Below are 54,530 nucleotides of genomic sequence, written 5' to 3'. Positions count from 1 at the left end.
CCCACTTCGCCGCCGTCTTCTCCCCCACGCTCGGGATGCTCGGCAGGTTGTCGCTCGGGTCACCCCGCAGAGCCGCGAAGTCGGGGTACTGGGCCGGGGTGAGCCCGTACTTCGTCTCGACCTCCTCCGGGGTGAAGCGGGTCATGTCCGAGACGCCCTTGCGCGGGTAGAGCACCGTGACGTGCTCGTTGACCAGCTGGAGCGCGTCCCGGTCGCCGGTCCCGATCAGCACGTCCATGCCCTGCTCGACGGCCTGGACGGTGAGCGTGGCGATGACGTCGTCCGCCTCGTAGTTCTCGGCGGTGATCACCGGCACGTGCAGGGCGGCCAGCACCTCCTGCACGAGGCTGACCTGCCCCCGGAAGTCGGTGGGGCTCTCGGACCGGTTGGCCTTGTACTCGGCGAAGATCTCGCTCCGGAACGTCTTGCGGCCCACGTCGAAGGCGACGGCGAGGTGCGTCGGCTTCTCGTCGCGCAGGATGTTGATCAGCATCGACGTGAAGCCGTAGACGGCGTTGGTCGGCTGCCCTGTCGTCGTGGAGAAGTTCTCGACCGGCAGCGCGAAGAAGGCGCGGTAGGCCAGCGAGTGGCCGTCGAGGAGCAGCAGCCGCGGCCGAGCACCGGGGTCGGAGGCGGCGGCGGCGGCGGACGAGGCGAGGGTGGAGCCGGGTGCGGACATCGGAGCCGATCCTATGTGCGGGTACCGACGCCGATACGGTGCCCGCGTGACCACTCCGTTGCCCGACTGGATGCCGACCGAAGTCTCCAGCCCGCTGGACGAGAAGCTCGGCATCGAGTTCGTCGACTTCAACCCCGACCGCCTCGTGGCGACGATGCCGGTGCAGGGGAACGAGCAGCCCTTCGGCCTGCTGCACGGAGGCGCCACCTGCTCGCTCGTGGAGACGATCGGGTCGTGGGCGGCGCTGCTCGGCGCAGGTCCGGGCCGCAAGGCCGTCGGCATCGAGCTCAACGCGACCTACATGAAAGCGGCGACGGCCGGCGTCGTCACGGCCGTCTGCACCCCCGTCCGGCGCGGCCGGTCGCTCGCGACGTTCCGGATCGAGGTCAGCGACGACCAGGGCAGCACGACGGCCAGCGCCCGGCTGACCTGCAGGATCCTGCCGGCCTGAGGACCTCAGGCCGTGAGGCCGCGGGCCACCGGACGCCGGCGCCCGACCGGCCGTCGCGGCGCCGGGAGCGGAACCCCGCCGCGCTGCCAGGACGAGAGTGCCCGGCCGAGCGACTCCACCGTCACGATCCGCCGGGTGGCCAGCGGCGCGAACCCCATGCGCGCGAAGAACCGCTGGCGTTCGGCCTCGTGACCACCGGCGGCGGCCACCACGTGCGCCGCACCGGCCTCCTGCGCGTACGCGGCGGCCGCGGCGAGGAGGACCGCGCCGACCCCGCGCCGGCGGTGCTCGCGGTCGACGACGAACGTGTCGACGGTGACCTGCGGATTGCCCAGCACCAGGGACAGGGGATCGACCCCCAGGACGGCGAGCCCGACGGCCACCTCCCCGGCGGCCGCCCCGTCGGATGCGTACGGACCGGGGAGCACGGCGAGGACGACGCGATGGCCCGGGTCCTCGAGCAACCGGCGGAAACCCGAGGCCGCCGCGTTGAGCGACGTGTGCCCGGTGAGGACGTCCTCGGCGTGCGCGTCGGCCCTGTGCTGACGCACCAGGGCGAGGACGGCGGGCAGGTCGGCAGGGCGAGCCGTGCGCGTGACCACGTGGGACCGCGAACCGATTCCTGACACGGGACCTCCCTGGAAGTGGAGGAAGACTGCACCGCTGAACTGGCAAGATCACGGCGACGCGCCGCATGAGCACGGACCGTTATCACTCCGGCGTGTCGCGGAAAGGTCACAGGTCAGCTCCGAAGCGACAGCTCCGCATCATGGGCGGGTTAGGGTCCGTGCTCAATCATCCGCCCTGGGAGGTCGAGTGACGCACGCGGGAAACCGTCCCCGCCGGCACGGTCGACGATCGGGACCCCTCGGGTCCCTGCAGCGACCGAGAGGTCGCGGTCGGCCACCGAGCGGGTACCGCGTCGTCGTCCGGCTCCTGCTGGTCCTGACGTTCGGACTGGGCCTCGCGGCCTTCACGCCGGGCACGGCGCAGGCGGAGACCGAGGCGACCGAGGTGCTGAGCGGCACGCTGCAGACCAGCCTCAGCGGTCCCATCGAGGACGTGCAGGTCGAGGTCACCACGCCTGACGGCGACGAGATCGACAGCGTGGAGACCGACGAGAACGGCCGCTGGTCGGTCGACCTCCCCGGCCCGGGCCAGTACGTCGTCACCATCGAAGAGGGCGATCTGCCCGAAGGCGTGACGCTGGCTGCCGGTGACAGCCGGACGGTCACCGTGGACGAGGGCCGGCGGCAGGCGGTGCTCATCGGGCTGACCGACGGCAGCCGGAACTCCGGCGGCGGCTCTGTCCGTGCCGTCCAGCTGTTCGTGGACGGCGTTCGGTTCGGCCTGCTGATCGCGATGGCGGCCGTCGGCCTGTCCCTGATCTTCGGGACCACCGGCCTCACCAACTTCGCGCACGGCGAGCTGGTCACGATCGGGGCCGTCGCCGCCTGGTACATCAACGTGCAGGGCGGCCTGCCACTGATCCCGGCGACGCTCCTGGCGATGCTCGTGGGAGCCGCCGTCGGAGCGTTGAACGAACTGGGACTGTGGCGGCCGCTCCGCCGCAGGGGGACCGGTCTGATCGCCGCTCTGGTGGTCTCGATCGGGCTGTCGCTGCTGCTGCGCTACCTGGTCCAGGTGGTGTACGGCGGTCGGTCGAGTCCCTACCAGGGTGCCCAGAGCGGTCGGGCGCAGGACTACGGCCTGTTCACCATGACCGACAACGACTTCTATTCGATCGTCATCTCCGTCGTCGTCCTGCTGCTCGTCGCGGTCATGCTGCAGCGCACGAAGATCGGCAAGGCGATGCGCGCGGTGTCGGACAACCGGGACCTGGCCGCGTCATCGGGCATCGACGTCAACCGGGTCATCTTGTTCGTCTGGATGATGGGTGGCGCGCTGGCCGCGCTGGGCGGCGTGCTGCTCGGCCTCTCCGACCAGGTCCAGTGGGACATGGGCTTCCGCCTGCTGCTCCTGATGTTCGCCGGCGTCACGCTGGGCGGTCTCGGGACGGCGTACGGCGCTCTGGTCGGCAGCCTCATCGTGGGCGTGTTCGTGCAGATGTCGACCCTCGTCATCCCGAATGACGTGAAGTACGTCGGAGGGCTGCTGCTCTTGATCGTCATCCTCGTCATCAGGCCCCAGGGCATCCTCGGCAGCCGAGCGCGGGTGGGCTGACCCATGGCCGATCTCCTCAACGCACTCGCCGTCGCCGGCAAGTCGGCGCTGGGCTTCCAGGCGATCTTCTTCGCCCTGCTGGCCATCGGCATCAACGTGCAGTTCGGCTACGCGGGCCTGCTGAACTTCGGTCAGATCGCGTTCGCGATGCTGGGCGGCTTCGGCATCGCGATCTCCGTGAGCAAGTGGGGCCTGCCGTTCTGGGTCGGCGTGATCGTCGGCATCCTCGCGGCCGTCGTCCTCGCCCTGCTGCTCGGGCTGCCGACGCTGCGGCTCCGGGCGGACTACCTGGCGATCGCGACGATCGCCACGGCCGAGGGCCTGCGCCTGCTCTTCCGATCCGTGTCGGCGACACCGGTCACCAACGGCACCCGCGGTCTGTCGGCGTTCAACGGGGACTTCATCGCGCTGGCGCCGTGGGACACCAGCCGCCGGTACTCCATCCTGGGCACCTCCTGGTCCGGCGGTGAGCTCTGGGTCGCCCTGGTCGGGTGGATCCTGGTCATCCTCGGCAGCCTGCTGGTGTTCGCGCTGATGCGCAGCCCCTGGGGTCGCGTGCTCAAGTCCATCCGCGAGGACGAGGACGCCGTCCGTTCCCTGGGCAAGAACGTCTACGTCTACAAGATGCAGGCGCTGGTGCTCGGCGGCGTGTTCGGTGCGCTCGGCGGCATGGTCTACGCGGTGGGCACCGGATCGGCCATCCCCGACCAGTACCAGAACGCCAACACGTTCCTGGCCTACGCCGCGCTCATCCTCGGTGGGGCTGCGCGGGTGCTGGGGCCGGTGATCGGCGCCATGCTCCTGCTCTTCATCCTGCAGTTCGCCGACACGGGTCTGCGCCTGCTGATCAGCAACGGGGTCATCCCCGAGGACCTGCTGTCCTCCACCGACGTGGCGCAGATCCGCTTCGTCCTGGTCGGCGTCGGGTTGATGTTGCTGCTGATCTTCCGGCCGCAGGGGATCTTCGGTGATCGACGAGAGGTGATGCTCGATGCCCGCTGACCCGACACCGCACGGTGCGACGGCTTCCGGGGCGGGGACGTCCGGTGGGAGTGCGCAGGGCTACCACCCCGGACAGGCGGGCGCGTGGGCCAGCGGGGACGCCCCCAGCGGCTCGCGCAGATCGCGCTGCGCGACCTGCCGTGGGAGATCGGCGTCGCCAAGCCGGACCCGGCGGTCGTCGTCGACGGCGTGACCCGCACCTTCGGAGGTCTGACCGCCGTCTCGGTGGACCACCTGGAGGTCCAGCGCGGGGGCATCACCGGGCTGATCGGCCCCAACGGTGCCGGCAAGACGACCCTGTTCAACCTGCTCACCGGATTCGACCAGCCCGACACCGGGACGTGGTCGTTCAACGGGAAGTCCCTGGGCAAGCTGTCCCCGCACCAGGTGGCCCGGCTGGGCGTCGTGCGGACCTTCCAGCTGACCAAGGCGCTGTCCCGGCTGACCGTGCTGCAGAACATGCTGCTCGGCGCGCAGGACCAGAAGGGCGAGAGCTTCTTCCGGGCCCTGGTTCCGGGGACGTGGCGCGCGCAGGAGAAGGCCAACACGGAGAAGGCGATGGAACTGCTCCGGCGGTTCAAGCTCGACACCAAGAAGGACGACTTCGCCGGCACGCTGTCGGGCGGCCAGCGAAAGCTGCTGGAGATGGCGCGTGCGCTGATGAGCGACCCGCAGGTCGTCATGCTCGACGAGCCGATGGCCGGGGTGAACCCCGCGTTGACGCAGAGCCTGCTCGGACACGTGAAGGACCTGCGCGAACAGGGCATGACGGTGATCTTCGTCGAGCACGACATGGACGTGGTGCGGGACATCAGCGACTGGGTCGTGGTCATGTCGGCGGGCCGGATCATCGCCGAGGGTCCGCCGGAGTCCATCAGCCAGAACCAGGCCGTGGTGGACGCCTACCTCGGCGCGCACCACGACGCCCCGCTCACCGTCGAGGAGGAGGACCAGGTCCTCGCCGAGGCGGAGCAGTCGATCGCCCGTCAGGAGGGCTCGGGCACCGACGTCCTGAGCTCCGACCGGCCGCAGAACCGGAAGGGCACGGACCGATGACCGACCCCGCGAGAGCACCAACCCGGAGTACGAGTTCGACCGTCCGGTCGATGACCGCTCCTCGTCCGTCGACGCGGACGACGTCGAGACCCGGGCGGGTGGTGACCGGACCGCCGCGCTCACACCGGCCGAGAAGGCGGCCACCCGCGAGGAGCACGTCAAGCTGGCCGAGGGTGCGCTGGTGCGAGCCGACGAGCTCCTGGCCGGCTACGTGCCCGGGGTCAACATCCTCAACGGCTGCGACTTCTACCTGAAGGACGGCGAGCTGGTCGGCATCATCGGGCCGAACGGCGCCGGGAAGTCCACCCTGCTCAAGGCACTGTTCGGGCTCATCCCGGTGCGCTCGGGATCGGTGACCCTGCGAGGCGAGAACATCACCTCTGCGCCCGCGCACCGTCTGGTCTCGATGGGCGTCGGCTACGTGCCCCAGAACAACAACGTGTTCCCTCGCTGACCCTCGAGGAGAACATGCAGATGGGCGTCTACCTGCGGCCGAAGACCTTCAAGGAGCGCTTCGACTACGTCGTCGACCTGTTCCCCTGCTCGGCGAGCGACGCAGGTCCAAGGCGGGTACCCTCTCCGGCGGCGAGCGGCAGATGGTCGCCATGGGGCGGGCATTGATGATGGACCCGTCGGTGCTCCTGCTGGACGAGCCGTCCGCCGGCCTCTCCCCGCGTACCAGGACGAGGTGTTCATCCGCTGTCGCCGGATCAACGCCACCGGGGTCTCCATCATCATGGTGGAGCAGAACGCCCGCCGGTGCCTGCAGATCTGCGACCGCGGTTACGTGCTGGACCAGGGGCGGAACGCCTACACCGACACCGGGGAGTCGCTCATGCACGACCCGAAGGTCATCGAGCTCTACCTCGGGACCCTGGCGAAGGCCCAGTAGCAACCCCTTCTGCGCACTCGGCGCCGGCATCCTCCACGGGTGCCGGCGCTGCGTCGTCCCGGGCCTCTTCCCGAGGCTCAGCGTCGATGGCTCCCCGTGGCCATCGCTCTGCATCCATCGCCCGGCAGCCATCGCCCCGCGGCCATCCCCGTGGCCATCGCCGTGAGACCGCCCTGCGACCAGGGGCCTCGTGCCCGTCGTCCGCATGCCATCCCGTCGGCCCGTGGCGAAAGCAGCAGGGGGGTCGGTGGCGCAGTCGTCGGGGGTGGTCGGTGATCCGGTGGCCGCTGGGGGTGGTCCAGTGCAGGCCGCCGTCGGGAGGCGGTGCATGGGCGGACCGGCCGGCCAGCTGTGGACGGGCGAACGCCTCAGGTCGGTGCCACCACCCACCATCGCGCCATGAGATCCCCGGACAGCACAGTGGCCCGGCACCGAATCGGTGCCGGGCCACTGCCCTGGACTACCGGGTCGAGAACCCGGAGAGCGGAATCAGCGCTGCGGGCCGATGCCGTTCTGGTTGAGCCCTCGATGATCCGCGAGGACTCCTCGAATCCGATGACCACGATGGCGTCGGGGTTGAAGTCCACCATCTCCTGGACCTCGGAGTCGAAGTTCGCCGCCTGCGGGTCGTAGGTGATGCTCTGGATCGCGTCCTCCGACAGACCGGCGTCCATCAGGTTCTGCACCGTGTTCTCCGCCAGACCCGTGCCGTACGGGTCGTTGAGCGCCAGGATGCCGACGGTGTTGTTGCCGTCCTCGATGATGAGGTCGGCGAGCGCCCGAGCCTGCAGCGTGTCCGGCGGCGCCGTACGGAAGTACAGGTTGTTGTCGTTGTACGTCGTGAACTGGTCCGACGTGTTCGCGGGCGAGATCTGCAGGACGCCGGCCTGCGTGATGGCGTCGATGACGGTGAGGCTCACACCCGAGGACGCCGCGCCGACGATCACGTCGGCCCCGGCCTGCAGCAGACGGTCGACGGTCTGGGTCGCGGTGTCGGTCGAGGCGTCACCGGAGTCACCCTCGATGAGCTGCACGGGCTGGCCGAGCACCCCGCCGGCGGCGTTGATGTCCTGGACGGCCAGCGCGGCACCGGCGACCTCCGGGGGCCGAGGAAGGCGAGGTTCCCGGTGAGCGGCAGCAGGGTGCCGATCACGAGGGGCTCGCTCGTCGTGGTGCCGGCAGCAGCCGGAGCCGGACCCTCGTCGGTGGCCGCGTTCTCCTCGTCACCGGCGATGACGAACTCGGTCGCGTCGTCGTCGAGGGTGTTGTCCTCGCCGAACTGCAGGAGGCCGAAGCTGGCCTCCGCGGGCTCACCGGGGTCGGCGAAGCTCAGCGGACCGGAGGCGCCGTCGTAGTCGACGTTGCCGCCGGCGTCGAGGATCGCCTTGCAGGACGCGAAGTCCGTGCAGGCCTCCCCGCCGAAGGTGAGGCCGTTGACGTACTCCTTGAACACGTTGGCCTCGGTGCTGCCGGCGGCCTGCGCCGCCAGCCCCGACAGGACCACCGCGTCGTACGTCTCACCGGCGTAGTTGTAGTCCTGCAGGTCGGGGTCGATCTCCAGCAGGCGGTTCTTGAAGTCCTCCGACAGGTCGGTGAGCGGCGTGGTGCCCTTCATCCCGGCCAGGGCGCCCTCTTCGGAGAAGTCCTCGCCGAGGGCGTTACCCATGTTGCCGTCGGTGCCGTAGATGTTGACCTGCTTCTCGCCGCCGCCGTCGCCTTCCGCACCGGTGTCGCCGCCTTCGTCGCCGCCGCCACAGGCGGTGATCGCGAGGAGGGCGGCACCGGTGATGGCGATGCTGCGGGCAGTGGTGCCAGTGCGCATCAAGCAACTCCCAGTGTCATCGTGCTCTGCGTCGCTGGACGGATCCGCAGGACGAACCCGCCGCTCGGACGCCGATCGGTCCGCAGAACCTAACCGCCGCGCGAAGGGATGCACCCGGCCTTGCACCGATAGTGATGAGGTCGTGATCTAGGGATTTCAGCTCGCGAACGCGGCTGAACCGACCGTCACCGCGAAGAATCGATCGCCGAACGCCACGGTGGGGACCGCCGAGAGCGGCCGGACCGGGATCAGGCAGTGGGCCCGTCCGCGCCGGTACCGGCCGCCGCGTCGGCCTCGACGATCGCCCCGGCCAGGGCCTTCATCGAGGTCCGCTGGTCCATCGCGGTCCGCTGGATCCAGCGGAATGCCTCGGCCTCGGTGATGGATCGCTGCGCCATCAGCAAGCCCTTGGCCTTCTCGACGACCTTGCGGGTCTCCAGCCGTTCCGCGAGCGTCCGCACCTCGCCGTCCAGGGCGGTCATCTCCGAGAAGCGGGCGCGGGCGACCTCGATGGCAGGCACGAGGTCGTTCTTCGAGAACGGCTTGACCAGGTAGGCCATGGCGCCCGCGTCGCGGGCACGCTCGACGAGCTCGCGCTGGCTGAACGCGGTCAGCACGATGACCGGCGCGATGCGGGCGGACGCGATCTGCTCGGCCGCGGAGAGCCCGTCCAGAACCGGCATCTGGATGTCGAGGATGACGAGGTCGGGTCGCAGCTCGGTGGCTCGGTCCACTGCCTGCTGCCCGTCGCCGACCTCCGCGACGACGGAGTACCCTCCTCCTCGAGCATCTCCTTGAGGTCGAGGCGGATGAGTGCCTCGTCCTCGGCGATGATGACCCGGATCGTCTCGCTGCCCACGGAGCGAAGCCTATCCAGGTCGGGTCGGCCCGCATCCCACCGCTACGCTGCTCCAGCAGCCGACGTCCGGCGAGCCCCCGTACCCCAATCGGCAGAGGGAGCGGATTCAAAACCCGCGCAGTGTGCGTTCGAGTCGCACCGGGGGCACTCTGCGATCTTGTCGTCCTCCGGACGACGACCGCGGCCAGGTGCCGTTCCCCTGCTGCGTTGAGCCCTTCCCTGGTGTTCGTCGGGGACCCTGCGGGCCCCGCTCCTCGCACCGTCTCGCAGAGCGGCTCCGGTCCCAGCGTCTTCGTCCTGCGGCCGCCTCGCTCCTCACGGACCCCTCCGGGTCCCCCTCGTCGCGGGCAATACTGTGGGGTGGTGACCGCGCCCGTTCCGCACATGACTCCCGAGCAGTTCCGGCAGCACGGCCACGAGGTGGTCGACTGGATCGCCGACTACTGGTCGAGGGTCGGCGACTTCCCGGTCCGGTCGCAGGTCTCCCCGGCGACGTCCGCGCCGGCCTCCCGGCGCAGCCTCCGGAGCAGCCCGAGCCGTTCTCCACCGTCCTGGCCGATCTGGAGCGCGTCGTCCTCCCCGGGGTCACGCACTGGCAGCACCCCGGCTTCTTCGGCTACTTCCCCGCGAACACGTCCGGGCCCTCCGTCCTGGGCGATCTCGTCTCCGCGGGCCTCGGGGTCCAGGGCATGTCGTGGGTGACCAGCCCCGCGGCGACCGAGCTCGAACAGCACGTCATGGACTGGTTCGCCGACCTGCTCGGCCTCCCCGCCTCGTTCCGGTCCACCGCTGCCGGCGGCGGCGTCGTCCAGGACTCCAGCTCCGGCGCCAACCTCGTCGCACTGCTGGCTGCTCTGCACCGCACGAGCACCGGCGCCACTGTGCGGCACGGCGTCGAACCCGACCGCGCCACCGTCTACGTCTCCGCCGAGACGCACTCCTCGATGGAGAAGGCGGCGCGCATCGCCGGTCTCGGCAGCGAGTCGGTCCGCATGGTCGAGGTCGACGGCGACCTGGCCATGCGCCCCGCCGCCCTGGCGGCACGCCTGGAACGGGACGTCGCCCGTGGCTACACCCCGGTCCTCGTCTGCGCGACCGTCGGGACGACGTCGACCACGGCGATCGACCCGCTCGCCGAGCTCGGTCCCATCTGCCAGAAGTACGGCGTCTGGCTGCACGTCGACGCCGCCTACGCCGGGGTCAGCGGGATCGTCCCTGAGCTGCGCGAGCTGCAGGCCGGCGTGGAATGGGCCGACAGCTACACCACCGACGCGCACAAGTGGCTGCTCACCGGCTTCGACGCCAGCCTCTTCTGGGTCGCCGACAGGGCGGCGCTCACGGGAGCACTGTCCATCCTCCCCGAGTACCTGCGGAACGCGGCCACGGATGCCGGCGCGGTGGTGGATCTCCGCGACTGGCAGATCCCGCTGGGACGTCGTTTCCGGGCTCTGAAGCTCTGGTTCGTGCTCCGCTGGTACGGCGCCGAGGGCCTGCGGGCACACATCCGTTCGCACGTCGCCATGGCGCAGCAGCTGGCCGCCTGGGCCGAGGCGGACGAGCGCTTCGACGTCGTGGCCCCCACCCGTTCTCCCTCGTCTGCCTGCGCCCGCGCTGGTCCGGAGAGGTGGACGCCGACGTCGCGACCATGACCCTGCTGGAACGGCTGAACGACGGCGGCGAAGTGTTCCTCACGCACACCAACGTCGGCGGCAACGCCGTCCTGCGCGTCGCGATCGGCGCACCGGCGACGACGCAGGCCCACGTCGAACGGGTCTGGGCGCTGCTGGGCGAGCACCACGATTTCCTGGCGACGGACTTCGCCGCCGCTGCCGCGGAGCGCGAGGCCCAGCGGGCGGCGGAGCGCGCAGCGGCCGAGCGGGCGGCCGCCGAGCAGCGAGCAGCCGAGGAGGCAGTGACCGAAGCGGCAGCGACCGACTCGGCGATGGCCGAACGGGAAGCGGCCGAGCCCGCCGGGTGACGTGCTGGGACGGCCACCCTTCGCAGGACCCGCCCGACCGCGCCAGGTGTGGGGGAAGGGCGGTCCCTCGTCAGTCCTTCAACGACCGGATGAGGCCTTCCTGCGCGACCGTGGCCACGTGGGTCCCGTCGGCCGACCAGATCGTGCCGAAGCACAAGGCCCGGCCCGACGAGGCGGCCGGGCTGTCGGTCTCGTAGAGGAACCACTCGTCGGCCCGCACCGGCTGGTGGAACCAGACCGCATGGTCGAGGCTCGCCCCGAGGAAGTCGGGCCACCCGCCACCGAGACGCGCGAAACCCGCTGACAGCAGCGTCAGGTCGCTGACGAACGTCAGGGCCGCGGCATGGACGGCGGGGTCCTCCCCGAGTTCGCCGGCCACCCGCAGCCAGGTGCGGGTCTGGGTGTCCGGCGGGGACTTCGGCGGCGCCGAGAACGGGTCCTGCAGGAACCGCTGCTCCACGACTCGGCCCATGGCGTCCATCCACGCCGCCCGCTCGCCGTGCCGCGCCACGATCTCCGCCGTCCCCGGCAGGCTCTCCGGTCCGGGTACGTCCGGCATCGGCGTGGAGTGCGCGGCCACCGCCTTCTCCCCGCGTGGAAGTCGGCGGTGAGCGCGAAGATCGCGACCTCCTCGCCCTTCCGCTCCTGCCAGGCCACCACCCGCCGGGTGGTGAACGACCGGCCGTCGCGGATCCGGTCCACCGTGTAGCGGATCTCGGCGAACGGGTCGCCGGGCCGCAGGAAGTAGGAGTGCAGCGAGTGCACCCGCGCGCGGCCTCGACCGTCCGGCCGGCGGCCATGATCGCCTGTCCGGCGACCTGTCCCCCGAAGATGCGCTGCCGCTCGGTGCTCGGCGTCTGCCCGACGTAGACGTCGGTGTCCCGCTCCTCGAGGTCGAGGACGTTCAGGAGCGATGCGGCCTGACTGGACCCCTTGCCCTCGCTCATGCGCGCTCCTCGCCGGCGCTCGTCCCGAGCGCTCGCGTCGCTGCTGTGCACCCACGTGCCCTCGCACGGCCGCTCACGAGTCGGTGCCCACCTCGTGGACGCGGATGAGATTCGTGGAACCCACGGTGTTCGGCGGGCTGCCGGCCACGACGACGACGCGGTCGCCGACCTTGAGCCGCCCGATGGACAGCAGCGAGAAGTCCACCTGGGCGACCATGTCGTCGGTGTGCTCGACCATGGGCACCAGGAAGGTCTCGACCCCCACGCGAGCGCCAGCTGGCTGCGCACGCGTGCGTCGACGGTGAAGGCCAGCAGGGGCTGACGCGGGTGCAGTGCCGCCAGCCGGCGGGCGGTCTCCCCGTCTGCGTGAACGTCGCGAGCGCCTTCACGTCGAGGCTCTCGCTGATGTCCTTGGCCGCCCGGACGATCGCGCCGGAACGGGACCGGGAGCGTCGCACCACGTCGGGCACCCACAGGGTGTCGCTCTCGACGGCGTCGATGATGCGTTCCATCGTCCGCACGGCGCCGATGGGGTGCGCACCGACCGAGGTCTCGCCGGAGAGCATCACCGCGTCGGCTCCGTCGAGGACGGCGTTGGCGACGTCGGAGGCCTCGGCGCGGGTGGGCCGCGAGTTGGTGATCATCGACTCGAGCATCTGGGTGGCCACGATGACCGGCTTGTTGCGCTCACGAGCCGCCTGGATGGCCCGCTTCTGCACCAGCGGCACCTGCTCCAGCGCGAGCTCCACCCCGAGGTCCCCGCGGGCCACCATGATCCCGTCGAACGCTTCGACGATCGCCTCGAGGTTCTCCACCGCCTCGGGCTTCTCGAGCTTGGCGATGACGGGGACGGTGACGTCCTCCTGCCGCATGATGTCGCGCACGAGCTCGAAGTCGGCGGGCGAGCGGACGAACGACAGCGCGATGAAGTCGACACCGAGGTGCAGGGCGAAGCGGAGGTCCTCCTCGTCCTTGTCCGACAGGGCCGGGACGCTCACCGCCACGCCCGGCAGGGACAGGCCCTTGTTGTTGGACACCTCTCCGCCCTCGACGACCAGGCAGAAGACGTCGGGCCCCTCGGTGCGCACCACGGTGAGCGCGAGCTTGCCGTCGTCGACGAGGAGGCGGTCGCCCACCCGCACGTCGTCGGAGAGGTTCTTGTAGGTGGTGGAGACGCGCTCGGCGGTGCCCTCGACGTCCTCGGTCGTGATGCAGACCTGCGAGCCGGTGGGCCAGCTCACCGGACCGTCGGCGAAGGTGCCCAGCCGGATCTTCGGTCCCTGGAGGTCGGCGAGGATGGCGACGGCATGGCCGGTGGCGTCCGAGGCCTCGCGCACGAGTCGGTAGGAGTTGGCGTGGTGCTCGTGCAGCCCGTGGCTGAAGTTCAGGCGGGCCACGTCCATCCCGGCCTCCACGAGGGCCGTGACCTGCTGCGGCGAACTGGTGGCGGGGCCGAGGGTGCAGACGATCTTCGCGCGACGGGACATGGCGATAACGCTAGTGGCTAGACGAACTGTGGGACGGAGCGGCCCGGGAACGAACCTGTGGGTGTCGCGCCGAGTGGGGCCCGCAGGGTCCCGCGCAGGTGCGACTGACGCCCTCAACGCAACCGGGGGACGGCACCTGGCCGCGGTGCGATCCGTGGCCCCGTCCAGAGGCTCGCCCGAGCGTGCGAGGGATGAGGAGGACGGGGTCCTTCTTCACCGCAGGGCGACCGTCGTCGGGGCGACCGGCACCGGGAGCATCGACTCCCCGGTGAGCCACGTGTCGGCAGCCGCGGCGGCGGCGCGGCCCTCGGCGATGGCCCACACGATGAGCGACTGGCCCCGGCCCATGTCACCGGCCACGAAGACTCCCGGCTCGGTGGACATGAACTGCTCGTCGCGCGCCACGTTGCCGCGGCCGTCCACCTCGACGCCGAGGGTGTCGACGAGGCCCTCGCGCTGCGCGCCGGTGAAACCCATGGCCAGGAAGACCAGGTCGGCCGGCAGCTCGCGTTCGGTGCCCTCGATCTTCTGGAAGCGGCCGTCGACCCGCTCCACCTCGTGCAGCAGCAGGGCGCGCACGCGCCCTCCCGAGCCATCAGCTCCGTTCCCCAGGAATCGCTCGGTGTTCACCGAGTAGAGCCGCTCGCCGCCCTCCTCGTGCGCACTGGAGACGCGCATGATCATCGGGTACGTCGGCCAGGGGTTGACGTCCTGGGCCCGGCGGCCCGGCGGTGCGGGCATGATCTCCAGCTGGGTGACCGACGCGGCCCCTGACGGTGCGCGGTGCCGAGGCAGTCGGCGCCGGTGTCGCCCCCACCGATGATCACGACGTGCTTGCCGTGAGCGTCGATCGGCGGGGCGTCGAGCTCACCCAGCGCCTGCAGGTTGCCGTAGGGCAGGTACTCCATGGCCAGGTGGATGCCGGCGAGCTCGCGGCCGGGAGCGGGCAGGTCACGGCCGACGGTGGCCCCGCCGGCGAGGACCACGGCGTCGAACTCCGCGCGCAGCTGCTCGGTCGACAGGTCCTCCTCGCGAGGACCGCCCACCTCCACGCCGGTCACGAACCGGGTCCCCTCGGCGCGCATCTGGTCCAGCCGCCGGTCGAGGACGGCCTTCTCCATCTTGAACTCGGGGATGCCGTAGCGGAGCAGCCCGCCGATGCGGTCGGCCCGCTCGTAGACGGTGACGTCGTGGCCGGCGCGGGTGAGCTGCTGCGCCGCGGCCAGGCCGGCGGGACCCGAGCCGATGACGGCGACCCTCTTGCCGGTCCGCTCGGCGGGGTCTGCGGCTGGACCCAGCCCTCCTCGAAGGCCCGGTCGATGATCTCCCACTCGATCTGCTTGATCGTGACCGGCGACTCCTGCAGGTTCAGCACGCAGGAGCCCTCGCACGGAGCCGGGCAGAGCTTGCCGGTGAACTCCGGGAAGTTGTTGGTCGCGTGCAGCCGCTCGATCGCCTCGTGCCAGTCGTCCCGGCGGGCGAGGTCGTTCCACTCGGGGATGAGGTTGGCGACCGGGCAGGCGTGGTGGCAGAACGGGATGCCGCAGTCCATGCACCGGGCCGCCTGCTTGCGCACCTCGGCCGTCGGGAACAGCGGGTCCTCGCCGTTCTGCCGGGCGACGTAGACGTCCTTCCAGTCGCGGATCCGGACCTCGACCGGACGGCGCGGCGGCAGGCCACGCTCGAACTTCAGGAAACCGGTGCTGTCAGCCACGAGCTGCCTCCTCCTGCGCGACCTGCATGAGACCTTCGGTGCCGTAGCGCGTCTCACCCACGAGCGGCCTCCATCACTGCCAGGTCCACGTCCGTGCCGTTCGCCTCCGCCATCCGCTGCGCGTCGAGGGCACGGCGGTAGTCGCGGGGCACGATCACGCTGAACTGCTCGGACCACCGGCCCCAGTCGGCCAGCAGCGCGTGCGCCACCGTCGACTCGGTCTCGCCCGCGTACCGGACCAGGACGTCGCGCAGCCACTGCGCGGACTCCCCGTCGAGCGGGTCGATGTCGACCATCTCGCCGTTGACCCGGTGCCGGGCGAGGTCGAGCACGTACGCGATGCCGCCGGACATCCCGGCCGCGATGTTGCGTCCGGTCGCCCCGAGGATCACCGCGCGGCCGCCGGTCATGTACTCCAGCGCGTGGTCGCCCACGCCCTCGACGACGGCGAGCGCACCGGAGTTGCGCACGCAGAACCGCTCACCGACCCGGCCGCGCAGGAAGATCTCCCCGCCCGTCGCGCCGTAGCCGATGACGTTGCCGGCGATGACGTTGTCCTCGGCGGCGAACGGCGCCTCGCGGGAGGGCCGGACGACGATCCGTCCCCCGACAGGCCCTTGCCGACGTAGTCGTTGGCGTCGCCGAACAGCCGCATGGTGATGCCGCGCGGCAGGAAGGCGCCGAAGGACTGCCCGGCCGATCCGCCGAAGGTGAGGTCGATCGTGCCGTCGGGCAGCCCCTCCCCGCCGAAGCGGCGGGTGACCATCGAGCCGAGCATCGTGCCGACGGTCCGGTTGACGTTGCGCACGGGCAGCTCGAGGCTGACCGGCCGCGCGTCGAGCAGCGCACCCTCGCAGAGCTGGATGAGCGTCTGGTCCAGGGCGACGTCGAGGCCGTGGTCCTGCGACTTCACCCGGCGCAGCGGAGCGCCCTCGGGCAGCTCGGGGACGACCAGCATCGGCGAGAGGTCCAGCCCTTCCGCCTTCCAGTGGCCCACGGCCTTCCGGGTGTCGAGCAGCTCGGCGTGGCCGACGGCCTCGTCGATCGAGCGGAAGCCCAACTGGGCGAGGTAGGACCGCACCTGCTCGGCCAGGAACTCGAAGAACGTCACCACGAACTCCGGCTGCCCGGTGAAGCGCTTGCGCAGCTCGGGGTTCTGGGTCGCGACGCCGACCGGGCACGTGTCCAGGTGGCACACCCGCATCATCACGCAGCCGGAGACCACCAGCGGCGCGGTCGCGAAGCCGAACTCCTCGGCACCGAGCAGCGCGGCGACGATGACGTCGCGGCCGGTCTTCATCTGCCCGTCCACCTGGACGGTGATGCGGTCGCGCAGGCCGTTGGCCAGCAGCGTCTGCTGCGTCTCGGCCAGGCCCAGCTCCCACGGCGAGCCGGCGTGCTTGAGCGAGGTGAGCGGCGCGGCGCCGGTCCCGCCGTCGTGCCCGGAGATCAGGACGACGTCGGCGTGGGCCTTGCTCACCCCCGCCGCGACCGTGCCGACCCCGACCTCGGACACCAGCTTGACGTGCACGCGCGCGTCGTTGTTGGCGTTCTTGAGGTCGTGGATGAGCTGCTTGAGGTCCTCGATGGAGTAGATGTCGTGGTGCGGGGGCGGGCTGATCAGGCCGACGCCCGGCGTCGAGTGCCGGGTGCGCGCCACCCACGGGTAGACCTTGCTGCCGGGCAGCTGCCCACCTCACCGGGCTTGGCGCCCTGCGCCATCTTGATCTGGATGTCGTCGGCGTTGACCAGGTACTCGCTGGTGACGCCGAACCGGCCCGAGGCGACCTGCTTGATCGCCGAGCGGCGCAGGTCGCCGTTCGCGTCGGGCGTGAAGCGGTCGGGGTCCTCGCCGCCCTCACCGGTGTTGGACCGGCCGCCGAGGCGGTTCATGGCGATGGCGAGGGTCTGGTGCGCCTCCTGCGAGATGGAGCCGTAGCTCATCGCGCCGGTGTTGAACCGCTTGACGATCTCGCTCGCCGGCTCGACCTCGTCGATCGGCACGGGCGGGCGGACCCCGGTCCTGAGCGTGAAGAGCCCGCGGAGGGTGGCGGCCTCCTCCGACAGCTGGTCGACGGTCTCGGTGTACTTCTCGAAGACGTCGAACTGCCGGGAGCGGGTGGCGTGCTGAAGCAGGAACACCGTCTCGGGGTTGAACAGGTGCACCTCGCCCTCGCGGCGCCACTGGTACTCGCCGCCGGTCTCCAGCCGGCGGTGCGCCCGCTCGGTCGGGTTCTCCGGGTAGGCCCGCCGGTGGCGCATGGCGACCTCCTCGGCGAGCACGTCGATGCCGACGCCGCCCAGCGGGCACGAGGTGCCGGTGAAGTACTCCTCGACGAGGTCCTGCGAGAGCCCGACGGCCTCGAAGATCTGCGCCATCGTGTACGAGCCGACGGTGCTGATGCCCATCTTGCTCATGACCTTGAGGACGCCCTTGCCGAGCGCCTTCACCATGTTGCGCACCGCCTGCGCGGGCTCCACCCCGGTGAGCGCGCCGTCACGGATGAGGTCCTCGATCGACTCGAAGGCCAGGTAGGGGTTGACCGCGGCCGCCCCGTAGCCGAGCAGCAGGGCGACGTGGTGGACCTCGCGGCAGTCGCCGGACTCGACGACGAGGCCGACCTCCATGCGGGTCTTCTCCCGCACCAGGTGGTGGTGGACGGCGGCGGTCATGAGCAGCGACGGGATGGGCGCGCGCTTCTCGTCGCAGTCGCGGTCGGACAGCACGATGATCCGGGCGCCGGCCGAGATCGCCTTGCCGACCTTGGTCCGCAGCTGCTCGATCGCCTCGGCGAGCGCCGCTCCCCACCGTTGACGTCGAAGTGGCCGGTGATCCGGACGGCGGCGTAGCCGGGCAGGTCGCCGTCGTCGTCGATGTGCAGGATCTTGGCCAGCTCGTCGTTGTCGATGACCGGGAACGGGACGGTCACCTGGCGGCAGGAGGCAGGGGTGGCCTGCAGCAGGTTCTGCTCCGGCCCGAAGGTCCGCCCGAGGCTGGTCACCAGCTCCTCGCGGATGGCGTCCAGCGGCGGGTTGGTCACCTGCGCGAACAGCTGGCCGAAGTAGTCGTACAGCAGCCGCGAACGGTCCGAGAGCGCCGCCACGGGGGTGTCGGTGCCCATGGACCCGATGGGCTCGGCGCCGGAGGCGGCCATCGGGGTCACCAGGATGCGGAGCTCCTCCTCGGTGTAGCCGAAGAGCATCTGCCGGCGGACGACGGACTCGTGGCTGGGCCGCGACCGGCGGCGCTCGGGCAGCTGCGGCAGGTGCACCAGGCCGGCGTGCAGCCAGTCCTCGTAGGGGTGCTCGGCGGCCAGCGCACCCTTGACCTCCTCGTCGGAGACGATCTTCCCCGACGCGGTGTCGACCAGGAACATGCGGCCGGGCTGCAGCCGGCCCTTGGCGACGACGTCGGCCTGCGGGATGTCGAGCACGCCGACCTCGCTGGCGAGCACGACGACGTCGTCCTTGGTCCGCCACCAGCGGCCGGGACGCAGACCGTTGCGGTCGAGGACGGCGCCGATGAGCGTGCCGTCGGTGAAGCAGACCGCGGCCGGCCCGTCCCACGGCTCCATGATCGAGGAGTGGAACCGGTAGAAGGCCCGGCGGGCCGGGTCCATCTCGTCGTGGTTCTCCCACGCTTCCGGGATCATCATCAGGACGGCGTGCGGCAGCGAGCGGCCGGACAGGTGCAGCAGTTCGAGCACCTCGTCGAAGGTGGCCGAGTCGCTGAAGTCGCTGGCCGTGACCGGGAAGATCCGCTCCAGGCCGAGTTCGGATGCCGGGCCGGCCGGACCGTCGAAGAGCTGGGTGTCGAGCTTGGCCTCGCGGGCCCGCATGCGGTTGCGGTTGCCCTTGATCGTGTTGATCTCGCCGTTGTGCGCGATGAAGCGGAAGGGTGGGCCAGCGGCCAGCTCGGGAAGGTGTTGGTCGAGAACCGGCTGTGCACCAGGGCGATCGCCGACTCGTAGCGCTCGTCGCGCAGGTCGGGGAAGAACAGCGGCAGCTGGTCGGTGGTCAGCATGCCCTTGTAGGTGATCGTGCGCGAGGAGAGCGACGCGATGTAGAGCGAGCTGCCGGCGTCGACCGCCGCCCGCTCGGCGCGCTTGCGCAGCACGAAGGAGCGCCGCTCCAGCCGGGTGACGCCGTTGCACTCCACGTTCCCGCCGAAGGCTGCGGCGTCGGCCCGGCCGGCCATCGTCTCGGCGACGAACAGCTGGCGGAAGGTCGGCATGACCGCGAGGGCGGTCGGGCCGAGGTCGGCACCGTCCGGGTCGATCGGCACCTCGCGCCAGCCGAGGACGGTGAGCCCCTCCTCCTCGGCGAGCCGCGCGACGTCCTCGACGCGGGCGGCCCGCTCCGCCTCGTCGGCCGGGAGGAAGGCGATGCCGACGGAGTACTCCCCATCGGCGGCAGGTCGAAGTCGACGCTGGCGCGCAGCAGCGCGTCCGGGACCTGGGTGAGGATGCCCGCGCCGTCCCCGGAGTTGGGTTCCGACCCGGCCGCGCCGCGGTGGTCCAGGTTGTGCAGCGCCGTGAGGCCCTGGGCGACGATGGCGCGGGACCGGCGTCCCCGGGCGTCGGCCACGAAGGCGACGCCGCAGGCGTCCGTGTCGTTCGCCGGGTCGTAGAGACCGGTCTTCGCCGGGACGGCGGAGAAGGGCACGCCGGTAGCGGCGGGGGCGGTGAGGTCGGGCATGTCACTCCCGTCGTCGGCGGCCGCCCGCGTCCTCGGGGGAGGTCGCGGGCGGGGGCACGGGGCCCGGGCCGGTGGTCAAGGGGCCGGAAACTGGGGGCCTGCAAGTGGAGGGGCTGCATCTGGAGGGGCTGCATCTGGAGGGGCGAGGCGGGCGGCACTGCGGAGGCCTGCAGCCGGGACCATCGACCCCGCCTGCGGCAGCTGGAGCCCCTCGGGTGGTGGCCGACGGGCTGTCGTCCGCGGGGCGACGCTGGCCCGGTCCGACGGTGCGACCCGGCCAGGATCGCCGGCGGGTCTCAGCGAAGGGTACACAGCCGTAACACGTGCCTCAGCCGTGTAAACCCCGTGGCGCGGCGCGTCGGCAGGATCGCTGCGCTGGTTGGCCGATCGAGCCTCCCGCGGACCGGTCGGCAGAGCCCCCGGGACCGGTGATCATCCTCACCGAGGGACTTCTCACCGGTGCCGGCCGGCAGCCTCCGGTCGATCACGATCCGAGAAGCACCGTCGTCCCGGGCGCCGCTACGTTCGACGCCCTGACCAGGACGGATCGACCGGAGGAAGGACGATGAGCCCAGCGAAGGCCGGCGGCACGAAGAGGCCGATCGAGTCCTCGGCGGACGGGTTCTCCGCGGAGGAGCGGGCGGCCATGAAGGAGTGCGCCGCCGAACTGACGGCGGCGGGGCGCCGCTCGGGCAAGGCGGCCGCCGAGGAGGCGGACCTGCTGGCGAGGATCGCGGTGATGCCCTCCCCGGACGGCGCACTCGCCGAGCGCAGCCACACGATCGTGACGGACGCGGCTCCCGACCTGGCACCGAAGCTCTGGTACGGGCAGCCGGCCTGGGCCCGGAACGGGAAGGTGGCGTGCTTCTACCGCAGCGGGCAGGCCGACAAGACCCGCTACTCGGTCTTCGGCTTCGACGAGGAGGCCGCCCTCGACGAGGACGGCGGCATGTGGCCGACGTCCTGGGCCGTGACCGGGCTGGACGACGCCGGCGAGGCGTTGATCCGCAGGCTCGTGAGGAGGGCGGTGAGCTGACACCGTGAGCTGAGGCCGTGCGGTCAGGCAGCTCGTCGTCAGCTCGGCTCGGCAGGGCGGTGGTCGTCCTCGCGGACGGGACCGGGATCGGTCGCCGGCTCCTCGGCCCGGTCGCTGTCGGGCGTGCCGTTCCCGTCTCCACGGGTGATCACCTCTCGCGGCTTCCCGCGCTGCCACACGAAGTAGGCCAGCGCCAGCAGGCCGACGACGATCGAGGTGAACACGTTGAGCCGTACCCCGAAGAAGGTCTCGGCCGGATCGGTCCGCAGCAGCTCGATCCACAGCCGTCCCGCGCAGTAGGACATGACGTACAGCGCGAACGCCCGCCCGTGCCCGAGCCGGAACCGCCGGTCGGCCCAGATGACGAAGGCCGCGGCCGCCAGGTTCCACAGCAGCTCGTAGAGGAACGTCGGGTGGAAGGTGCCGAGCAGCAGCGGCTCCCCGCGGCGTCGAGGACCGCCCGTCCGCCGTCCCACTCGTAGATCTCCAGCGCCCACGGCAGGTCGGTCGGCCCGCCGTAGAGCTCGTTGTTGAACCAGTTGCCGAGCCGGCCGATCGCCTGCGCGACCAGCAGACCCGGTGCGAGGGCGTCGGCGAACGCGGGCAGGGGGATCCCGCGGCGGCGGCACGCGATCCAGGCACCCACGCCGCCGAATGCGATGGCGCCCCAGATCCCGAGCCCGCCCTCCCAGATGGCGAACGCCCGCATGGGGTCGCCGCCCTCGCCGAAGTAGGCGCGGGGACTGGAGATCACGTGGTAGATCCGGCCGCCGATGATGCCGAACGGCACCGCCCAGACGGCGATGTCCAGGACGTCGCCCGACGCTCCCCGCGGGCCACCCACCGCTTCTCGGTGAGCAGCACGGCCGCGACGATGCCGGCGACGATGCACAGCGCGTAGGCCCGCAGCGGCAACGGCCCCAGCTCCCACACGCCCTGGGTCGGGCTGGGGATCGCCGCGAGGCTGTCGACGACGCTCATGCCCGCACCCCTTCGCCAGGTCCTCCGACAGGGCGCGGACGCCGTCGGCGCCGCGTCCCTCCAGCATCTCGCGGACGTAGGCCGAGCCGACGATCACGCCGTCGGCGAAGGCGGCCACCTCGGCGGCCTGGCTGCCGTTGGAGACGCCGAGCCCGACGCACACCGCCAGTCCGGGAGCCGCCGCGCGGGTCCGGGCCACGAGCGCCTCGGCCGCGTCGCCGACGGTCGCCCGGGTGCCGGTGACGCCCATGGTCGAGGCCGCGTAGACGAAGCCCCGGCAGGCTGCCGTGGTGGAGCGCAGCCGGGCGTCGGTGGACGAGGGCGCCACGAGGAAGACCCTGTCGAGGCCGTGTGCCTCCGATGCGGTCAGCCACTCGGCCGCCTCGTCGGGGATCAGGTCGGGGGTGATCGCGCCCGCTCCCCGGCCGCGGCCAGATCCGCGGCGAACCGCTCGACGCCGTAGCGCTCGACGGGGTTCCAGTAGCTCATGACCACCGGCACGGCGCCGGCGCCGGCGACGGCGGACACCGCCCGCAACACGTCGCGCATGCCGACGCCGGCTCGGACGGCGACGTCCACCGCTTCCTGGATGACCGGCCCGTCGATGCCCGGATCGCTGTACGGGACACCGATCTCGATCGCGTCGGCGCCGCCCTCGACGGCGGCGACCATGGCGGCGATCGAGGCGTCCACGTCGGGATAGCCGACCGGGAGGTAGGCGATCAGCGCGGCGCGGTCCTCGGCCTTGGCCGCGGCGATGCGGTCGGCCAGTTGACTGCCTCGACTCCGGACTCGCTCCGCTCCTCGCTCCACAGCACCGGTCGCCTCCGCGGTCGCTCCGCTCCTCGCTCGCTGGCGCTCGCTGCGATGCTCACTCCCTGTCGGCTCCGTGCCGCTCGCTGCGATGCTCACTCCCCGTCTTTCTCGGAAGCGCTCACAGCTCCTCCCCGCGTCGGGGCCGGCGACTGCCTCGTCGCTGCTCACGGCGCCTTCCGTCGGGTTCTGCTCGGTGTCCAGCCCCGGGCCGGGGTCGACCTCCTCGCGGTCGCCCAGGCCGAACCACCGGGAGGCCGTCTCCACGTCCTTGTCGCCGCGGCCGGAGAGGTTCACCAGCAGCAGGGTGTCCGGGCCCAGCTCCTGGCCCAGCTTCATCGCCCCGGCCAGGGCGTGCGACGACTCGATGGCCGGGATGATGCCCTCGGTCCGGCAGAGCAGCGCGAAGGCCTCCATCGCCTCGGCGTCGGTGACCGCCCGGTACTCGGCGCGGCCGATGTCGTGCAGGTAGGAGTGCTCCGGTCCGACCCCGGGATAGTCCAGCCCCGCGCTGATCGAGTGCGACTCGATGGTCTGCCCGTTGTCGTCCTGCAGCAGGTAGGACCGTGCGCCGTGCAGCACGCCCGGCGTCCCGCCGGTGATGGTGGCCGCGTGCCTGCCGGTGTCCACGCCGTCGCCGCCGGCCTCCAGCCCCACGAGCCGCACGCCCTCGTCGGGGACGAACGCGGTGAAGATGCCGATCGCGTTGGACCCGCCGCCCACGCAGGCGAGGACCGCGTCGGGCAGCCGTCCCTCCCGCTCGAGCAGCTGCGCACGCGCCTCGTCGCCGATCACCTGCTGGAAGTCCCGCACCATGGCGGGGAACGGGTGCGGACCGGCCACCGTGCCGAAGACGTAGTTCGTCGTCTCGACGTTGGTCACCCAGTCGCGGAACGCCTCGTTGATCGCGTCCTTGAGGGTGCGGGAGCCGGTGGTCACCGGGATGACCTCGGCTCCGAGCAGGCGCATGCGGGCGACGTTGAGCGCCTGGCGGCGGGTGTCCTCCTCGCCCATGTACACCGTGCAGGACAGGCCCATGAGCGCGGCCGCGGTCGCGGTGGCGACGCCGTGCTGACCGGCACCGGTCTCGGCGATGACCCGGGTCTTCCCGATCCGCTTCGTCAGCAGCGCCTGGCCGAGCACATTGTTGATCTTGTGCGAGCCGGTGTGGTTCAGGTCCTCGCGCTTGAGCAGGACGCGGGCCCCGCCGCAGTGCCCGGCGAACTTCGGGACCTCGGTGATCGGGCTGGGCCGGCCGGTGTAGTCCCGCTGCAGGAGGTGGAACTCCTCGAGGAACGCGGGGTCGACGCGCATGGCCTCGTAGGCCTCGGTCAGCTCGTCGAGCGCGGCGATGAGCGCCTCGGGCACGAACCGCCCGCCGAAGACGCCGAAGTGGCCGGTCTCGTCGGGCCAGCCCGGGCGCGCCGGCAGGAGACGTTCCCCGGGCTGCGCAGGTGGGCTGGTCGTCGTCATGCGCCAAGTGTCCCGCGTGACAGCAGGACGGCGGCGCAGGGGGTCCGACGTCGGGGTGGCGGGCGGGCTAGCGGGTGGTCCGGGGCGTCGCGGGGTGGGACCCCGCCGTGACCAGGTCGGCGACCGCCTGGCGGGCATCGCCGGCGGTGACCAGCCCTCCCCGACCAGGACGGCGTCGGCACCCGCCGCCGCGTAGCCGATCAGGTCGTGCGGGCCGCGCACCCCGGACTCGGCGACCTTCACCACGCCGGAAGGCAGGCCGGGCGCGATCTTCTCGAAGGTGGAGCGGTCGACCTCGAGCGTGGTGAGGTCGCGGGCGTTGACGCCGATGACCGAGGCACCCGCCTCCATCGCGCGGTCGGCCTCGGCCTCGGTGTGCACCTCGACCAGCGCCGTCATCCCCAGCGACTCGACCCGCTCGAGCAGGCCCAGGAGCGCGTTCTGCTCGAGCGCGGCCACGATCAGCAGGACGACGTCGGCCCCGTGGGCCCGGGCCTCGTGCACCTGGTAGCTGGTGACCACGAAGTCCTTGCAGAGGACCGGCACGTCGACCACGGCCCGGACGGCGTCGAGATCGGCCTGCGAGCCGCCGAAGCGCCGCCGCTCGGTGAGCACGCTGATGACCCGGCGCCGCCGGCGGCGTACTGGGCGGCGAGCTGCGCGGGGTCGGGGATGTCGGCGAGGTCGCCCTTGGAGGGCTGCGCCGCTTCACCTCGGCGATCACGCCGACGCCGGGTGCGCGCAGGGCGGCCAGCGCGTCGAGGGCGGGGCGGGCATCCAGCGCGGCCGCCTTGACCTCCGCGAGCGGCGTGTCCGCCTCGCGGGCGGCGAGGTCCTCGCGGACGCCGGCGACGATCTCGTCGAGCACGTTCACGGCCGCGGCCCTGCCGATACCGCTGCGCGCCTGCTCACGCGGTCCTCCGGATGTCGCACCAGAAACGTCCCCTCACCGGGTGGATGGGTGACAGCCACTCTAGAGGCGGCGGCCGACCGCCCCGGCCGGGGGAGGGGGTAACGGCCTGCCCAGGTTCCGCTACGCGGTCGGGTCCTCCCCGCGGTCCAGTGCCTTCCAGGTCTCCTGCGCCCGGTCCTCGTCGGTGACCGGGCGGGTGGGGGCGGCCTGCTGCGGTGCCCGCTCGTACCGCCGTCCCATCCCGGGCCAGCCGCGTCCGCGCAGCACGACGACGAGTCCGGCCACGACCGCCACGACCCCGGCCACGGCGGCCAGGACCGGCCAGGCGGCGGACACGTTGACAGTCGCGTCCCCGGTGACCAGTCCCCCGGTCAGCGCGCGGATCCCCGACCACCCCAGGACGCCGCCCGCGACCGCCATGAGCAGTCCGACCACGACCCGGCTGGCCGACCGGACGGCCAACAGGGCCACGGCCGCCGCGAGCAGGACCAACCCGGCGGCGGGCACGAGCGGCGCGGCGTCGGCACCGGAGACCAGCTCGACGACGGGAGGCAGGGGTTGCCGTCGCACCACCGTCGTCTCCGCCCACGGCTGACCACCGGCCACCAGGGCCAGGGCGCCGGCGAGGGCGGATCCGCCGACAGCGGCGGCGAGCTCGCGCCGCGCCGACGTGGCCATCGTGCTCACCGGCTCGCTGCCGCGGGGCGCTCCGCTCCTCGCTCGGATGCCCAGGCGATGCTCACGCCCCTGTCCGCTCACGGGAGCTCCCGCAGCCCCTCGGCCGTGGCGATCGCGGAGAGCACCGCGCGGGCCTTGTGGCGGGTCTCCGCCTCCTCCGTGGCGGCGTCGCTGTCGGCGACGACGCCCGCGCCAGCCTGCACGTAGGCGCGTCCCTGGTGCAGCACGGCGGTGCGGATGGCGATCGCCATGTCCATGTCCCCGCCGGCATCGACGTAGCCGACGGTGCCGGCGTACAGCGCCCGCCGGGTGGGCTCCAGCGACTCGATGATCTCCATCGCCCGGGGCTTCGGCGCCCCGGAGACGGTGCCGGCCGGGAAGGTGGCGTCGAAGACGTCCAGGGCGTCGTGCTCCGGGGCGACCGTGCCGGTCACCGTGGACACCAGGTGCATGACGTGGCTGTACTGCTCCACCCGCATGAAGTCGGGCACCTCGACGGTGCCCGGCAGGCACACCCGGCCCAGGTCGTTGCGCGCCAGGTCGACCAGCATCACGTGCTCGGCCCGCTCCTTGGGGTCGGCCAGCAGCCCCTCGGCCAGCCGGACGTCCTCCTCGGGCGTCGCCCCGCGCGGGCGGGTGCCGGCCGGCGGGTGGACGACCGCCGCGTTCCCCGTGACCGTGACGAGTGCCTCCGGCGAGGAGCCGACGACGTCGAACGGCGACTCGCGGCCGGCGAAGCGGAGCAGGTACATGTACGGCGAGGGGTTGGTCGCCCGCAGCACCCGGTAGAGATCCAGCGCGTCGACGTCGGTGGTCAGCTCGAACCGCTGGGCCAGGACGACCTGGAAGGCGTCGCCGGCCCGGATGTGCTCCCGGATCCGCTCCACGCCGTCCTCGTAGGCGCCCGGGGCCAGATTGCTCGTCACCGGTGGCGGGTCGGCGCGCTCGAGCACCGCCACCCCGGGCGGCGAGGCCTTCGTCAGGTCGGCGGCCATGGCGTCCAGCCGCGCGACGGCGTCCTCGTACCCGCTCTGCCCCGCTGCTCCCCGTACGCGCCCCGCAGGGCGTTCGCGATCAGCAGGATCGAGCCGTCGGTGTGGTCGAGCACGGCGAGGTCGGTCACCAGCATCATCGCCAGCTCGGGCATGCCGAGGTCGTCGGCACTGGTGCGCGGCAGCCGCTCGAGCCGGCGGACGACGTCGTAGCCGAGGTAGCCGACCAGCCCGCCGGTGAGCGGGGGCAGGTCGCTCCCGCGCGGCGAGCGGAACCGGCGCGCCAGCGTGCGGACGGCGGCGAGCGGGTCGGCCGGCAGGTCGTCGGTCAGCCCCGGGACGTCGTCCCCGAGCCACTGGGTGACGCCGTCGCGCTCGGTCAGGACGCCGGCGCTGCGGACCCCCACGAAGCTGTACCGCGCCCAGCGCTTGCCCTGCTCGGCCGACTCCAGGAGCACCGTGCCCGCCCGGTTGCCGGCGAGCTTGCGGTAGACGCCGACGGCGGTCTCGCTGTCGGCCAGCAGCTTGCGGGTGACCGGCACGACCGCCTGGTCGAGCGCGGCGCACTCCTCGGCCGACGGGCTGGTGACGCCGAACCTCATCGCTGCCCTCCCCGGCCGGGCTGCCCTCGACCGCCGGGATCGACCGGAAGAAGCAGCTGCGCTCGCCGGTGTGGCAGGCGGCGCCCTCCTGGTCGACCAGCACGAGCAGCGCGTCGCCGTCGCAGTCCACGCGGACCTCCCGCACCCACTGACGGTTGCCCGAGGTCTCGCCCTTGACCCAGTACTCCCCGCGGCTGCGCGACCAGTACGTGGCCCGACCGGTGGTCAGCGTCCGGCGGAGGGCCTCCTCGTCCATCCAGGCGAGCATGAGCACCTCGCGGCTGTCGTGCTGCTGGACGACGGCGGCGACCAGCCCGGCCGGGTCGCGACGCAGCAGCGCGGCGACCTCGGGATCGAGCGCAGGTTCGGCGAGGGGACGTCGGACATGCCGTCCAGTCTGCCGTGCGCGGCGCGCGCCCCGCGACGCGGCCCGGCCGGTCAGCCCTGCGGGGTGGCGCCGAACCAGCGCCGCCCCGGGCCGAACAGCAGCATGCCGAGCCCGACGAGCGGGCCGGCGGCGAAGAACAGCGAGAACGCCGCGATCGTGCCGTCGGTCTCCACGCCGCCGATCAACGACTGCAGCCGGGTGCCCCAGTAGAGGGCCAGGACGACCTGGACGGCGAGCGCGCCCACCAGCAGCAGCCACGCGCCCCGGCGGTCGGAGTTCAGTGCCCACACGCCGGACGCGACGAGCGCCACCGCGGACAGCAGCTGGATCACCGCCAGCGTGACTCCCTCGTCGGCCAGCGCGTTCACCACGGTCGGCGAGTACGGGGCGCCCGCCTCGGCCACCGCCGCGTCCGCGATCGAGGCGAAGAACCACAGGTACAGCGAGGCGATCACGACGACGAGCGACTGCGCGAACGCCAGCACGGCGGCGGTGATGACCTGCCCCGGCCGCTGCGGGCGCCGCGGCGGGAGCGGGTAGCCGTAAGGGGCGGGTGGCCCCACTGCTGACCCCAGGGCTGGCCCGGATACCCGTACGCCGGCGGCGCGGCGTAGGGCGCGACCGTCGGCGGCGGGCCGGCGTAGGGCTGCCCGGGGACGGTGGGGGTCGCAGGATCGGCCCACGGGCTCTGCCCGGGTGGGCCCCAGCCGCCGGTCACAGCGCGGCCGCCGCCGCCCGGCCGGCTGTCCGTCCGGAGAAGATGCAGCCGCCGAGGAAGGTGCCCTCCAGGGACCGGTAGCCGTGCATCCCCCGCCTCCGAAGCCGGCGACCTCACCGGCCGCGTACAGGCCGGGGAAGACCTCGCCGCCCGGGCGCAGCACCCGGGCCGACAGGTCTGTCTCCAGGCCGCCGAGGGTCTTGCGGGTGATGATGCTGAGGCGCACCGCGATCAGCGGACCGGCAGCGGGGTCGAGGATCCGGTGCGGCTGCGCGACCCGGATGAGCTTGTCGCCCAGATAGTTGCGCGCCGCCCGCATCGCGTTGATCTGCATGTCCTTGCCGAACTCGTGGGCGATCTCGCGGTCGCGGCAGACGATCTCCCGCTCGATCTGGCCCAGGTCCAGCTCCGGTGTGCCCCCGGTGATCCGGTTCATCCCGGCGACCAGCTCGGGCAGCGTGTCGGCCACGACGAAGTCCTCGCCCTTGTCGAGGAAGGCCTGGACGGGTGCCGCCATGCCGGCCTTGACGCGGGTGGCCAGCAGGCGGACGTCCTTGCCGGTGAGGTCGGGGTTCTGCTCGGACCCCGAGAGCCCGAACTCCTTCTCCACGATCTTCTGGGTGGCGATGAACCAGGTGTGCTCGTAGCCCGTCGTCCCGATGTGGGCGAGCGTGCCCAGCGTGTCGAAGCCGGGGAACAGCGGCACCGGCAGGCGCTTGCCCGTCGCGTCGAACCACAGGGACGAGGGTCCCGGCAGGATGCGGATGCCGTGATTCGCCCAGACCGGCGAGTGGTTGGCGATGCCTTCGGTGTAGTGCCACATGCGGTCGCCGTTGACCACGCTGGCGCCCGCGGCCTCGGTTGCCTGGAGCATCCGGCCGTCCACGTGCGCGGGCACGCCGGAGAGCATCCGCTCGGGTGCGGGGCCGAGCCGGGCGGGCCAGTTCTTGCGGACCAGGTCGTGGTTGCCGCCGATCCCGCCAGCCGTGACGACGACGGCCTGCGCGCCGATCTCGAAGTCGCCGGTCTCGGTGCGCGAGCTCGCCTCACCACGGCCGACCGAGCTGGGCTCGAGCACGGCTCCGCGGACACCGGTGACCGCGCCGCCGGTGACGACGAGCCCGTCAACCCGGTGCCGGAAGCGCAGCTCCACCCGGCCGTCCTCGACGGCGGCGCGCACCCGCCGGGCGAACGCCTCGACGATGGCGGGGCCGGTACCCCAGACGATGTGGAAGCGCGGCACCGAGTTGCCGGGTCCGGAGGCGTTGTACCCGCCTCGCTCGGCCCAGCCGACGACCGGGAAGAAGCCGATGCCCTGCTCCTTGAGCCAGGACCGCTTCTCCCCGCGGCGAACTGCAGGTAGGCCTCGGCCCACTGCCGGGGCCAGTGGTCGGAGTCGCGGTCGAAGCCCGCGGTGCCGAACCAGTCCTGGCGGGCCAGCTCCAGGGAGTCGTGCACCCGGAGCCGGCGCTGCTCGGGGAGTCGACGAGGAACAGCCCCCGAAGCTCCAGAAGGCCTGCCCGCCGAGGGACGCCTCGGGTTCCTGGTCCAGCAGGATCACCCGCTTGCCGGCGTCGGCCAGCTCCGCGGTGGCGACCAGGCCGGCGAGGCCCGCTCCCACGACGACTGCGTCTGCTTCGGTGCGGCCCGTCTCGTTGCTCGTCACGACAGCGACGCTAGCGTTCCCGGGCCCCGTCGCGCCGTCCCCCGGGTGGACGACGCGCGGTGGTCCAGTCGCGGACCGGCCTGCGCAGCGCGAAAACCAGGCAGACGCCGGGGCCGACGAGCAGCAGCAGGGTCGACCACACCTCCCGGGTCCCGCCGATCGCGGCGACGATCGCGGCCAGGGGTCGTTCGGCCGGCGGCGCGCCGGTCGCGCGAGGAGCCTGCCGGGGTGAGCGCCGCGTCGTCGTGCGGCTGCGCGAGGCGGACGACGGCATGCCCCGAGCCCAGGAGGCGGCGCGGTCGGCCACGGGTGCCGCTGAACTCGTCGCCGGCCTCGCACCGCGACCGCCGTCCTCGTGGTGCAGCACGAGGTCGGCGACCGGTAGGTGAGAACGGCGAGTTCAGCCGGTCCGCCGCAGGCCCCTGGCTCGCGGCGTGGCGGTGAACCGCCGCACCGCGGGGCCAGGGACGGCGAGCAGCTCCCGCAGACGCAGCTCTGCGCGGGGCCAGCCGGACCAGACGTCGGGGTCCGCGAATCGGACGACGCGGATGTCCAGCGCCCGCAGCTCGTCCTCACGTCGCTTCTCCTCCCACAGCACTCGCTCGGGAGTGCGCCCGCGCCACGGGTCGGCGTGCTCGGCCCTTCCGTCGAACTCGACCGCGATGGCGGCCTCGTCGAACCAGGCATCGACCACGCCGACGAGACGCCCCCGGCGCGAACCTCCACCTGGAGCTCGGGTACCGGGAATCCCGCGCCCACGATGCGCAGCCGGCCGCAGGTCTCCAACGGCGACTCGGCTCGTCCGTTCGGCGTGGGCGGCGGTCGATGTCGTAGCGGCGTCCCGCCGACTCGGCGGCCGCCAGGGCCGCTGCGTCGATGAGCACGCCTCGTCGCAGCCGCACCCAGGAGCCGGATCGGCAGAGGGCGCGGATCTCTGACGCGCCGTAGCCGACACCGACGGCGTCTGCGGTCGTGACGAGCCCGAGGCGTCTGTCGAAACGGCGCGCAGTGTGGGATGCATGCGCCGATGCTGCGGTCGGCGGTCCCGCGTGGGGACAGGTCAATGGCCTCTGTGGACAGCGCGGCGAGGTGTGGACGGCCGGCCTCGCCGAGTGGTCGCCGTCCTCGTGTTGCCGCGTGGGGACGGCGACCCGACGGTGAGGACGGCGCCTCGGCGTCAGCGCGCGGCCGGCGATCCCCGTCGGGCAGCCACCCAGGAGCGGACACGGGGCAGCGCGGCGAGCACCGTGGTGAGCAGGGGCATGAGGACGACGAACACCCCGAAGAAGCCGGCGCCCCAGCCCCGCTCGCGTACCCGTAGAGCAGCAGGGCGGTGAGGACGCCGGCCACGACGGCCAGCGTCGACCACGACCGTCCGGTCAGGAGGCGCACCGCACCGACGAGCAGGCCGAGCACCAGGAGGACCGGCACGGCGATCAGCAGCCAGGCGTTGCCCTCGAACTGCCCTCCGGAGAAGGCGAAGGCCGCGAGGGCGAAGATGGCCGGGGCGAACGCGCTGATCAGCCCCAGCACGGCCGCGGCGATGGCGGGGACGGGCGGCGTCCGGCTGACGGATGCGGAGGTCGGCTGCACGGGCGGAGCGTAGGGCGTCAGCCGGCCCGCGTGGGACTGCCGCTCGAGGAACGGCGCCACGAGGCGTGCAGCCGGGCGTAGGGGCCGTCGGCGTCGACCAGCTCGGCATGGGTCCCGCGCTGGACGACGTGGCCGGCGTCGACGACGAGCACCTCGTCGGCCCGCTCGGCCGTGGAGAGCCGGTGCGCGATGGTGAGCGTGGTTCGCCCGTCGGTCAGCCGGTCCAGCGCCCGGGTGAGCCGCTGCTCGGTGGCCGGGTCGACGGCGCTGGTCGCCTCGTCGAGCACCAGCAGGTCGGGGTCGGCCACGTAGGCCCGCGCCACCGCCACCAGCTGCCGCTCCCCGACGAGAGCGACTCCCCCGCTGGCCCACGGGGGTGCGCACGCCGTCGGCCAGGCCCGCGAGCCAGGGGCCGAGCTCGAGCTCGTCGAGGGCGGCCGCCACCTCGTCGTCGCTCATGCCGGGGCGGCCGTAGCGCACGTTGTCGGCCACGGTCGCGTCGAAGAGGAAGCCGTCCTGCGGCACCATCACGACCCGCTCGCGCAGCGAGGAGAAGGCCACCTCGTCCAGCGGCACCCAGCCGGCCGCGTCCGACCCGAGCAGGACCCGCCCCGGGCGGGGTCCATCAGGCGGGTGACCAGCTTCGCGAACGTCGTCTTGCCCGAGCCGGTCTCCCCACGATCGCCACGCGCCGTCGCGGGTCGATGGTGAGCGAGACGTCCTCGAGGGCCAGGCGGGCGCCGGGCGCGTAGCGGAAGGAGACGGCGTCGAACCGGACGCCCAGCGGCCCACCCGGGAGCGCGCGCACGCGGTCGGGATCGGCGACGGCCGGGTCGCGGACGTCGGCCTCGGTGTCGATGACGTCCAGGACGCGGCGGAAGCCGGCGACGGCGTTCTGCGCCTCGTTGAGGACCTCGCTGGCGGTCTGCACCGGCGCCACGAACAGCGTGACCAGGAAGAGGAAGGCGACCAGCGTGCCGGCGGAGATCTCGCCGGCCAGCCCGAGCAGCACCCCGACGACGACCACGGCGGCGTTGGCCAGGGCGGCCACGAACTCCCCGCTGACGAACACCGCGGCGGTGACCTTCTGCGCGTCGACCTGGGCCCGGTACTGCCGGTCGATCGCGGTGTCGAGGCGCGCCGCCGTCCGGGAGCCGACGCCGTAGGCGCGCACGGTCGAGGCGCCGACGACGGACTCGGCCACGGCGCCCAGGACGTCGCCGACCCGTTCCCGCACGATGCCGTACGCGGTCGCGAGCCGCTGGGCGAACCACCGGACCGCGATCGCGAGCGGGACGAAGCACACCAGGACCAGCAGGGTGAGCTGCCACGAGTAGATCGCCATGACCACGGTGGCCACCACGAGCTGGCCGAGGCTGACCAGGCCGAGCACGCCGCCCCACTGCATGAACGTGGAGAGCTGGTCGACGTCGCTGGTGACCCGGGAGACCAGGGAGCCGCGGCGCTCGCCCTGCTGGTGCAGCACCGACAGGTCGTGCACGTGCCGGAAGGCGCGGACCCGCAGCCCGGCCAGGGCGGTCTCGGTGGTGCGGAACAGGCGGACGTTCATCCGGTAGACGGCGACGGCGGTGATCAGCACGACGACCGCGCAGAGCACCACCAGCCGCGTGATCAGGCCCAGGTCGGGGTCGCCGGCGGCCAGGCCGCGGTCGATGACCTGCTGGACGGCGATCGGCACGACGACGCGACCGGCGGTGGCGACCAGCGCCAGGGCGAAGGTGATCGGCAGGCCGCGCCGGAACTCCGGCATCATCCGCAGGCCGCGGCGCAGGGTGGCCATCGCGCCCTCGCGCCGCTGGTCGGCGGCCAGGAGGGGCGAATCGGTCGAGGACGTGCTCACGCCGGCACCTCCGTCTGGGAGTAGGCGCGGACCAGGGCGGCGTAGCCCGGCACCTCGTGGAGCAGCTGCTCGTGGGTGCCGCGCGCGAGCACCTGGCCCTGCTCGAGCCAGACGACCTCGTCGGCGAGGGAGATCGTCGCCTGCCGGTAGGCGATCACCACGACCGTGGCCGGCTCGTCGCTGTCGCCCTCCTCACCACCGCGGAGCGCGTCGAGGATACGGGCCTCGACCGACGGGTCGACGGCGCTCGTCGCGTCGTCCAGCACGAGCAGGCGGGGCCGGCGGACCACTGCCCGGGCCAGAGCGAGCCGCTGCCGTTGCCCGCCGGACAGCGTCGCGCCGCGCTCGCCGACCCGGGTGTCGAGGCCCTCGGGCAGCGCGTCGACGAAGTCCTCGGCTGCGGCCACGCGCAGGGCCGCGCGGACGTCGTCGTCGGTGAACGCCTCCCGAGGGTGATGTTGCCGCGCACCGTGTCGTCGAACAGGAACGTGCCCTGGGCAACGAACGCGGCCTGGCCGCTCACCTCGCCCTCCCGCAGCCGGCGCACGTCCACGCCGTCCAGGACGACCGTGCCGTCGGTCGGGTCGACCAGCCGGACCAGCAGCCCGGCGAGGGTCGACTTGCCGGAACCGGTCGGGCCGACGACGGCGACCGTGGTGCCGGCCCGGACGTCGAACGTGACCCCGCGCAGGGTCGGCGCGGACGCGTCGGCGAAGGAGAAGTCGACCCGGTCCACGCCCACGACCGCACCGCCGGGGGCGGCGGCCGCGGCGTCCGGCCCGTACGGCGTCTCGCCGGTGGCCTCCAGCACCGGGGTGACCCGGTCGAAGCCGGCCAGGGCGCGCGGCAGGTCGGCCAGCACCCAGCCGATGGCGCGGATGGGCAGCGCCAGCAGGGAACAGGTAGGCGATGGAGACCAGGCTGCCGGCGTCGGTGCTGCCGTCGGCCACCCGCCCGGCGCCGATGAGCAGGACGGCCAGCGTGCCCAGGTTGGGCAGGGCCTCCATCAGCGGGTCGAACAGGCCGCGGACCCGCCCGACGGCGACCAGCCCGTCGCGCAGCTCCTCGGCGCGGGCCCCGAAGCGTGCGGTCTCCGACGCCTCGCGGCCCAGGGTCTTGACCACGAGCGCCGCGTCGAAGCTCTCGTGGGCGATCTCGCTGACCTCGCCGCGCAGCTGCTGGGCCCGCTGCATGCGCGGGCTCATCACCTGCGAGTAGACGACGTTGACGACGAACACCAGGGGAAAGACGACCAGGCCCACCAGCGCGATCAGCGGATCGGTGAGGAAGAGGGCGACGACGGTGATCACCATCATCACCAGCGCCCCGACGGCGAACGGCAGCGGCGCGACGAAGAACCACGCGGCCTCGACGTCGGAGTTGGCGTTGGACAGCAGCTGCCCGGTCGGGTGCCGCTGGTGCCAGGACAGCGGCAGACGCAGGTACTGCCGGGTGACCCGGCGCCGGTAGTCGGCCTGCAGCCGGTAGCTCATGATCCCGGCGAACAGCCGGCGGCCGAGGATGCCGACGATCTTGAGCAGCGCCACCCCGATGATCGCGGCCGCGGCCAGCGAGAGCGCGGCGGCGGTGGTGACGCCGTCGGCGAAGGAGGGCAGCAGCACGCGGTCGGTGATCTCGCCGATGACGTAGGCGCTGGCGACGGTCATCGCGCCGTAGATGCTGCTGGCGAGGACGGCGAGGGCGAACATGCCCGGCTGCTCGACGATCGCCCGACGCACGTGACGGAGGCCGCGCCGGACGACGGGGTCTCGGCGGCGGGCCACTGTTCTCCTCGAGGTCGTTCCGTGCGGATGCTTAGTAACGCTGACCGCCTGGCGTTGAGCGCCGCGACCGGTTTCCCGGTGCGGCCTTCCCGGTAACTTCCCTTGGTGACCGACTCTTCCCGATCCTTCGCCGACACCGAGCGCGCCCATCTGGCGGACCTGCTGGAGGAGCTCGGCCCGGACGCACCGACCTGTTGCGCGGGCTGGACCACGGCCCACCTCGCCGCCCACCTGGTCACCCGGGACCGCCGCCCCGACGCGATGCCCGGCTTCGGCCTGGAGATGCTGCCCGGCGCGGAGAGACTGGGCGCCTGGTCCCACCGGGTCGAGGACCGGCTGCGCACCTCCACCGCATTCCCCGAGGTGGTGAGCCGTCTCCGCGAGGGGCCTCCCGCCTGGTCCCCGATGGGCTGGGGTCCGCTCGCCCGGGTGCTGAACACGGCCGAGTTCGCCATCCACCACGAGGACGTCCGCCGGGCGCAGCCCGACTGGCGACCGCGCGCCCTCTCCCCTCCCAGCAGGACGGCCTGTGGAACCCGGCCACGCTGTACGCCCGGCGCTCCGCCGGCCGCCGCGGTGTCGTCCTGCGCCGCAGCGACGCGACCGGGGTGCAGAAGCGGATCGGGAAGGGCGAGCGGACCGTCACCGGCGAGCCGCTGGAGCTGCTCCTGTGGGCGTCGGGCCGCCGCGACGTCGCCCGGGTCCAGGTCGGCTAACCCTGTTCCCCGCGATCATGAAATCGGCGGGGCGACACGCTCGAGGGAACCGGGGTGTCGCCACCGGGACGTCATGATCGTCGCCGAGGCGGGTCAACCCAGCGGGGTGTCCGCCTCGTGGCGGACGGGCACGCCGGCCGCGGCGAGGGCGTCCTTGACCTCACCGACCCGCAGCACACCGAAGTGGAAGACGCTCGCGGCCAGGACCGCGTCGGCGCCGGCCTCGACGGCAGGCGGGAAGTGCTCGGCGGCGCCCGCTCCCCGCTGGCGATCAGCGGCACGCGCACCTCGCGGCGGACCTGGCGGATGAGTTCGGTGTCGAAGCCCGTGCGGGTGCCGTCGGCGTCCATGGAGTTGAGCAGGATCTCCCCGCGCCCAGCTCGGCGGCGCGGATGCACCACTCGACGGCGTCCTGGCCGGTCCCCGGCGGCCGCCGTGGGTGGTGATCTCGAAGCCGGACTGCGTCTGCGCGTCGTCCTGGCAGCGGCGGGCGTCCAGCGACAGGACCAGCACCTGGTTGCCGAACCGGTCGGCGATCTCGGCGATGAGCTCGGGCCGGGCGACGGCCGCGGTGTTGACGGCGACCTTGTCGGCTCCGGCGCGCAGCAGCCGGTTCACGTCCTCCGGGCTGCGCACCCCGCCCCGACGGTCAAGGGGATGAAGACGCTCTCCGCAGTCCGGCTCACGACGTCGTAGGTGGTCGCGCGGTCGCCGGAGCTGGCGGTGATGTCGAGGAAGGTCAGCTCGTCGGCGCCCTCGGCGTCGTACACGCGGGCCATCTCCACCGGGTCGCCGGCATCGCGCAGGTCGACGAAGTTGACGCCCTTCACCACCCGGCCCGCGTCGACGTCCAGGCACGGGATGACGCGGACGGCCAGACTCACGCCGGCACCCCGCGGACGGCCTCCGCCTCGATCTCCACCAGCATGGCCGGATCGATCAGGGCGGCGACCTGCACCATCGTCGTGGCCGGCCGGATGTCGCCGAACACCTCGCCGTGGGCCCGGCCGATCTCCTCCCAGCGGGAGATGTCGGTGACGAACATCCGGGTGCGGACGACGTCGTTGAGCGTGAACCCGGCCCGCTCCAGCGACGTCTCGATGGTCGCGAGGCACTGGCGGGTCTGGGCGCCCGCGTCGCCGGGGTGCCTCACCTGCCCGTCGACGACCGCCGTCGTCCCGCTCACCCAGGCGGCCTCGCCACGCACGACGACCCGGCTGTAGCCGACCACTGCCTCCCAGGGCGCGCCGGACCCGAGCCGGATGACACTCACGCAAGCTCCTCGGTGACCTGCAGCGCCTCCGGGAGCGTGAACTGGCCGGCGTAGAGGGCCTTCCCACGATGGCGCCCTCGACGCCGACGGCGGTCAGGGCCGCCAGTGCCCGTATGTCGTCCAGCGAGCTGACGCCACCGGAGGCGACGACCGGCCGCGGCGTCGCGGCGCACACCTCGCGCAGCAGGTCGAGGTTCGGACCCTTCAGCGTGCCGTCCTTGGTGATGTCGGTGACCACGTACCGGGCGCAGCCCTCGGCGTCGAGGCGGGCGAGGGTCTCGTAGAGCTCCCCGCCCTCCTTGGTCCAGCCGCGGGCGGCCAGGCGGGTGCCGCGGACGTCGAGCCCGACGGCGATCCGGTCGCCGTGCTCGGCGATGGCGCGGGCGCACCACTCCGGGGACTCCAGGGCGGCGGTGCCCAGGTTGACCCGGCGGCAGCCCGTGGCCAGCGCGGCGGCGAGCGACTCGTCGTCCCGGATGCCCCCGGAGAGCTCGACATCGACGTCGAGCTCGCCGACCACCCGGGCCAGCAGCTCGTGGTTGGAACCGCGGCCGAAGGCGGCGTCGAGGTCGACCAGGTGCACCCACTCGGCGCCGTCGCGCTGCCACTGCAGCGCGGCGTCGAGGGGTCGCCGTAGGAGGTCTCGCTCCCGGCCTCCCCTGGACCAGACGGACGGCCTGACCATCGGCGACGTCGACGGCGGGGAGCAGCTGCAGCTTCGGCACGTCCGACAGCCTAGGGACGCCCGCACCGGCACCCGGAGTCAGCTCCCGGGAGCGTGCCGCGCGGCGAACTGCCCCGGCGTCATCGCGGTGACGGCGGCGAAGTCCCGGGTGAAGTGGGCCTGGTCGGCGTAGCCCAGCAGTGCTGCCACGTCGCCGAGCCGCGCCGGGTGGCCGCGCAGCCGCTCGGCGGCCTCCTGCAGCCGCCGGCGCTGGATCAGCCACTTGGGGGTCAGGCCCAGCCGGCGGTTGACCAGCCGCTGCAACGCGCGCTCGGAGAGGCCGACGTGCTCGCAGACCTGCGCCACCCGCGTGACCTCGCGATCCCCTCGACGAAGGCCACCACCCGGTTCACGAGCAGGCCGTCGTCGTCGACAGGGAGGAACGGGCGCAGCGCGCCCGCGAACGCCGCCATGGCACGGGCGTGCGCGGCCGGGGCGTGCGGATCGGCGGCCATGGCGGCACGCACCCGGGAGGTCAGCCGCTCCCCGCCGTTCCGAGGACGTCGGCGACGTCCACGAACCGGTCGGTGTAGGCGGTCATCGGGCCTCCGGCGACGAGCGCTCCCGCGGCCGGCGCGCACATGACGCCCACCGCCCAGCCCTCGCCGGTCAGCGTCGTCGTCGACAGCCCGGAGACGACGCCGTAGAAGCGGGCGTAGTCCGCTGCCACGACCAGGAGCGAGACCGGGTACTGGAGAACCCGCTGCGGCGCCTCCTGGCCGGCCGGCACGGACCAGACCGGGATCCAGAACCGCTGCAGCAGACCGTCGAACTCCGGATCGACCGGATACCGGTACATGATGTGTGACGCGTCGTCGACATCCTTGAGGTGGGCGCGCTCGATCGCGTCCAGCGGCCGGGAGCTGTCGGGTTTCATCAAGACCGAGCCTGCCGCACCTCCCTACGGTCGGCCCATGAACCCGACAGCGACGCAGTACGCGGTGGCCGACCACGCCCTCACCGACCTCCTCGCCGGCGTGCCGGCGACCGCCTGGGCCGCCCCTCGCCATGCGAGGGTGGTCGGCCGCCGACGTCGTCGAGCATCTGATCACCACCCAGCGCGAGTTCCTCGGCACCCACGGCGTGGAGCTGGGCGGGCCGCCGGACGTGCCCGCCGATCCGGCCGGCGCCTGGCGCACGCACGCTGCGGCGGTCACCAGGGCCCTGTCCGACGACGCCGTGCCCGACCGCGAGTTCGAGGGCTTCGTCGGGCCGACCACGGTGGGCGCGGCGTTCCTGCAGTTCTACGTCTGGGACATGCTCGTGCACCGCTGGGACATCGCCCGGGCTGCCGGGGCGGACGCGGGTCTCACCGCCGACGAGCTGGACCGCATCGAGGCGGGCGCCGAAAGCTTCGGCCCGGCGTTGTACATGGACGGCATCTGCCGCACCGCGGTCGACGCCCCCGACGACGCCGACCGCGCAGCCCGCGTGCTGGCCCGCCTCGGCCGGGCCGCCTGATCCCGCCGGCCACTCCCGGAGGAGGACGGGCTGGCCTGTGGAACTCGCCGACGTCGTCCGCCGCCGACGCATGACGTGTGATCGCTGATCAATCCTCGTAGTGGTACCGGCACGCGGCTATCCGGACCTCCTCGGCGGTGACCTCGTAGACCAGCCGGTGCTCCTCGGTGATGCGACGCGACCAGTAGCCGGAGAACCCGTGCTTGAGTGGCTCCGGCTTGCCGATCCCAGTGTTGCCGTTGCGTTGCACGTCCTTGATCAGCGTGTTGATCCGCTTCACGATCCGTCTGTCCTCGGACTGCCACCCCACGGAGTCCTGCCAGGCGGCGTCGTCCCAGACCAGCCTCACTCGGCGAGATCCCGCTCGGTCCCTCCGCCGTCCTCCAACCGCTCGATGGACGCGAGCAGCCGCCGGGCGTTTGCGGGGTTCCGCAGCAGGTAGGCCGTCTCCTTCAGGGACTCGTAGTCCTCCAGTGCCACCATCACGACGGGGTCGTGGCCCGCGCGGGTGATGATGACCTCCTCGCGGTCGTCGACCACCGCAGACAGGGTCTCGGCGTACCTCGCCCGAGACTCCGAATAGCTCATCGTCCGCATGACACCCCCTCTCTACGTACAAGAAACTGCACACTCCGTCCGATCGTGAGCGCAAGGACCGCAGCGCGGCTGCTCATCGGCTGGTGGCACGCTCTCGGCGTGGAGTTCGCAGAGGTCGTCCGCCGCCGGCGCATGGTCCGGGACTACGACCCCGACCGGCCGGTGCCGGCCGCAGTCCGCGACCGGCTGCTCGAGCACGCCATCCGCGCCCCTCGGCCGGCTTCAGCCAGGGCTGGGCGTTCCTCGTGCTGGAGTCCCCGAGGATCGGGCCCGGTTCTGGGCCGCCACCACCGCCGACGGCCCGCCTGACCCGTGGCTGATCCGCATGAGCCGGGCGCCACTGCTGATCGTCCCCCTGTCGCACAAGGCGGCCTACCTGGAGCGCTACGCCGAGCCGGACAAGGGCTGGACCGACCGCGACGAGGCCCGCTGGCCGGTGCCGTACTGGGACGTCGACACCGGGATGGCGTCGCTGCTCATGCTGCTCACCGCCGTCGACGAGGGGCTGGGGGCCTGCTTCTTCGGGATCCCCCGGAGCGCACCGGCGCCTTCCGCACGTCCTTCGGCATCCCTGACGCCTACCGACCCGTCGGCTGCGTGTCCGTCGGCTACCCGGGGACGGCGACCGCCGCTCCCCTCCCTGCGCCGCGGCCGGCGCCCCGTCGAGGAGGTCGTGCACCGTGGCAGCTGGTGAGGGACGGGCGGTGCTGGTCACCGGCGCCTCCCGGGGCATCGGCCGGGCGATCGCCGGTGCGTTCGCCGAGCGGGGCGACCGGGTCGCCGTGCACTGGGGCAGCTCGCGGGAGCGGGCGGAGCGGGTGCTGGCCGAACTCCCCGGCGAGGGCCACGTCCTCGTGCAGGCGGACATGGCCGACGCGGCCGAGGTCGCGGGCATGGTCGACGAGGCGGCCGCGGCACTCGACGGCCTGGACGTGCTGGTCAACAACGCCGGCGTGTTCACCGCGCATCCGCCGCTGGAGACCTCCTACGACGACTGGCAGGCCGCCTGGTCGCAGACCCTCGCGGTCAACCTGGTGGGCGCAGCGAACGCCACGTTCCGCGCCGTTCCGCACCTGGTCGCCGCCGGTGGCGGCGCGGTGGTCAACGTGTCGAGCCGGGGCGCCTTCCGAGGGGAACCGAACAACCCGGCCTACGGCGCCTCGAAGGCCGGTCTCAACGCGTTCGCGCAGTCGATGGCGCTGGCCCTCGCACCGCACGGCATCTCGGTCACCTGCGCGGCCCCGGGGTTCGTGCAGACGGAGATGGCCCGCGAGGTGCTCGACGGGCCCGGCGGGGACGCCGTCCGCGCGCAGTCGCCGTTCGGCCGGGTGGCGCGTCCGGAGGAGGTGGCGTCCGCCGTGCTGTGGCTCGCCTCGCCGGAGGCACGCTTCTCCAGCGGCACCGTCGTCGACGTGAACGGGGCCTCCTACCTCCGCTGACACCGGCGCAGCTGACCCGACCTCACCCCAGCCGGGTGGTCGCGGACACGTGGACGACGTCGGAGCTGTGGGAACCGGCCGCGGCGACGCCCTCGGGCCGCGGCTCGTGTCCGGGCAACCCTTCGAGCCCGTCGCTGATCTCGACGACCCGCAGCGTCACCTCGCCCTCCCCAGGCCGTCGCCCTCGATGCTGAAGGACGCCGGGAGACCACCCTCGGGAGGCGCGTGGAAGACGATCCACGCCCGGTCCCCACCGAGCTCCTCCGCCGGCACCGCACGCCCGGAGGCCCGCGCGCCGACGATGGTGCCGCCGTCGACGCGCAGGTCCAGGACCAGCATCCGGACGCCCGGGCGCTGGGGCGTGACGCGGACCGACAGCTCCCGGCGGGCGCCCACGATCGCGTCCGCGACGGTCAGCACCTCGGCGGCCTCGAACTCGGCCGGCTCGGCCCGACCGGACCACACCGGCCCGCCGAGGTACGGGAGGTCCACGGGCAGCTCGGCCCGGCTGCCGACGAACTCCGCGGTGTACGTGCCCGGGGACCGTTCCGTGCTCACCCACGACGCCCGGCCGGTGTCCCGGTCCAGCACGTAGGCCAGCCGGCTGGGCACCGGGTGGGCCGCGTCGAACCGGTCCACCGACAGCCCGGCCAGCGTGCAGGCCACCGCAACGACGAGGGCCGTGGCGGGGACCGCGGCCGCCGCTCCCGGCCGGGCGTCCTCCTCGGCCGGGAACAGTGACTCGAGGGCGGGCAGGAGGGCGACCAGCAGCAGCGTGGCGACCGCCGCCGGCGCGGCCGCCGTGCTGAGCCCGAGCGCCGGGAAGAACAGCGCGACGGTGGGAGCCAGCACCACCACCGCGACGGCGCCCGCGAGCAGGGCGCCCCCAGCCGGAGCAGCGGCGAGGAGGTGACGGCCGCCAGCAGTCCCGCCGCCGCTCCCGCCAGCGCCGGCCAGACCGCCAGGTAGGAGCCTCCGGGAGCGACCGCGGCCAGGACGGCGCCGAAAACTGCCAGCCAGACCAGGCCGCCGACGGCGAGCGGCACGGTGCCCACCCGGCGGCGCAGCGACCCGTACCACCCCAGCACCACCGCGGCCAGCAGCGCGACGGTGGCCAGCCGGAACCAGCCGGGGCGCCACGGGTCCAGCAGCTGGCCGTACTCCGGACGCACGGCCACCAGCAGCAGCCACAGTCCCTGCGCCGCCAGCGGGCCCAGGACGAGGGGCAGCGCGGCCAGCGCCGTCGCTGCGGCGGTCCGGCGGAGCGAGCTGCTCCCCGCCGGTGCACCACGACGGCCAGCAACGCCACGGCTGCCAGACCCGCGCCCGCCAGCGGCCACACCAGCCGCCCTGGATAGCGCACCAGCTCCCCCAGCACCGGGAAGTAGGTCGCGTCGTCCGCGCCCGGCCGGGCGAGCGCGGTGAGGTCGCGGTCCCCGAGCTCCCGCGCGGTGGCCAGGGCGTTGTCCCCGAGGGCCTGCAGCGTCCCACGGTCCAGCCGCGCCGGGACGTCCTGGGGCGAGTGGTAGCCCGCCGCGCCGTCGATGAACGCGGTGTTGAGGCCGGTGAAGTCGCCGTCGGCCATCAGCACGCTGAAGTCGGTGACGTTGGGCAGGGCCCGGTAGACCTCGACGGCGACGCTGCTCGCGACCGGGTGCGGAGCCGCCGTGGCGTACGCCTCCGCGAGCCCGGCGTTGCCGGGCGACGTCTCGAACATGATGGGTGGCCCGCCGGTGCCCCGCGCCTCCAGGTTGAGCACCACGCCTCCGCCGGAGGCGAGCGGGTGCGTGGCGGCGAAGGCCTCCGCACCGCAGGAGCAGGCCTCCTCGGCGTCGGTGAGCAGGACCACGACGTCGTTGCGCAACCGCGGGCCCGCGGTCAGCGCGCGCACCGACTCCAGGACGGCGGCCACCCCGGCGCCGTCGTCGGCGGCCCCGGGACCGGTCTCGACGGAGTCGTGGTGGGCGACCAGGAACAGGCGTCCGGTGCTGTCGGTCCCGGGCAGCACCGCGACGACGTTGCGCACCCGCGCCATCCGGGTCTCGCCGGCCGCCGTGCGCGTCGCCCCCACGGTGTTCTGCACGCGGGTGTCCAGGCCGAGGTCGCCGAGGGTGCCCACCAGGCGGTCCACGACCCCGGTGGACGCCGCGCTGCCGGGCACGTGCACCTCGGCCGCGATCTCCTCGACGTGCGCGAACGCACGGGACGCGCTGAATTCCGTCGCCGGCGCGTCGGCGGGAGCCGGCTCGGGGGTCTCAGGTCCGCGACGCTCCAGGCGACCAGGCCGAGCAGCAGCGCGACGAGGACCAGGCCGGCGACCCGGCCCGGCGGCGCGGCGCTCCGTGACCGGGTCAGTGGCACGGCGTCACCCTAGGTGCGCGCCGGCTCGCTCCCCGGGAGATCAGTCGAGTGTCTGCAGCCAGTTGGTCAGCAGCTGGGCCCCGGCGTCGCCGCTCTTCTCGGGGTGGAACTGCGTCGCGGAGAGGGCGCCGTTCTCCACGCCCGCGACGAACCGGTCGCCGTGCTCGGCCCAGGTGACCTTGGGCTTGGCCAGCGGAGTGGGCGGACCGTCTGCCGCCAGCGGGAAGTCGCGCACGCCGTAGGAGTGCACGAAGTAGAAACGCTGGTCGGCGAGACCGTCGAACAGGACGGTGCCCTCGGGCGCCTCGACGGTGTTCCAGCCCATGTGCGGCAGCACCGGCGCCTCGAGCTGCTCCACCACGCCCGGCCACTCACCGCAGCCCTCGGCGTCGTGCCCGTGCTCCACCCCTCGGTCGAACAGGATCTGCATGCCCACGCAGATGCCGAGGACCGGCCGCCCACCCGCCAGGCGACGGCCGATCATCCGGGGACCGTCGACGGCGCGCAGCCCGTCCATGCAGGCGGCGAACGCTCCGACGCCCGGGACGACCAGGCCGTCGGCGTCGAGGACCGACTGCGGGTCGGCGGTCACCGTCACGTCGGCACCGACACGGCTCAGCGCCCGCTCCGCCGATCGCAGGTTGCCCGACCCGTAGTCGAGGATCGTCACCTTCTTCACGCCTGTCACGCTACCCAGCAGCGAGTTCGGGCCGAGGTCTGTTCCCGCCGGCTCACACGAGGCGCAGGATCCCCGCCGCGCTGGCGATCAGCGCGGCGGCCAGCAGGACGGCGGCGAAGGCGACCTGGGGCCCGCCCCGCACCGGGGCGTCCTCGTCGACCCGCCAGACGCTCCACGCACCGCCCAGCAGGAAGCCGCCCAGGAGCAGCAGGACCAGTCCCGAGGTCACCGGTTACAGCGCGCCCTTGGTGGAGGGGACGTCGGTGACACGGGGGTCGATCGCGACGGCCTGGCGCAGCGCGCGGGCGAGGGCCTTGAACTGGCCCTCGACGATGTGGTGGGCGTCCCGGCCGGCGTACAGCACGCGCACGTGCAGGCTGATCCGCGCGTTGAACGCGAAGGACTCCAGCACGTGCTTGGTCAGGCTCGTCGGGTAGTCCGGCCCGATCATCGGCGTCATGTTCTCGGGCTCGGCGTGCACGAAGTACGGCCGTCCCGAGAGGTCGACGGCGGCCTGCGCGAGCACCTCGTCCATCGGGATCGTCGCGTCGCCGTAGCGGGTGATGCCGCGCTTGTCCCCCAGCGCCTGGGCGAACGCCTGGCCGAGCGCGATCGCGACGTCCTCGACCGTGTGGTGGGCGTCGATGTGCAGGTCGCCGTCCGCACGGACGGTCAGGTCGATGCCGCTGTGCTTGGACAGCGCGGTGAGCATGTGGTCGTAGAAGCCCACGCCCGTGCTGATCGAGCTGGTGCCGGTGCCGTCGAGGTCCAGCTCCACCACGAGCTTGGTCTCGTTCGTCTCCCGTTCGACGCGTGCAGTACGACTCATGCCGGCGATTCTCCCCATCGCGGGTCGTCGCCCGCATCACCTCACCCAGCGCGGTGAGGAACGCGTCGGTCTCCTCCGTCGTCCCCGCCGTCACCCGCAGCCAGCCGGCCAGGCCGACGTCCCGGACGAGGACGCCCCGGTCGAGCAGCGCCTGCCACGCGGCCGGGGCGTCGGTGAAGCGGCCGAACAGCACGAAGTTCGCGTCGCTGGGGACGCTGGTGAGACCCATGACGGGCAACGCCTCGACGATCCGGTCGCGCTGGGCCTTCACCTCGTCGACGGTGGCCAGCAGGGCGTCGGTGTGGGCAAGCGCCGCTCGGGCGGCGGCCTGGGTGAGCGAGCTGAGGTGGTACGGCAGCCGCACCAGCTGGAGGGCGTCGACGACGGCGGGATCAGCGGCCAGGTAGCCCAGCCGCAGCCCCGCCATCCCGAAAGCCTTGCTCATGGTGCGGGAGACGATCAGCCGCGGACGACCCGGCAGCAGGGTCAGCGCCGACGGCGTCCCGGCGCGGGCGAACTCGGTGTAGGCCTCGTCGACGACGACCACACCGGACGAGGCGTCGTAGATGTCGGTGATCGTCTCCAGCGCGACCGCGGTGCCGGTCGGGTTGTTCGGGCTGGTCACGAAGACGACGTCCGGTGCGACCTCGCGCACCTGCGCGGCCGCCGCGGCCGTGTCGATCGTGAAGTCGGCCCGGCGCGTGCCGTCGACCCACGCCGTGCCCGTGCCGGCCGCCAGGATCGGGTGCATCGAGTAGGACGGCGTGAAGCCCAGCGCGGTGCGGCCCGCCCCGCCGAAGGCCTGGAGCACCTGCTGCAGGACCTCGTTGGAGCCGTTGGCCGCCCACACCTGCTCGCGCACGACCTGCTCACCGCTGGTGCGGGTCAGATAGGCGGCCAGGTCGGTGCGCAGCGCGAGGGCGTCCCGGTCGGGGTAGCGGTTGAGCTCCAGCGCCGCGTGCCCGAGCGCGGCGCCGAGGTCGGCGAGCAGCTCGTCGGGCAGCGGGTGCGGGTTCTCGTTGGTGTTCAACCGGTGGGTGGCCGGGGGCTGCGGGGCGCCGTAGGGCGAGCGCCCCCGCAGCTCCGGCCGCAGCGGGAGCTCGTCGGTACCGGGCATCAGCGGGTCTGCCGGATCCTGACCGCCGCCGCATGGGCCGGCAGGTCCTCGGCGCCGGCGAGGGCGTCGATGTGCCCGGCCACGCCGGCGAGGGCGGCCTCGTCGTACTCCACGACGTGGATGCCGCGCAGGAACGACTGGACCGACAGCCCGCTGGAGAAGCGCGCGCAGCCGCCCGTCGGCAGCACGTGGTTGGACCCGGCGCAGTAGTCCCCCAGCGAGACCGGCGACCAGGCGCCGACGAAGATCGCGCCGGCATTGCGGACCCGCGCGGCCACGGCGCGCGCGTCACGGGTCTGGATCTCCAGGTGCTCGGCGGCGTAGGCGTCGACGACCCGCAGGCCGGCGTCGAGGTCGTCGACCAGGACGATGCCTGACTGCGTGCCGTCCAGCGCGGTGGTGATCCGGTCGGAGTGCTTGGTGGACGCCACCTGTCCCGGGACCAGTGCCAGGACGGCGTCGGCGAGCGCCTCGCTGGTCGTCACCAGCACCGCTCCCGCCAGCGGGTCGTGCTCGGCCTGGCTGATCAGGTCCGCGGCGACGTGCCCCGGGTCGGCGGTGTCGTCGGCGAGGATCGCCACCTCGGTGGGGCCGGCCTCGGAGTCGATGCCGATGATCCCGCGCAGCAGCCGCTTGGCCGCCGTCACGTAGACGTTGCCAGGGCCGGTGACCATGTCGACGGGCTCGCACGAACCCGCGCCGTACCCGAACACGGCGACGGCCTGTGCGCCGCCGACGGCGTACACCTCGGTGATGCCGAGCAGGGCGCACGCGGCGAGGACGCCCGGATCGGGCAGCCCACCGTGATCGCGCTGCGGCGGCGAGGCGACGGCGATCGACTCCACCCCGCGATCTGCGCCGGGACGACGTTCATCACGACGCTGGACAGCAGCGGCGCCAGGCCGCCCGGCACGTAGAGACCGACGCGCCGCACGGGCACCCAGCGCTCGGTCACCGTGCCACCGGGCACCACCTCGGTGGTGACGTCGGTCCGGCGTTGGTCGGCGTGTACCTTCCGCACCCGGTTGATCGCCTCCTCGAGCGCGGCCCGCAGCGTGGGGTCGCACTCGGTGAGCGCCCGGTGCAGGGCGGCCTGCGGCACGGCGAAGTCCTCGGCGTCCACGCCGTCGAGCCGGGCGGTGATCTCCCGGACCGCCTGGGCACCCCGGATGCGCACGTCCTCGCAGAGCGGGCGGACGGTCGCCATGACCGAGTCGATGTCGGTGCCGGCGCGGGGCAGCAGCCCGGCGAGGTCGCGACGTCCCGGCAGCGCGGATCCGCGCAGGTCGATGCGGGCGAGCACGGCAGGTCCTCCGGGAGGGTCGTGGAAGACCCAAGAGTAGACAGCGCCGGTCGGCCGTTCCCCTCGCCCGTACGGTGGGGCGATGGGCGAACTGATCCCGCTGTTCCCGCTCGGGACACCGCTGTTCCCCGGCATCGTGCTGCCGCTGCAGATCTTCGAGCCGCGGTACCGCCGGCTCATGCGTGACCTGTTGGCCCATCCCGAGGCCGGCGACCGCCGTTTCTTCGGCGTCGTCGCCATCCGCCAGGGCTGGGAGGTCGAGCGGGTGGCGCCGGCCGAGGCGCTCTACGACATCGGCTGCTCCGCCCGGGTCCAGGCCGTGCGCCCGCAGTCCGACGGCGGTTTCCGGATCGTCACCGTCGGCGGGGAGCGCTTCCGGTTGCTCGACGTGGTGGTCGCCGACGACCCGCCCTACCTGCAGGGCGAGGTGGAGTGGCTCGCCGACGAGGAGGCCGCGGAGGAGGCGGCCGGCGACACGGACGGATTGCTGATCCCGGGCGCCGTCGCGGCGGCGCCGCCGTGCGATGACGGGCTGGACGAGGTCGTCGCCTCCGTGGCCCGCGGCTCCCTCGACGTGCTCAGCCGGGGGTGCGTGACCTGTTCACGCGCTACGTGGCCGAGGTGTCCGACCTCGGCGGCAACGGCGGCCAGGACCGGGCCGGTGCCGGGTCGGCGCTGGACGCGGAGACCGCCGTGCTGCTGGACGCCGTGAGCGACGACCCGGCCGCGCTGTCCTACCTGGTCGCCTCCGCGGCACTGCTCACCACCGAGGACCGTCAGGCCCTCCTCGCCGAGTCCGCGACGCGGCGGCGGCTGGCGCTGGAGTCCCGCGTGCTGCGCCGCGAGCTGACGTTGCTGCAGGAGCTGGGTGCCGTCCCCGTCCCGCTCCAGCAGTTCGCGACCCCGATGACGGTCAACTGACGGCGGAACCCGCCGCCTCGGATGTCGTGACCTCCGGGTCCGTGCGGCCCAGACCGTCGTCGGGCGCGTAGAGGACGGCGGCGACGTAGGCGACCAGTGCGGTGAACGGCGCCAGTGCCAGGGCGGGCGGCGACCCGAGGGTGAGCGACGTGGTCACCACCGCGCCGACGTCGCCGAGCTGCGCCTCGGTCGGGCCGGCGCCGAGCAGTTCACCGAGCTGCCAGGCCACGACCCCGGTGAGGAGACCACCGAGGGCCAGCGCGAGCACGGTGGCGACCCCGCGACGCCGGCGCAGCATCCAGGCCGCACTGCCGGCCAGCAGGCCGACCCCGGCCAGGATCAGCGCGAGGACCGCGTCGTCGGCGACCAGCAGCTCCGGCGACACGGTCCCCGTCGGGACCGGGCCGTCGGCGGTGACGCGGAAGTCCGCCCGCGGTCCGAGCCACCACCACAGGAGACCGGCGGGGACCCCGGCCAGCGCCAGCGCCAGCACCACACCCGCCGAACTGCGCAGATCGGCCCGCAGCTCGGAGCGGCCGCGCCAGTACCCGGACGCTGCGGGCACGGGCGTGCCGTAGCCCGCGGGAGCCGGAGGGGACGCCGGCGAGCCGCCGTCCGGGGGCCGGGCGTTGCCACCGGGTCGGCGAAGGGCGCGGGGTGGGTCACCGCTCCAGTGAACAACGGCTTCCTGGCAGCCGCCGGGCCGAGACCGGAGGAACCGGCCGGATCGGTGGACGGGGATGCTCCGGTGGTCAGTAGGGCTCCGTCCCGAGGCTCGCCCCGAGCGTGCGAGGGGTGAGGAGGACGGGGTCCTTCTTCACAGCAGCGCCACGCTGGTCGGGCCGAGCAGCGCCTTGATGTCTCCCATGAGCGCCGTGCTGGGACGAACCCGCAGCCCCTGGTCCAGGCGCAGCACGGTCTCGCGGCTGCCGTTCACCAGCTTGAGCTGCACCTCGGTCGTGCCGGGGTGGCTGCCCAGCACCTCGCGCAGCCGCTCCACGACCGGCGGGGTGCAGCGGGCGGCCGGCATGGACACCAGCACGGGGCCACGCGGGCCCTCGGTGAGCTCCGGGACGCTCACCTCGGAGGCGAACAGCGACGGCTGGTCGTCCCGGCGGCTGACCCGGCCCTTGATGACGACGATCTGGTCGCGGACGATCTTGTCCGACACCTGGGCCCAGGTCTTCGGGAAGAACAGGACCTCGATGCCGGACTCGAGATCCTCCAGCGTGGCGATGGCCCAGGGCGCGCCCTGCTTGTTGGTGCGCGGGCCGACCGCGGTGAGGATGCCGGCGATGGTGACGTTCGCGCCGTCCTCCACCCCCGACGTTGATCTCCGCGATCGGGGTGTCGGCGTGCGAGGTCAGCACGTGCTCCACGCCGTGCAGCGGGTGGTCGGACACGTAGAGACCGAGCATGTCTCGCTCGAAGACCAGGCGCTCGGACTTCGACCAGTCCGCCGTCGGGATGGTGATGTCCAGGGCGCTGCCGAACGGGTCGTCCTCGGGAGCCCCACCGCCGTCGCCGAAGCTGCCGAACAGGTCGAACTGCCCCTCGGCCTCCTTGCGCTTGAGCCCCATCGCGGAGTCGACGGCCTGGGCGTGGACGGCGACGATGCCCTGGCGGGAGTGGCCGAGGGAGTCGAAGGCGCCGGCCTTGGCCAGGGACTCGATGACCTTCTTGTTGCAGGCCACCGTGTCGATCTTGCGCATGAAGTCGGCGAAGTCCTTGAACGGGCCCTTCTCCTCGCGGGCCCGGACGATCGAGTCGACGACGTTGTGCCCGACGTTGCGCACCGAGGCCATGCCGAAGCGGATGTCGGTGCCGACCGCGGTGAAGTCCCACGACGACTCGTTGACGTCGGGCGGCAGCACCTTGATGCCCATCCGCCGGCACTCGGCCAGGTAGATCGGCCGGCGGTCCTTGTCGTCGCCGACGCTGGTGAGCAGCCCAGCCATGTACTCGGCCGGGTAGTTGGCCTTGAGGTAGGCCGTCCAGTAGGAGATCAGCCCGTACGCCGCCGAGTGCGCCTTGTTGAAGGCGTAGTCGGCGAAGGGGACGAGGATGTCCCAGAGCGTCTTGATCGCCGCGGCGGAGAAGCCGTTGGCCTTCATGCCGGCCTCGAAGCCGACGAACTCCGCGTCCAGGACCGACTTCTTCTTCTTGCCCATCGCCCGGCGCAGCAGGTCGGCCTTGCCGAGGAGTACCCGGCGACCTTCTGCGCGATCGCCATGACCTGCTCCTGGTAGACGATCAGACCGTAGGTCTGGCCCAGGATCTCCTCGAGCGGCTCGGCCAGCTCCGGGTGGATCGGCGTGATCTCCTGCTGCCCGTTCTTGCGCAGCGCGTAGTTGGTGTGCGAGTTCGCGCCCATCGGGCCGGGGCGGTACAGGGCACCGACGGCGGAGATGTCCTCGAAGTTGTCCGGCCGCATGAGCCGCAGCAGCGACCGCATCGGGCCGCCGTCGAACTGGAAGACCCCAGGGTGTCGCCCCGGCCCAGGAGCTCGTAGGTGGCCTTGTCCGTCAGATCCCGGCTGATGTCATCCAGGTCCACCGGCTCCTTGCCGTTCAGCACGATGTTGCGCAGCGCGTCGTCGAGGACGGTGAGGTTGCGCAGGCCCAGGAAGTCCATCTTGAGCAGGCCGAGCGTCTCGCAGGTCGGGTAGTCGAACTGCGTGATGACCGCACCGTCGGCCTCGCGGCGCATGATCGGGATGCTGTCGATGAGCGGGTGCCGGCCGATGATCACGCCGGCGGCGTGCACGCCCCACTGCCGCTTCAGGCCCTCGAGCTTGCGGGCCTGGTCGACGACCTCGGCCGCGCCCGGGTCCGACTCGTAGCGGGCCCGGAACTCCGTGGCCTCCTTGTAGCGCGGGTGGGCCGGGTCGAAGATCCCCGACAGCGGGATGTCCTTGCCCATCACGCCGGGCGGCATGAGCTTGGTCAGCTCGTCGCCGACGGAGTACGGGCGGTCGAGCACCCGCGCGGCGTCCTTGATCGCGGCCTTGGCCTTGATCGTCCCGTAGGTGACGATCTGGCTGACCCGCTCCTCGCCGTACTTCTCCGACACGTACCGGATGACCTCGCCGCGACGCCGATCGTCGAAGTCGATGTCGACATCGGGCATGGAGACCCGCTCGGGGTTGAGGAAGCGCTCGAAGATCAGACCGTGGGCCAGCGGGTCGAGGTCGGTGATGCCCATCGCGTAGGCGGCGAGCGACCCGGCGGCCGAACCACGGCCGGGCCCGACGCGGATGCCCTGGTCCTTGGCCCAGTTGATGAAGTCGGCGACCACGAGGAAGTACCCCGGGAAGCCCATCTGGCAGATGATCCCGACCTCGTAGTCGGCCTGCGTGCGCACGTGGTCGGGGATGCCGTTCGGCCAGCGCTTGTGCAGCCCGCGCTCGACCTCCTTGACGAACCAGGAGGTCTCGTCCTCCCCGGTGGCAAGGGAAGCGCGGCATGAGGTCCGCGCCCTCGGTGAAGGTGGTCTCGCACTGCTCGGCGACCAGGAGGGTGTTGTCGCAGGCCTCGGGCAGGTCGGCGAACAGGGCGCGCATCTCGGCGGCGCTCTTGAGGTAGTAGCCGTCGCCGTTGAAGCGGAATCGATTCGTCTCGTTCAGCCGCGAGCCGGTCTGGATGCACAGCAGCGCATCGTGCGCCTGCGCGTCCTCCTTGTGCGTGTAGTGCAGGTCGTTGGTCGCCAGCAGCGGGATGCCCAGGTCCTTGGCGATGGCCAGCAGCGCCGGCTTGGTCTTCTTCTCGATCGACAGGCCGTGATCCATGATCTCGGCGTAGAAGTTCTCCCGGCCGAAGATGTCCTGGAAGTCGGCGGCCGCCTGCCGGGCGCGGTCCTCCTTGCCGGCCCGCAGCCACATGTTCACCTCGCCCGAGGGGCAGCCGGTCGTGGCGATCAGGCCAGTGCCGTAGCGCTCCAGCAGGTCGCGGTCGAAGCGCGGCTTGCGGTACTGGCCCTCCAGGCTGGCCAGCGAGGAGATCCGGAAGAGGTTGTGCATCCCCTCGGTGGTCCGGGCCAGCAGCGTCATGTGCGTGTAGGCGGCCTTGCCACGGTTGTTCCCGCCGTCGCCCTCCTCGTCGAGGAGCTTGTCGCCGAAGTCGAACGGCGCACGGTCGAACCGCGAGCCCGGCGTGTAGTAGCCCTCCATGCCGATGATCGGCTTCACCCCGGCGGCCGTGGCCTGCTTGTAGAAGTCGTAGGCGCCGAAGACGTTGCCGTGGTCGGTCATCGCCAGGGCGGGCATGCCCTGGGCCGCCGCGGCGGCGGTGACCTCGGGCAGCTTGGCCGCGCCGTCCAGCATCGAGTACTCGGTGTGGACGTGCAGGTGCGCGAACGAGTCGGACGTGCTGCTCACGACCACTCCTCGCTGTCCCCCGCAAGCGGGTGGTGCCCCCAGCAGGGCGTGCCCGCTCGCGGGGCTGCTGTGCTCATGCGTTCGCTCGCAAGCTCGCTCACGGTGGGGCGGTACTCCTCAATGGTCGTGCGTGCCCGCCGGCGGGGTGCTCCGGCAGGCGACCGGTGGGGAAGACCGGTGGACAGGTGCCTGCGTTCGGTGGTGCGGGGGCCGGTGGGTCGATCCTCGCACTGGAAGCTGTCTACGCCGAGGGTCTGACAGGACGTGTCTCCTCACAGGCGGACCGATCCGTCACACCCGTCCCGGCGACCGCAGCGACCGGCGCATGGTGACGTGCAGGATCCCTGCCTCCTCGTACTCGCCGCCCACGGCCTCGTACCCCGCGCGCTCGTAGAACCCGCGCGCGGTCACCTGCGCGTGCAGCTCGATCTCGCGCACCCCCGCAGCGCTGCCTGTCGCTGCAGCTCGGCGAGGACGGCGGCGCCGTGCCCTCGCCCGCGCGCCGCGGCGTCGGTCGCCATGCGCCCCACGGTGGCCGTCCCGTCGTCCCGCAGGAGCAGCCGCCCGGTGGCCACCACGCGGCCGGAGCCGTCCCGGCTGAGCGCGTGGAGCGCCGTGGCGTCGGCGGCGTCCTGCTCGATCTCCGGCGGGACGCCCTGCTCCTGGACGAAGACCCGGGTGCGCAGAGCCAGCACGTCGGGCCAGTCGGCCGGTGTCACCAGCGCCGCGGTCACCGCTGGTGCCGCCCGAGCGCCCCGTGCTCCCCGGCTCCGCCGCCCGCCCCGCAGGCAGGGCCTTCGCCGGCACGAGGAGGAAACGCAGGTCGATGAGCACGTGCAGGAGGACGGGCAGGAGGAGCGACCCGGTGTCCAGGTAGATCGCGGCCATGATGCCGCCCAGGACTCCGGTGGTGACGACGCCGACCCGCCCCTGGTAGGCGTGGGCGAGGCCGAACGCCACGCCCGCGACGACCACCAGGGCCGGCGTGGGCAGCCCACCGACGGCGGCGACCACCGCGAGGAAGAACCCGCGGTACAGCCACTCCTCGCAGACGCCGGCGGTCACGCCGACCAGCGTGAACAGCCGTCGCTCCCGCGCCGTCCGGGGCAGCACGGCCAGCGTGGCGTGACCGGGTGGCTCGGCGTGGCGGCCCTGGCCGGGCGGGGAGGAACCCGGCCGGCGGACCGGCTCGCCGGCCTCCAGCAGCGCCCCACCGCGCAGCGCGCGGGTGGAGACGGCGACGAACAGGAGCACCAGCGCGATCACCAGGAGCGTCAGCGCACCCGGCCACTGGTGGGGCCAGCGGAGCCCGACGTGGCCGGCGGTGACGCCCGGCGCCGAGAGCCAGACGACCAGCGCGAGCACGGCCAGGCCCCACTCGAGCACGAGCAGGCGGCCGTAGAACGAACGGCGGGCGCCGGGATCGGTGCGCAACCGCCCCTCGAAGCGGCGGTGCAGCACGTGGCCG

Annotated in this window: 53 protein-coding genes, 1 tRNA gene and 22 pseudogenes (1 of these 76 cut by a window edge); 19 read left to right on the top strand and 57 right to left on the bottom strand. The window is 72.7% G+C overall.

Annotated features, from left to right (window positions below):
- Positions 1–679: the 5' portion of a 5'-3' exonuclease gene (locus U6N30_RS12035; protein ID WP_324277470.1), read on the bottom strand. 401 nt of this gene lie to the left of the window's left edge; only the first 679 of its 1,080 coding nucleotides appear in the window; the start codon lies at positions 677–679; the stop codon falls past the left edge of the window.
- A gap of 46 nt (positions 680–725) precedes the next feature.
- On the opposite strand from U6N30_RS12035, the gene U6N30_RS12030 reads away from it, so the two are divergent.
- Positions 726–1,130, top strand: a complete 405-nt coding sequence (locus U6N30_RS12030; RefSeq protein WP_324277469.1) for a PaaI family thioesterase — start codon at positions 726–728, stop codon at positions 1,128–1,130.
- A 5-nt stretch (positions 1,131–1,135) separates the two neighbouring features.
- On the opposite strand, the gene U6N30_RS12025 is transcribed toward U6N30_RS12030, so the two are convergent.
- Positions 1,136–1,732, bottom strand: a complete 597-nt coding sequence (locus U6N30_RS12025; RefSeq protein WP_324277468.1) for a GNAT family N-acetyltransferase — start codon at positions 1,730–1,732, stop codon at positions 1,136–1,138.
- Here U6N30_RS12025 and U6N30_RS12020 point away from each other — a divergent pair.
- The 6 genes from U6N30_RS12020 to U6N30_RS11995 all read left to right on the top strand — a co-directional run bounded on the left by U6N30_RS12020 (position 1,725) and on the right by U6N30_RS11995 (position 6,430).
- Positions 1,725–3,314, top strand: coding sequence for a branched-chain amino acid ABC transporter permease (locus U6N30_RS12020; RefSeq protein ID WP_324277467.1), 1,590 nt, complete (start codon positions 1,725–1,727; stop codon positions 3,312–3,314). The two genes, U6N30_RS12025 and U6N30_RS12020, sit on opposite strands and share 8 nt — an antisense overlap.
- 3 nt (positions 3,315–3,317) lie before the next feature.
- Positions 3,318–4,316 carry a branched-chain amino acid ABC transporter permease gene (locus U6N30_RS12015; RefSeq protein WP_324277466.1) on the top strand — a complete coding sequence of 333 codons (999 nt, stop codon included), beginning with the start codon at positions 3,318–3,320 and terminating at the stop codon, positions 4,314–4,316.
- Positions 4,317–4,400: 84 nt separating this feature from the next.
- A complete protein-coding gene (locus U6N30_RS12010; RefSeq protein WP_324277465.1) occupies positions 4,401–5,372 on the top strand; it encodes an ABC transporter ATP-binding protein in 972 nt (323 codons plus the stop codon).
- Positions 5,373–5,553: 181 nt separating this feature from the next.
- Positions 5,554–5,826 (top strand): ATP-binding cassette domain-containing protein, encoded by a 273-nt coding sequence (locus tag U6N30_RS12005; RefSeq protein WP_324277464.1) that lies wholly within the window; start codon positions 5,554–5,556, stop codon positions 5,824–5,826.
- Between the two features lie 14 nt (positions 5,827–5,840).
- Positions 5,841–5,993, top strand: coding sequence for a hypothetical protein (locus U6N30_RS12000; protein WP_324277463.1), 153 nt, complete (start codon positions 5,841–5,843; stop codon positions 5,991–5,993).
- A complete protein-coding gene (locus U6N30_RS11995; RefSeq protein WP_324277462.1) occupies positions 5,969–6,430 on the top strand; it encodes a hypothetical protein in 462 nt (153 codons plus the stop codon). The genes U6N30_RS12000 and U6N30_RS11995 overlap by 25 nt, the downstream gene beginning before the upstream one ends.
- 202 nt (positions 6,431–6,632) lie before the next feature.
- On the opposite strand, the gene U6N30_RS11990 is transcribed toward U6N30_RS11995, so the two are convergent.
- From U6N30_RS11990 to U6N30_RS11980, 3 genes are all read right to left on the bottom strand, one after another.
- On the bottom strand, positions 6,633–7,313 hold the full coding sequence (locus tag U6N30_RS11990) for an ABC transporter substrate-binding protein (RefSeq protein ID WP_324277461.1): 681 nt from the start codon (positions 7,311–7,313) through the stop codon (positions 6,633–6,635).
- On the bottom strand, positions 7,208–8,086 hold the full coding sequence (locus tag U6N30_RS11985) for a type 1 periplasmic-binding domain-containing protein (RefSeq protein WP_324277460.1): 879 nt from the start codon (positions 8,084–8,086) through the stop codon (positions 7,208–7,210). Before U6N30_RS11985 ends, U6N30_RS11990 begins: the two co-directional genes overlap by 106 nt.
- Positions 8,087–8,334: 248 nt before the next feature.
- A complete protein-coding gene (locus tag U6N30_RS11980) occupies positions 8,335–8,820 on the bottom strand; it encodes an ANTAR domain-containing response regulator (protein ID WP_324277459.1) in 486 nt (161 codons plus the stop codon).
- Between the two features lie 198 nt (positions 8,821–9,018).
- Between U6N30_RS11980 and U6N30_RS11975 the strand changes: the two genes are divergently transcribed.
- The 3 genes from U6N30_RS11975 to U6N30_RS11965 all read left to right on the top strand — a co-directional run bounded on the left by U6N30_RS11975 (position 9,019) and on the right by U6N30_RS11965 (position 10,923).
- Positions 9,019–9,092 (top strand) — tRNA-Leu (locus tag U6N30_RS11975).
- Positions 9,068–10,594 carry an aminotransferase class V-fold PLP-dependent enzyme gene (locus U6N30_RS11970; protein ID WP_324277458.1) on the top strand — a complete coding sequence of 509 codons (1,527 nt, stop codon included), beginning with the start codon at positions 9,068–9,070 and terminating at the stop codon, positions 10,592–10,594. Before U6N30_RS11975 ends, U6N30_RS11970 begins: the two co-directional genes overlap by 25 nt.
- Complete coding sequence (locus U6N30_RS11965; RefSeq protein WP_324277457.1) at positions 10,591–10,923, top strand: hypothetical protein; 333 nt, start codon at positions 10,591–10,593, stop codon at positions 10,921–10,923. Before U6N30_RS11970 ends, U6N30_RS11965 begins: the two co-directional genes overlap by 4 nt.
- 70 nt (positions 10,924–10,993) lie before the next feature.
- Here the strand turns inward: U6N30_RS11965 and U6N30_RS11960 are convergent, their stop codons facing one another.
- From U6N30_RS11960 to U6N30_RS11910, 10 genes and pseudogenes are all read right to left on the bottom strand, one after another.
- The gene (locus tag U6N30_RS11960) at positions 10,994–11,503 is read right to left on the bottom strand and encodes an acyl-CoA thioesterase (RefSeq protein ID WP_324277456.1); all 510 of its coding nucleotides are present in this window, start codon (positions 11,501–11,503) and stop codon (positions 10,994–10,996) included.
- Positions 11,504–11,580: 77 nt separating this feature from the next.
- A pseudogene (locus tag U6N30_RS11955) lies at positions 11,581–11,688 on the bottom strand (acyl-CoA thioesterase domain-containing protein); the annotation flags it as partial.
- Positions 11,689–11,866: 178 nt separating this feature from the next.
- Positions 11,867–13,357: a pyruvate kinase gene (gene pyk / locus U6N30_RS11945; RefSeq protein WP_422678065.1), complete on the bottom strand. Its 1,491-nt coding sequence runs from the start codon at positions 13,355–13,357 to the stop codon at positions 11,867–11,869.
- 213 nt (positions 13,358–13,570) lie between these two features.
- The gene (locus U6N30_RS11940) at positions 13,571–14,098 is read right to left on the bottom strand and encodes an FAD-dependent oxidoreductase (RefSeq protein WP_324277455.1); all 528 of its coding nucleotides are present in this window, start codon (positions 14,096–14,098) and stop codon (positions 13,571–13,573) included.
- On the bottom strand, positions 14,038–14,688 hold the full coding sequence (locus tag U6N30_RS11935) for an FAD-dependent oxidoreductase (RefSeq protein WP_324278265.1): 651 nt from the start codon (positions 14,686–14,688) through the stop codon (positions 14,038–14,040). Before U6N30_RS11935 ends, U6N30_RS11940 begins: the two co-directional genes overlap by 61 nt.
- Positions 14,689–14,714: 26 nt before the next feature.
- A pseudogene (gene gltD, locus U6N30_RS11930) lies at positions 14,715–14,909 on the bottom strand (glutamate synthase); the annotation flags it as partial.
- A gap of 215 nt (positions 14,910–15,124) precedes the next feature.
- Positions 15,125–17,333: pseudogene (locus U6N30_RS32970) on the bottom strand (glutamate synthase-related protein).
- A gap of 144 nt (positions 17,334–17,477) precedes the next feature.
- Positions 17,478–17,822 (bottom strand): annotated as a pseudogene (locus U6N30_RS32965) (glutamate synthase central domain-containing protein); the annotation flags it as partial.
- Positions 17,741–18,226 carry a glutamate synthase central domain-containing protein gene (locus U6N30_RS11915; RefSeq protein WP_324278264.1) on the bottom strand — a complete coding sequence of 162 codons (486 nt, stop codon included), beginning with the start codon at positions 18,224–18,226 and terminating at the stop codon, positions 17,741–17,743. The gene U6N30_RS11915 and the pseudogene U6N30_RS32965, both read right to left, overlap by 82 nt.
- A gap of 192 nt (positions 18,227–18,418) precedes the next feature.
- Positions 18,419–19,769 (bottom strand): annotated as a pseudogene (locus U6N30_RS11910) (glutamate synthase subunit alpha); the annotation flags it as partial.
- A 565-nt stretch (positions 19,770–20,334) separates the two neighbouring features.
- Between U6N30_RS11910 and U6N30_RS11905 the strand changes: the two are divergent.
- Positions 20,335–20,805: a hypothetical protein gene (locus tag U6N30_RS11905; RefSeq protein WP_324277454.1), complete on the top strand. Its 471-nt coding sequence runs from the start codon at positions 20,335–20,337 to the stop codon at positions 20,803–20,805.
- A 233-nt stretch (positions 20,806–21,038) separates the two neighbouring features.
- Here U6N30_RS11905 and U6N30_RS11900 read toward each other — a convergent pair.
- From U6N30_RS11900 to U6N30_RS33805, 11 genes and pseudogenes are all read right to left on the bottom strand, one after another.
- Positions 21,039–21,281, bottom strand: a pseudogene (locus U6N30_RS11900) (prolipoprotein diacylglyceryl transferase family protein); the annotation flags it as partial.
- 68 nt (positions 21,282–21,349) lie between these two features.
- Positions 21,350–22,156: pseudogene (locus tag U6N30_RS11895) on the bottom strand (prolipoprotein diacylglyceryl transferase family protein); the annotation flags it as partial.
- 23 nt (positions 22,157–22,179) lie between these two features.
- Complete coding sequence (gene trpB / locus U6N30_RS35410; RefSeq protein WP_479690595.1) at positions 22,180–24,687, bottom strand: tryptophan synthase subunit beta; 2,508 nt, start codon at positions 24,685–24,687, stop codon at positions 22,180–22,182.
- A 418-nt stretch (positions 24,688–25,105) separates the two neighbouring features.
- On the bottom strand, positions 25,106–25,663 hold the full coding sequence (locus U6N30_RS11875; protein WP_324278262.1) for a Trp biosynthesis-associated membrane protein: 558 nt from the start codon (positions 25,661–25,663) through the stop codon (positions 25,106–25,108).
- A 77-nt stretch (positions 25,664–25,740) separates the two neighbouring features.
- Positions 25,741–26,658 (bottom strand): anthranilate synthase component I family protein, encoded by a 918-nt coding sequence (locus U6N30_RS11870; protein ID WP_324278261.1) that lies wholly within the window; start codon positions 26,656–26,658, stop codon positions 25,741–25,743.
- Positions 26,643–27,257 (bottom strand): hypothetical protein, encoded by a 615-nt coding sequence (locus tag U6N30_RS11865; RefSeq protein ID WP_324277453.1) that lies wholly within the window; start codon positions 27,255–27,257, stop codon positions 26,643–26,645. The genes U6N30_RS11870 and U6N30_RS11865 overlap by 16 nt, the downstream gene beginning before the upstream one ends.
- A 91-nt stretch (positions 27,258–27,348) precedes the next feature.
- Positions 27,349–27,570: pseudogene (hisI, locus tag U6N30_RS11860) on the bottom strand (phosphoribosyl-AMP cyclohydrolase); the annotation flags it as partial.
- A 125-nt stretch (positions 27,571–27,695) separates the two neighbouring features.
- Positions 27,696–30,029, bottom strand: coding sequence for an FAD-binding dehydrogenase (locus U6N30_RS11855; RefSeq protein WP_324277452.1), 2,334 nt, complete (start codon positions 30,027–30,029; stop codon positions 27,696–27,698).
- A gap of 10 nt (positions 30,030–30,039) precedes the next feature.
- The gene (locus tag U6N30_RS11850) at positions 30,040–30,396 is read right to left on the bottom strand and encodes a hypothetical protein (protein ID WP_324277451.1); all 357 of its coding nucleotides are present in this window, start codon (positions 30,394–30,396) and stop codon (positions 30,040–30,042) included.
- Positions 30,397–30,429: 33 nt separating this feature from the next.
- Positions 30,430–30,723: a hypothetical protein gene (locus U6N30_RS11845; protein WP_324277450.1), complete on the bottom strand. Its 294-nt coding sequence runs from the start codon at positions 30,721–30,723 to the stop codon at positions 30,430–30,432.
- A 241-nt stretch (positions 30,724–30,964) separates the two neighbouring features.
- Positions 30,965–31,093: pseudogene (locus U6N30_RS33805) on the bottom strand (hypothetical protein); the annotation flags it as partial.
- Between the two features lie 269 nt (positions 31,094–31,362).
- Between U6N30_RS33805 and U6N30_RS11840 the strand changes: the two are divergent.
- Complete coding sequence (locus U6N30_RS11840) at positions 31,363–31,635, top strand: hypothetical protein (RefSeq protein WP_324277449.1); 273 nt, start codon at positions 31,363–31,365, stop codon at positions 31,633–31,635.
- Between the two features lie 4 nt (positions 31,636–31,639).
- Here the strand turns inward: U6N30_RS11840 and U6N30_RS11835 are convergent, their stop codons facing one another.
- From U6N30_RS11835 to U6N30_RS11815, 5 genes and pseudogenes are all read right to left on the bottom strand, one after another.
- Positions 31,640–31,951, bottom strand: a complete 312-nt coding sequence (locus U6N30_RS11835) for a hypothetical protein (protein ID WP_324277448.1) — start codon at positions 31,949–31,951, stop codon at positions 31,640–31,642.
- Positions 31,952–32,247: 296 nt separating this feature from the next.
- The gene (locus U6N30_RS11830) at positions 32,248–33,483 is read right to left on the bottom strand and encodes an ABC transporter ATP-binding protein (protein ID WP_324277447.1); all 1,236 of its coding nucleotides are present in this window, start codon (positions 33,481–33,483) and stop codon (positions 32,248–32,250) included.
- Positions 33,480–33,890, bottom strand: a complete 411-nt coding sequence (locus U6N30_RS11825; RefSeq protein WP_324278260.1) for an ATP-binding cassette domain-containing protein — start codon at positions 33,888–33,890, stop codon at positions 33,480–33,482. The genes U6N30_RS11830 and U6N30_RS11825 overlap by 4 nt, the downstream gene beginning before the upstream one ends.
- Positions 33,891–33,973: 83 nt before the next feature.
- Positions 33,974–34,219: pseudogene (locus tag U6N30_RS11820) on the bottom strand (ATP-binding cassette domain-containing protein); the annotation flags it as partial.
- 172 nt (positions 34,220–34,391) lie between these two features.
- Positions 34,392–35,192, bottom strand: a pseudogene (locus U6N30_RS11815) (ABC transporter transmembrane domain-containing protein); the annotation flags it as partial.
- 180 nt (positions 35,193–35,372) lie between these two features.
- Here U6N30_RS11815 and U6N30_RS11810 point away from each other — a divergent pair.
- Positions 35,373–35,753: pseudogene (locus U6N30_RS11810) on the top strand (maleylpyruvate isomerase family mycothiol-dependent enzyme); the annotation flags it as partial.
- A 301-nt stretch (positions 35,754–36,054) separates the two neighbouring features.
- Here U6N30_RS11810 and U6N30_RS35405 read toward each other — a convergent pair.
- The 6 genes and pseudogenes from U6N30_RS35405 to U6N30_RS11780 form a co-directional block, all read right to left on the bottom strand.
- The gene (locus U6N30_RS35405; RefSeq protein WP_324278259.1) at positions 36,055–36,333 is read right to left on the bottom strand and encodes a HisA/HisF-related TIM barrel protein; all 279 of its coding nucleotides are present in this window, start codon (positions 36,331–36,333) and stop codon (positions 36,055–36,057) included.
- Between the two features lie 133 nt (positions 36,334–36,466).
- A pseudogene (locus U6N30_RS35400) lies at positions 36,467–36,792 on the bottom strand (HisA/HisF-related TIM barrel protein); the annotation flags it as partial.
- Positions 36,793–36,863: 71 nt separating this feature from the next.
- Positions 36,864–37,256 carry a RidA family protein gene (locus U6N30_RS11795; protein WP_324277446.1) on the bottom strand — a complete coding sequence of 131 codons (393 nt, stop codon included), beginning with the start codon at positions 37,254–37,256 and terminating at the stop codon, positions 36,864–36,866.
- 118 nt (positions 37,257–37,374) lie between these two features.
- Positions 37,375–37,941: pseudogene (locus U6N30_RS11790) on the bottom strand (HisA/HisF-related TIM barrel protein); the annotation flags it as partial.
- 78 nt (positions 37,942–38,019) lie between these two features.
- Positions 38,020–38,286, bottom strand: a complete 267-nt coding sequence (locus U6N30_RS11785) for a helix-turn-helix transcriptional regulator (protein ID WP_324277445.1) — start codon at positions 38,284–38,286, stop codon at positions 38,020–38,022.
- A 169-nt stretch (positions 38,287–38,455) separates the two neighbouring features.
- Positions 38,456–38,857 (bottom strand): DUF6597 domain-containing transcriptional factor, encoded by a 402-nt coding sequence (locus tag U6N30_RS11780; protein WP_324278258.1) that lies wholly within the window; start codon positions 38,855–38,857, stop codon positions 38,456–38,458.
- A 131-nt stretch (positions 38,858–38,988) separates the two neighbouring features.
- Between U6N30_RS11780 and U6N30_RS11775 the strand changes: the two genes are divergently transcribed.
- Positions 38,989–39,441, top strand: coding sequence for a maleylpyruvate isomerase N-terminal domain-containing protein (locus U6N30_RS11775; RefSeq protein WP_324277444.1), 453 nt, complete (start codon positions 38,989–38,991; stop codon positions 39,439–39,441).
- 88 nt (positions 39,442–39,529) lie between these two features.
- Here U6N30_RS11775 and U6N30_RS11770 read toward each other — a convergent pair whose 3' ends face one another.
- Complete coding sequence (locus U6N30_RS11770) at positions 39,530–39,790, bottom strand: Txe/YoeB family addiction module toxin (protein WP_324277443.1); 261 nt, start codon at positions 39,788–39,790, stop codon at positions 39,530–39,532.
- Positions 39,787–40,029: a type II toxin-antitoxin system Phd/YefM family antitoxin gene (locus U6N30_RS11765; protein ID WP_324277442.1), complete on the bottom strand. Its 243-nt coding sequence runs from the start codon at positions 40,027–40,029 to the stop codon at positions 39,787–39,789. The genes U6N30_RS11770 and U6N30_RS11765 overlap by 4 nt, the downstream gene beginning before the upstream one ends.
- Before the next feature lie 54 nt (positions 40,030–40,083).
- Here U6N30_RS11765 and U6N30_RS11760 point away from each other — a divergent pair, with 54 nt between their 5' ends.
- Genes U6N30_RS11760 through U6N30_RS11750 form a run of 3 tightly spaced genes read left to right on the top strand, consistent with a single transcriptional unit; the run spans position 40,084 to position 41,477 of the window.
- Entirely contained in the window at positions 40,084–40,347 is a 264-nt protein-coding gene (locus tag U6N30_RS11760; protein WP_324277441.1) for a hypothetical protein, read from the top strand.
- Between the two features lie 16 nt (positions 40,348–40,363).
- Positions 40,364–40,732: a nitroreductase family protein gene (locus U6N30_RS11755; RefSeq protein ID WP_324277440.1), complete on the top strand. Its 369-nt coding sequence runs from the start codon at positions 40,364–40,366 to the stop codon at positions 40,730–40,732.
- A gap of 10 nt (positions 40,733–40,742) precedes the next feature.
- Positions 40,743–41,477 (top strand): SDR family NAD(P)-dependent oxidoreductase, encoded by a 735-nt coding sequence (locus tag U6N30_RS11750; protein ID WP_324277439.1) that lies wholly within the window; start codon positions 40,743–40,745, stop codon positions 41,475–41,477.
- A 22-nt stretch (positions 41,478–41,499) separates the two neighbouring features.
- Here the strand turns inward: U6N30_RS11750 and U6N30_RS11745 are convergent, their stop codons facing one another.
- The 8 genes and pseudogenes from U6N30_RS11745 to hisD all read right to left on the bottom strand — a co-directional run bounded on the left by U6N30_RS11745 (position 41,500) and on the right by hisD (position 47,670).
- Positions 41,500–41,637: a hypothetical protein gene (locus tag U6N30_RS11745; RefSeq protein WP_324278676.1), complete on the bottom strand. Its 138-nt coding sequence runs from the start codon at positions 41,635–41,637 to the stop codon at positions 41,500–41,502.
- Positions 41,634–42,335, bottom strand: a complete 702-nt coding sequence (locus U6N30_RS11740; RefSeq protein WP_324278675.1) for a hypothetical protein — start codon at positions 42,333–42,335, stop codon at positions 41,634–41,636. Before U6N30_RS11740 ends, U6N30_RS11745 begins: the two co-directional genes overlap by 4 nt.
- Before the next feature lie 652 nt (positions 42,336–42,987).
- Positions 42,988–43,512: pseudogene (locus U6N30_RS11735) on the bottom strand (M20/M25/M40 family metallo-hydrolase); the annotation flags it as partial.
- Between the two features lie 366 nt (positions 43,513–43,878).
- Positions 43,879–44,517 (bottom strand): imidazole glycerol phosphate synthase subunit HisH, encoded by a 639-nt coding sequence (gene hisH, locus U6N30_RS11730; protein WP_324277438.1) that lies wholly within the window; start codon positions 44,515–44,517, stop codon positions 43,879–43,881.
- A gap of 52 nt (positions 44,518–44,569) precedes the next feature.
- Positions 44,570–44,746, bottom strand: coding sequence for a hypothetical protein (locus tag U6N30_RS11725; RefSeq protein ID WP_324277437.1), 177 nt, complete (start codon positions 44,744–44,746; stop codon positions 44,570–44,572).
- A gap of 3 nt (positions 44,747–44,749) precedes the next feature.
- Positions 44,750–45,346 carry an imidazoleglycerol-phosphate dehydratase HisB gene (gene hisB, locus U6N30_RS11720; protein ID WP_324277436.1) on the bottom strand — a complete coding sequence of 199 codons (597 nt, stop codon included), beginning with the start codon at positions 45,344–45,346 and terminating at the stop codon, positions 44,750–44,752.
- A gap of 85 nt (positions 45,347–45,431) precedes the next feature.
- A pseudogene (locus U6N30_RS11715) lies at positions 45,432–46,463 on the bottom strand (histidinol-phosphate transaminase); the annotation flags it as partial.
- A pseudogene (gene hisD / locus U6N30_RS11710) lies at positions 46,463–47,670 on the bottom strand (histidinol dehydrogenase). The pseudogenes hisD and U6N30_RS11715, both read right to left, overlap by 1 nt.
- 178 nt (positions 47,671–47,848) lie before the next feature.
- Between hisD and U6N30_RS11705 the strand changes: the two are divergent.
- Complete coding sequence (locus U6N30_RS11705) at positions 47,849–48,478, top strand: LON peptidase substrate-binding domain-containing protein (protein ID WP_324277435.1); 630 nt, start codon at positions 47,849–47,851, stop codon at positions 48,476–48,478.
- Positions 48,460–48,687 carry a hypothetical protein gene (locus U6N30_RS11700; protein ID WP_324277434.1) on the top strand — a complete coding sequence of 76 codons (228 nt, stop codon included), beginning with the start codon at positions 48,460–48,462 and terminating at the stop codon, positions 48,685–48,687. The genes U6N30_RS11705 and U6N30_RS11700 overlap by 19 nt, the downstream gene beginning before the upstream one ends.
- Here U6N30_RS11700 and U6N30_RS11695 read toward each other — a convergent pair.
- The 10 genes and pseudogenes from U6N30_RS11695 to U6N30_RS11675 form a co-directional block, all read right to left on the bottom strand.
- The gene (locus U6N30_RS11695) at positions 48,680–49,252 is read right to left on the bottom strand and encodes an LPXTG cell wall anchor domain-containing protein (protein WP_324277433.1); all 573 of its coding nucleotides are present in this window, start codon (positions 49,250–49,252) and stop codon (positions 48,680–48,682) included. The two genes, U6N30_RS11700 and U6N30_RS11695, sit on opposite strands and share 8 nt — an antisense overlap.
- Positions 49,253–49,504: 252 nt before the next feature.
- Positions 49,505–50,008, bottom strand: coding sequence for an OB-fold nucleic acid binding domain-containing protein (locus tag U6N30_RS33795; protein ID WP_422678105.1), 504 nt, complete (start codon positions 50,006–50,008; stop codon positions 49,505–49,507).
- 358 nt (positions 50,009–50,366) lie between these two features.
- Positions 50,367–50,573 (bottom strand): annotated as a pseudogene (locus tag U6N30_RS33790) (helix-hairpin-helix domain-containing protein); the annotation flags it as partial.
- Between the two features lie 224 nt (positions 50,574–50,797).
- Positions 50,798–50,920: a hypothetical protein gene (locus U6N30_RS33785; RefSeq protein WP_422678177.1), complete on the bottom strand. Its 123-nt coding sequence runs from the start codon at positions 50,918–50,920 to the stop codon at positions 50,798–50,800.
- Positions 50,921–50,941: 21 nt separating this feature from the next.
- Positions 50,942–51,121, bottom strand: a pseudogene (locus U6N30_RS33780) (hypothetical protein); the annotation flags it as partial.
- A 245-nt stretch (positions 51,122–51,366) separates the two neighbouring features.
- Positions 51,367–52,062 (bottom strand): annotated as a pseudogene (locus U6N30_RS33775) (DNA polymerase III subunit alpha); the annotation flags it as partial.
- A 463-nt stretch (positions 52,063–52,525) separates the two neighbouring features.
- A pseudogene (locus U6N30_RS33770) lies at positions 52,526–53,008 on the bottom strand (PHP domain-containing protein); the annotation flags it as partial.
- Positions 53,009–53,353: 345 nt separating this feature from the next.
- Positions 53,354–53,473: a GNAT family N-acetyltransferase gene (locus U6N30_RS11685; RefSeq protein WP_324278257.1), complete on the bottom strand. Its 120-nt coding sequence runs from the start codon at positions 53,471–53,473 to the stop codon at positions 53,354–53,356.
- A complete protein-coding gene (locus tag U6N30_RS11680) occupies positions 53,470–53,757 on the bottom strand; it encodes a GNAT family N-acetyltransferase (RefSeq protein ID WP_324278256.1) in 288 nt (95 codons plus the stop codon). Before U6N30_RS11680 ends, U6N30_RS11685 begins: the two co-directional genes overlap by 4 nt.
- A gap of 136 nt (positions 53,758–53,893) precedes the next feature.
- Positions 53,894–54,175, bottom strand: a pseudogene (locus U6N30_RS11675) (CPBP family intramembrane glutamic endopeptidase); the annotation flags it as partial.
- Positions 54,176–54,530: the final 355 nt, after the last annotated feature.

It is taken from the genome of Blastococcus brunescens, assembly GCF_035320885.1.
Lineage (GTDB): Bacteria > Actinomycetota > Actinomycetes > Mycobacteriales > Geodermatophilaceae > Blastococcus_B > Blastococcus_B brunescens.
This window is presented reverse-complemented; position numbering and strand designations above follow the sequence as displayed.

Excerpts from the sequence above, each read along its gene's own strand:
- U6N30_RS12015 (WP_324277466.1), top strand. The coding sequence starts at position 3,318 with ATGGCCGATCTCCTCAACGCACTCGCCGTCGCCGGCAAGTCGGCGCTG.
- U6N30_RS12000 (WP_324277463.1), top strand. The coding sequence starts at position 5,841 with ATGCAGATGGGCGTCTACCTGCGGCCGAAGACCTTCAAGGAGCGCTTC.
- U6N30_RS11995 (WP_324277462.1), top strand. The coding sequence starts at position 5,969 with ATGGTCGCCATGGGGCGGGCATTGATGATGGACCCGTCGGTGCTCCTG.
- U6N30_RS11985 (WP_324277460.1), bottom strand. The coding sequence starts at position 8,086 with ATGCGCACTGGCACCACTGCCCGCAGCATCGCCATCACCGGTGCCGCC.
- U6N30_RS11965 (WP_324277457.1), top strand. The coding sequence starts at position 10,591 with ATGACCCTGCTGGAACGGCTGAACGACGGCGGCGAAGTGTTCCTCACG.
- pyk (WP_422678065.1), bottom strand. The coding sequence starts at position 13,357 with ATGTCCCGTCGCGCGAAGATCGTCTGCACCCTCGGCCCCGCCACCAGT.
- U6N30_RS11940 (WP_324277455.1), bottom strand. The coding sequence starts at position 14,098 with ATGCCCGCACCGCCGGGCCGCCGGGCCCAGGACGTCAACCCCTGGCCG.
- U6N30_RS11915 (WP_324278264.1), bottom strand. The coding sequence starts at position 18,226 with ATGGCCGCCTCCGGCGCCGAGCCCATCGGGTCCATGGGCACCGACACC.
- U6N30_RS11905 (WP_324277454.1), top strand. The coding sequence starts at position 20,335 with ATGAGCCCAGCGAAGGCCGGCGGCACGAAGAGGCCGATCGAGTCCTCG.
- U6N30_RS11875 (WP_324278262.1), bottom strand. The coding sequence starts at position 25,663 with ATGGCCACGTCGGCGCGGCGCGAGCTCGCCGCCGCTGTCGGCGGATCC.
- U6N30_RS11870 (WP_324278261.1), bottom strand. The coding sequence starts at position 26,658 with ATGGCCGCCGACCTGACGAAGGCCTCGCCGCCCGGGGTGGCGGTGCTC.
- U6N30_RS11865 (WP_324277453.1), bottom strand. The coding sequence starts at position 27,257 with ATGAGGTTCGGCGTCACCAGCCCGTCGGCCGAGGAGTGCGCCGCGCTC.
- U6N30_RS35405 (WP_324278259.1), bottom strand. The coding sequence starts at position 36,333 with ATGGACGCCGACGGCACCCGCACGGGCTTCGACACCGAACTCATCCGC.
- U6N30_RS11780 (WP_324278258.1), bottom strand. The coding sequence starts at position 38,857 with ATGAAACCCGACAGCTCCCGGCCGCTGGACGCGATCGAGCGCGCCCAC.
- U6N30_RS11775 (WP_324277444.1), top strand. The coding sequence starts at position 38,989 with ATGCGAGGGTGGTCGGCCGCCGACGTCGTCGAGCATCTGATCACCACC.
- U6N30_RS11765 (WP_324277442.1), bottom strand. The coding sequence starts at position 40,029 with ATGAGCTATTCGGAGTCTCGGGCGAGGTACGCCGAGACCCTGTCTGCG.
- U6N30_RS11755 (WP_324277440.1), top strand. The coding sequence starts at position 40,364 with ATGAGCCGGGCGCCACTGCTGATCGTCCCCCTGTCGCACAAGGCGGCC.
- hisB (WP_324277436.1), bottom strand. The coding sequence starts at position 45,346 with ATGAGTCGTACTGCACGCGTCGAACGGGAGACGAACGAGACCAAGCTC.
- U6N30_RS11705 (WP_324277435.1), top strand. The coding sequence starts at position 47,849 with ATGGGCGAACTGATCCCGCTGTTCCCGCTCGGGACACCGCTGTTCCCC.
- U6N30_RS33785 (WP_422678177.1), bottom strand. The coding sequence starts at position 50,920 with ATGGCGATCGCGCAGAAGGTCGCCGGGTACTCCTCGGCAAGGCCGACC.